33 protein-coding genes and 2 riboswitches (2 of these 35 running past the window's edge) are annotated in these 57,671 nt (G+C 44.4%); of the genes, 18 read left to right on the forward strand and 15 right to left on the reverse strand.

The genetic code is table 11. The annotated features are described in order from the left end of the window. Together hrpB and mrcB are read left to right on the forward strand one after the other, a co-directional pair. A protein-coding gene (hrpB, locus tag K0625_RS10830) for an ATP-dependent helicase HrpB (RefSeq protein ID WP_220109695.1) crosses the window boundary here: on the forward strand, nucleotides 1–2,212 show its 3' portion. It extends 317 nt beyond the left edge of the window; 2,212 of the gene's 2,529 nt are visible here — the last part of the coding sequence; its start codon lies beyond the left edge, outside the window; it ends in the stop codon at nucleotides 2,210–2,212. An 89-nt stretch (nucleotides 2,213–2,301) separates the two neighbouring features. After that, a complete protein-coding gene (gene mrcB / locus K0625_RS10835; protein WP_220109696.1) occupies nucleotides 2,302–4,674 on the forward strand; it encodes a penicillin-binding protein 1B in 2,373 nt (790 codons plus the stop codon). 112 nt (nucleotides 4,675–4,786) lie between these two features. On the opposite strand, the gene K0625_RS10840 is transcribed toward mrcB, so the two are convergent. The 5 genes from K0625_RS10840 to K0625_RS10860 form a co-directional block, all read right to left on the reverse strand. Next, on the reverse strand, nucleotides 4,787–5,956 hold the full coding sequence (locus tag K0625_RS10840) for a sugar transporter (protein ID WP_220109697.1): 1,170 nt from the start codon (nucleotides 5,954–5,956) through the stop codon (nucleotides 4,787–4,789). 219 nt (nucleotides 5,957–6,175) lie between these two features. Further along, on the reverse strand, nucleotides 6,176–6,973 hold the full coding sequence (locus K0625_RS10845) for a PepSY-associated TM helix domain-containing protein (RefSeq protein ID WP_220109698.1): 798 nt from the start codon (nucleotides 6,971–6,973) through the stop codon (nucleotides 6,176–6,178). A 114-nt stretch (nucleotides 6,974–7,087) separates the two neighbouring features. Then, nucleotides 7,088–7,612, reverse strand: a complete 525-nt coding sequence (locus K0625_RS10850; RefSeq protein ID WP_438944498.1) for an FMN-binding protein — start codon at nucleotides 7,610–7,612, stop codon at nucleotides 7,088–7,090. A 122-nt stretch (nucleotides 7,613–7,734) separates the two neighbouring features. Next, the gene (locus tag K0625_RS10855; RefSeq protein WP_220109700.1) at nucleotides 7,735–8,928 is read right to left on the reverse strand and encodes an OprO/OprP family phosphate-selective porin; all 1,194 of its coding nucleotides are present in this window, start codon (nucleotides 8,926–8,928) and stop codon (nucleotides 7,735–7,737) included. A gap of 287 nt (nucleotides 8,929–9,215) precedes the next feature. After that, on the reverse strand, nucleotides 9,216–11,405 hold the full coding sequence (locus K0625_RS10860; RefSeq protein ID WP_220109701.1) for a TonB-dependent receptor family protein: 2,190 nt from the start codon (nucleotides 11,403–11,405) through the stop codon (nucleotides 9,216–9,218). A gap of 291 nt (nucleotides 11,406–11,696) precedes the next feature. Between K0625_RS10860 and K0625_RS10865 the strand changes: the two genes are divergently transcribed. The 8 genes from K0625_RS10865 (at nucleotide 11,697) to K0625_RS10900 (ending at nucleotide 25,539) form a co-directional block, all read left to right on the forward strand. Beyond that, nucleotides 11,697–12,398: a DUF3581 domain-containing protein gene (locus K0625_RS10865; protein WP_220109702.1), complete on the forward strand. Its 702-nt coding sequence runs from the start codon at nucleotides 11,697–11,699 to the stop codon at nucleotides 12,396–12,398. Between the two features lie 361 nt (nucleotides 12,399–12,759). Beyond that, nucleotides 12,760–12,888, forward strand: a riboswitch (glycine riboswitch). A 193-nt stretch (nucleotides 12,889–13,081) separates the two neighbouring features. Then, nucleotides 13,082–14,455 carry an alanine/glycine:cation symporter family protein gene (locus K0625_RS10870; RefSeq protein WP_220109703.1) on the forward strand — a complete coding sequence of 458 codons (1,374 nt, stop codon included), beginning with the start codon at nucleotides 13,082–13,084 and terminating at the stop codon, nucleotides 14,453–14,455. Nucleotides 14,456–14,728: 273 nt separating this feature from the next. Further along, nucleotides 14,729–18,403, forward strand: a complete 3,675-nt coding sequence (locus tag K0625_RS10875; RefSeq protein WP_220109704.1) for an ATP-binding protein — start codon at nucleotides 14,729–14,731, stop codon at nucleotides 18,401–18,403. Further along, entirely contained in the window at nucleotides 18,403–19,056 is a 654-nt protein-coding gene (locus K0625_RS10880) for a hypothetical protein (RefSeq protein ID WP_220109705.1), read from the forward strand. Before K0625_RS10875 ends, K0625_RS10880 begins: the two co-directional genes overlap by 1 nt. A 1-nt stretch (nucleotide 19,057) precedes the next feature. Beyond that, nucleotides 19,058–20,278, forward strand: coding sequence for a phosphoenolpyruvate carboxylase (locus tag K0625_RS10885; protein WP_220109706.1), 1,221 nt, complete (start codon nucleotides 19,058–19,060; stop codon nucleotides 20,276–20,278). A gap of 526 nt (nucleotides 20,279–20,804) precedes the next feature. Next, entirely contained in the window at nucleotides 20,805–22,070 is a 1,266-nt protein-coding gene (locus K0625_RS10890) for a dicarboxylate/amino acid:cation symporter (protein WP_220109707.1), read from the forward strand. Nucleotides 22,071–22,288: 218 nt separating this feature from the next. Continuing rightward, entirely contained in the window at nucleotides 22,289–23,503 is a 1,215-nt protein-coding gene (gene urtA / locus K0625_RS10895; RefSeq protein WP_220109708.1) for an urea ABC transporter substrate-binding protein, read from the forward strand. Continuing rightward, nucleotides 23,500–25,539, forward strand: a complete 2,040-nt coding sequence (locus tag K0625_RS10900) for a sensor histidine kinase (RefSeq protein ID WP_220109709.1) — start codon at nucleotides 23,500–23,502, stop codon at nucleotides 25,537–25,539. Before urtA ends, K0625_RS10900 begins: the two co-directional genes overlap by 4 nt. 20 nt (nucleotides 25,540–25,559) lie before the next feature. On the opposite strand, the gene K0625_RS10905 is transcribed toward K0625_RS10900, so the two are convergent. Next, nucleotides 25,560–26,942: a sigma-54-dependent transcriptional regulator gene (locus K0625_RS10905; protein WP_220109710.1), complete on the reverse strand. Its 1,383-nt coding sequence runs from the start codon at nucleotides 26,940–26,942 to the stop codon at nucleotides 25,560–25,562. Beyond that, on the reverse strand, nucleotides 26,939–29,002 hold the full coding sequence (locus tag K0625_RS10910) for an ATP-binding protein (RefSeq protein WP_232847032.1): 2,064 nt from the start codon (nucleotides 29,000–29,002) through the stop codon (nucleotides 26,939–26,941). Before K0625_RS10910 ends, K0625_RS10905 begins: the two co-directional genes overlap by 4 nt. Nucleotides 29,003–29,436: 434 nt before the next feature. Between K0625_RS10910 and K0625_RS10915 the strand changes: the two genes are divergently transcribed. After that, nucleotides 29,437–31,227, forward strand: a complete 1,791-nt coding sequence (locus K0625_RS10915) for a flavocytochrome c (RefSeq protein WP_220109711.1) — start codon at nucleotides 29,437–29,439, stop codon at nucleotides 31,225–31,227. 1,352 nt (nucleotides 31,228–32,579) lie between these two features. On the opposite strand, the gene K0625_RS10920 is transcribed toward K0625_RS10915, so the two are convergent. Together K0625_RS10920 and K0625_RS10925 are read right to left on the reverse strand one after the other, a co-directional pair. Continuing rightward, nucleotides 32,580–33,575, reverse strand: a complete 996-nt coding sequence (locus K0625_RS10920) for a hypothetical protein (RefSeq protein ID WP_220109712.1) — start codon at nucleotides 33,573–33,575, stop codon at nucleotides 32,580–32,582. Between the two features lie 718 nt (nucleotides 33,576–34,293). Beyond that, the gene (locus tag K0625_RS10925; protein ID WP_220109713.1) at nucleotides 34,294–35,283 is read right to left on the reverse strand and encodes a class 1 fructose-bisphosphatase; all 990 of its coding nucleotides are present in this window, start codon (nucleotides 35,281–35,283) and stop codon (nucleotides 34,294–34,296) included. Nucleotides 35,284–35,540: 257 nt separating this feature from the next. Here K0625_RS10925 and K0625_RS10930 point away from each other — a divergent pair, with 257 nt between their 5' ends. From K0625_RS10930 to K0625_RS10940, 3 genes are all read left to right on the forward strand, one after another. After that, on the forward strand, nucleotides 35,541–37,847 hold the full coding sequence (locus K0625_RS10930; RefSeq protein WP_220109714.1) for a S9 family peptidase: 2,307 nt from the start codon (nucleotides 35,541–35,543) through the stop codon (nucleotides 37,845–37,847). A 542-nt stretch (nucleotides 37,848–38,389) separates the two neighbouring features. After that, complete coding sequence (locus K0625_RS10935; protein ID WP_220109715.1) at nucleotides 38,390–42,187, forward strand: S8 family serine peptidase; 3,798 nt, start codon at nucleotides 38,390–38,392, stop codon at nucleotides 42,185–42,187. 419 nt (nucleotides 42,188–42,606) lie between these two features. Further along, complete coding sequence (locus K0625_RS10940) at nucleotides 42,607–46,545, forward strand: rhombosortase-dependent M36 family metallopeptidase (protein ID WP_220109716.1); 3,939 nt, start codon at nucleotides 42,607–42,609, stop codon at nucleotides 46,543–46,545. An 85-nt stretch (nucleotides 46,546–46,630) separates the two neighbouring features. Here K0625_RS10940 and K0625_RS10945 read toward each other — a convergent pair whose 3' ends face one another. The 4 genes from K0625_RS10945 to K0625_RS10960 form a co-directional block, all read right to left on the reverse strand. After that, nucleotides 46,631–47,140: a hypothetical protein gene (locus K0625_RS10945; protein ID WP_220109717.1), complete on the reverse strand. Its 510-nt coding sequence runs from the start codon at nucleotides 47,138–47,140 to the stop codon at nucleotides 46,631–46,633. Between the two features lie 94 nt (nucleotides 47,141–47,234). After that, nucleotides 47,235–48,341 (reverse strand): succinylglutamate desuccinylase/aspartoacylase family protein, encoded by a 1,107-nt coding sequence (locus K0625_RS10950; RefSeq protein WP_220109718.1) that lies wholly within the window; start codon nucleotides 48,339–48,341, stop codon nucleotides 47,235–47,237. 79 nt (nucleotides 48,342–48,420) lie between these two features. Continuing rightward, complete coding sequence (lysC, locus tag K0625_RS10955) at nucleotides 48,421–49,773, reverse strand: lysine-sensitive aspartokinase 3 (RefSeq protein WP_220109719.1); 1,353 nt, start codon at nucleotides 49,771–49,773, stop codon at nucleotides 48,421–48,423. A 135-nt stretch (nucleotides 49,774–49,908) separates the two neighbouring features. After that, nucleotides 49,909–50,083: riboswitch (Lysine riboswitch) on the reverse strand. Between the two features lie 158 nt (nucleotides 50,084–50,241). Next, a complete protein-coding gene (locus K0625_RS10960) occupies nucleotides 50,242–50,679 on the reverse strand; it encodes a DUF3293 domain-containing protein (protein WP_220109720.1) in 438 nt (145 codons plus the stop codon). A 570-nt stretch (nucleotides 50,680–51,249) separates the two neighbouring features. Between K0625_RS10960 and arcA the strand changes: the two genes are divergently transcribed. Further along, nucleotides 51,250–51,969 (forward strand): two-component system response regulator ArcA, encoded by a 720-nt coding sequence (arcA, locus tag K0625_RS10965; RefSeq protein WP_012326353.1) that lies wholly within the window; start codon nucleotides 51,250–51,252, stop codon nucleotides 51,967–51,969. Between the two features lie 167 nt (nucleotides 51,970–52,136). Here arcA and pyrC read toward each other — a convergent pair whose 3' ends face one another. Further along, nucleotides 52,137–53,171, reverse strand: a complete 1,035-nt coding sequence (gene pyrC, locus K0625_RS10970) for a dihydroorotase (RefSeq protein ID WP_220109721.1) — start codon at nucleotides 53,169–53,171, stop codon at nucleotides 52,137–52,139. Nucleotides 53,172–53,366: 195 nt separating this feature from the next. Here pyrC and K0625_RS10975 point away from each other — a divergent pair, with 195 nt between their 5' ends. The 3 genes from K0625_RS10975 to K0625_RS10985 all read left to right on the forward strand — a co-directional run bounded on the left by K0625_RS10975 (nucleotide 53,367) and on the right by K0625_RS10985 (nucleotide 55,226). Beyond that, nucleotides 53,367–53,903, forward strand: coding sequence for a dihydrofolate reductase family protein (locus K0625_RS10975; protein WP_220109722.1), 537 nt, complete (start codon nucleotides 53,367–53,369; stop codon nucleotides 53,901–53,903). Nucleotides 53,904–53,969: 66 nt separating this feature from the next. Next, the gene (locus K0625_RS10980; protein WP_220109723.1) at nucleotides 53,970–54,749 is read left to right on the forward strand and encodes a CLCA_X family protein; all 780 of its coding nucleotides are present in this window, start codon (nucleotides 53,970–53,972) and stop codon (nucleotides 54,747–54,749) included. Nucleotides 54,750–54,995: 246 nt separating this feature from the next. Then, nucleotides 54,996–55,226, forward strand: coding sequence for a hypothetical protein (locus K0625_RS10985; RefSeq protein ID WP_065204418.1), 231 nt, complete (start codon nucleotides 54,996–54,998; stop codon nucleotides 55,224–55,226). 315 nt (nucleotides 55,227–55,541) lie between these two features. On the opposite strand, the gene K0625_RS10990 is transcribed toward K0625_RS10985, so the two are convergent. Further along, a protein-coding gene (locus K0625_RS10990) for a cation:dicarboxylate symporter family transporter (protein ID WP_220109724.1) crosses the window boundary here: on the reverse strand, nucleotides 55,542–57,671 show its 3' portion. 39 nt of this gene lie beyond the right edge of the window; 2,130 of the gene's 2,169 nt are visible here — the last part of the coding sequence; the start codon falls outside the window, past its right edge; the stop codon is at nucleotides 55,542–55,544.

Here is a 57,671-nt window from a genome sequence, read left to right on the forward strand (position 1 = left end):
TATGATCCAGCAAGATCCCGAATTGAGTGGGATCGATATGATCATCTTCGATGAGATCCATGAGCGACACTTGACCACAGATCTCGGTCTAGCCTTAGCCTTGGAGATACAGGGCTCATTTCGTGAAGATTTGAAAATCTTGGCGATGTCAGCCACGCTATCTGGCCTACCTTTAACTGAGCTTATGCCTAAAGCTATCTCACTTAACAGTGAGGGGAGAAGCTTTCCCGTGGAGCTGGTTTACCGCGCAAGTACTTCGTCTCAACAAGGCCGCTCTGCCCATCATTGGATTGATCATATGGGCAGAGTGATTGTTGAGCTACTCACACAGGGAGATGAGAAGGGGTTATATTCCCATGGCTCTTTGTTGGCGTTTCTTCCCGGACAGGGTGAAATTGTTAAGTTGCAAGAGTTTCTGAACAGCCGCTTGGATCTTAACCTGTTCTCTATCTGCCCGCTCTATGGCAGCTTGCCACCTAAAATGCAGGATAAAGCCATTGCAGAACCTAGTGATGGCAAACGTAAAGTGGTGCTCTCAACTAACGTTGCCGAGTCGAGTTTGACCATCCAAGGGATCACTATGGTGGTTGATTCAGGTTATAAGCGTCAGGCAAGTTTTAATGCTAGGACAGGGGTCACTCGTTTATCTCTTAAGCGAATAAGTCAGGCATCAGCTGCTCAGCGTGCTGGGCGTGCTGGGCGTTTGGCACCCGGTTACTGTTTGAGACTCTGGAGTCAAGAGGAGCAAGGAAGATTACTCAAGGCTGATGAACCTGAGATCTTACACTCAGATCTTATCCCTATGGTGCTCGATGGTGCTTGCTGGGGAGTCAAAGCACTCGATGAGTTACCTATGTTAACCACCGCCTCCCAACCAAATGAAAATGCGGCTTGGCAGTTGTTGGAACAGCTTGATGTCGTAGATAAACAGCGAAAAATCACCTCCCACGGGCGACAAGCCTATGAGCTGGGCTGTCACCCAAGATTAGCCCATATGCTACTTAAAGCTAAATCACTGACCAAGGGAACACATCGAGAGCTTGTGGGGTTAGCCTGTATTCTTGCAGGGGTATTGGAGTCCCGCTCCCGTGGCCAACACGGCATAGATATTAGTGGCTATCTAAGAGAGTCTATTCAAGGTGAGTCTGGGCAGCAGGTTCGCCAATGGATGAGAAAATTAAATGTTAACTCAGATCTCCAAGCCTGTATCACGAATGCCTGTAATGAAGATATCGCTTTCCTGCTTGCCTTAGCGTTTCCTGACCGAGTGGCAAAAAGTCGCGGTGTCTCCGGTTATCTATTGGCCAATGGTACCGGCGTGACCTTGCCTGAACATGATGCACTTAATTCGGCAGATTGGCTGGTGGTGGCAGACTTTCAAGAGAGTGAGGGACGCACGAGTGGGCGGGTCTACCTCGCGGCTCAAATCGATGTCGAATCTTTTAAAAGTCGGCTTCAATTTCTAGTTGAGAAACAGGAATATTGTGGCTGGGATGATGTTAAAGGGCGTTTTTATGCCGAATCTCAACAGCGTATTGGCCAGATAGTGTTGAGTAAGTCGGCATTAACTAAGCCAGATCCTGAGCAGATAAAGTTGGCTATTTTTGAGCAGCTTCGCAATAAAGGCTTAGGTTTGCTGAATATGAATGACAAGGCGCTGCAGCTGCAGAATAGGTTGATGTTAGCGGCGACACTCGACTCAGAACAGGCTTGGCCTGATATGAGCCATGGCAAGCTTATCGATACATTAGCCGATTGGCTTGGCCCCTATCTTAATGATGTCAAAAGCTTGTCACAATTGAGGTCTCTTGACTGTTATACTCTGCTGCTTAATCAGCTTGAGTGGAGTGCTCAACAGCGGCTAGAGACTCTTTTTCCTACTCACTGGGCTATGGCAACAGGAACTCGAGCTGGGATCACCTATGATGATGCAGGAAGAGCATTACTCAGTGTGCGTCTTCAAGAAGCATTAGGGATGGCTCAAAGCCCAGTATTAGCCAATGGTAAGCTAACGGTCACCATGGAGTTGCTTTCTCCTGCTCATAGACCCCTTGCTTTGACGGCTGATCTGGCCAGTTTTTGGCAAGGCCCTTATGTCGAAGTGAAAAAGGAGATGAAGGGGAGATACCCGAAACACCTTTGGCCTGATGACCCTGCTAATACTACGCCGACGCGTTTCACTAAGAAAAAGACCCTAAATCAAGGCTCCTGACACTGATTTATGGGGAGTTAAGTACATTATTTATCAAGGCGGTTTTCAAGTAAGCGCCTTGGCTCCAAAATAGGTTTTTCGGAATAAAGATGACAGATAAAGAGACTTCAAAGAAACCTGCGCGTAAAAAAGCGGCTCCTAAATCTGGGGCGAAAAAGCCTGCAGCAAAAAAGCGTGCTGCCAAAGCGAAGAGTGCCAGTAAAGGCTCATCTGGTATTGGCAGACGGATCTGGTCTATCAGCTGGAAGCTCGGCCTGATCCTATTTGTAGGCGTGTTGAGTTACGGTATCTACCTAGATCAAGTGATAGCTCGAAAGTTTGAAGGGCAGAAATGGCACCTACCTGCTCAAGTGTTTAGCCGCTCAATGGCCCTTTATCCTGGTGCAGCTGTGAGTCACGGTCAGCTCATTGCTGAGTTAAAATTGCTGGGTTATCGCAAAGTGGCTAACCCAAGACAGGTGGGTGAGTTTTCTGCATCTAAAACCCGAGTTGATTTGTGGCGGCGTCCCTTCCTGCACCCTCAAGGAACCCAAGCTGAGCAGAGAGTCATGATCACCTTTGATCAACAGGGGGTAAGTTCGGTCGCAAGGAACTCAGATAATCGTCAGTTAGCGGTTTTTCATCTCGAACCTGTGTTGCTTGACCGTATTATCACTGGTGATGGTGAAGATCGTCTATTTGTCCCCACCGCTAAGATGCCTCAGTCTATTATCGACTCATTGATTCTGGTGGAAGATCGCAGCTTCTATGAACACCATGGTGTAAATCCGTTTGCCATTATTCGCGCAGCGCTGGTTAATATCAGTGCGGGGCGCACTGTGCAGGGGGGCTCAACGTTAACGCAACAGCTAGCAAAAAACTTCTTCCTCTCCAGTGAGCGCTCGTTAGTGCGGAAAATTCGGGAAGCCTTAATGGCTATCATCATCGATTTTCGCTATGAAAAGGATGAAATATTAGAGGCTTACCTTAATGAAGTGTACATGGGACAAGATAAAGCCCGTGGAGTACATGGTATGGGACTGGCCTCTCAGTTCTATTTCGGTCGTCCTATAGCAGAGCTGACCTTGCCGCAGCAGGCATTTTTGGTCGCCGTGATAAAGGGGCCCTCTTACTACAACCCTTGGCGCTACCCTGAGCGGGCTGCAAGTCGTCGCGATCTAGTACTGCGGCTCTTGATGGAGGACGGTAAGCTTAATGTGCAGCAGTATACTGCCGCCGTTGAGTCGCCTTTAGGTCTTCGAAGCGCAGACAAACCTGTGCATCAAAAACTGCCTGCATTTTTCGCCGTTGTTCAGCATGAGCTTAACAGACGCTTTGGCGACTCTTTATTAAAGCAGTCGGGTATTAAGGTCTATACAACGCTGGATCCTATGGCGCAGGAAGCGGCTGAAAAAGCGGTGAAGAAGACCATGGCCCGTTTGGGGAAAAATGATAAGACATTGCAAGTGGGTATGGTGGTTACCGATAAATATTCGGCGGGTATCGCAGCCATGGTGGGGGATAAAGTACCGAGCTATAAAGGCTATAACCGTGCCGTGGAGATAAGACGTCCAATAGGTTCACTAATCAAACCTTTTGTCTATGCGACCGCGTTGAATCAACCAGCTAAATATACCTTAGCGACGCCACTTAAAGATCAACCAATTACCTTGAACAACGGCCAAGGTAAGACCTGGTCACCCAAGAACGTGGATAAGAAGTTTAGAGGGGAAGTGCCACTTTTGACCGCCTTTAAGAGGTCAATTAACGTACCTACGGTCAATTTGGGCATGGAGATGGGGGTCAGCAGTGTGGCGACCACGCTCGATAAATCAGGCTGGAGAGGTAAAATCAGTGAATACCCCTCTATGCTGTTAGGTGCTGTTAATGGCTCGCCGCTGATGGTCGCTCAGGTCTATCAAACCATAGCGGACAACGGCCGTTATCGCCGTTTATCATCGGTGACGGCTGTGCTGGATATGGAGAATAACCCTCTGCCTGTGGCGCGTGTTGAGCAAAATCAAGCATTGAATCCAAGCTCCACCTATCTGGTGCAGTATGCTATGACCCAAGTGGTTAAATCTGGTACGGCAAGTAGGCTTGGAAAGGCTTTCCCCTACGCGACCTTGGCAGGTAAAACTGGGACCAGTAATGACTCTCGCGACTCCTGGTTTGCTGGATTTGATGAGCGTAACGTCGCGGCCATCTGGGTTGGACGTGATGACAACGGTAAAACAGGTCTCTATGGCAGCAGTGGCGCCATGGCTGTCTATCAAGACTTTCTCGGTACTCGACCACCAATCAGTTTAAGACGCCCTTTAATCAGTGGGGTGGTTAATGGCCACTTTGATAAAACAACCGGTGTTGCTAAAGAGTCGGGCTGTGAAAACTCTATCGCGCTGCCTGCATTGGAAGCCAGTTATCATCCTGCTAGAAACTGTGGTGAGCCTCTGTCTTGGTGGCAGAAGTTGACTGGAGGTTAATCTTTTACCTATTGGTGTTAAGGGGCTTGTTGGATAACAAGCCCTTTTCGTCTCAGCATTATAAATTCAGGACTATAAATAACGGCAGTATTTTGCTGATATGGTGTATTGTTTAATGAGCCATCTCTTGTCGTCGTGCTTTAAGCAGATAAAACAGAGGCACAGTAGCGAGGAGAACTAAGATACTTGCCCAGTTACCATTTTCTACGACGCCATATCTTGCGGCTATGATGCTGCCTAATAGCGCACCACCGCCAATCCCCACATTAAATAGTCCTGAGTAGATAGCCATGGCAACATCGGTAGCATCAGGCGCCAGCTTCAGTGCTTTTGATTGCAGTGACAGACACATCAACATCATGCCTGCTCCCCATAAAACAGACAAAGGCAGCAGTAACAAGATCTGGTTTGCAATAAATGGCAAGATTGCCATGCAGCTGCCCAGAGATAAGATGGCAAGTGTTAATAGCTGTTGGGCATGACGCGCTTGATAGCGACTAAAAAGCGCACTACCAATTAACCCCGCAGCACCAAAGATGAGCAAGATCATGGTGGTGATATTCGCTGAATACCCAAAGTGCTCCTGCAGTAAAGGCTCTAAGTAGGTATAAACGCTGTAGTGTGCTGTGACTAATACTATGGTGAGTAAGTATAGCCAGAGCAGTGCCTTATTATGTACTAAAGCGGGCAGACTACGCCAGCTACCACCATGGGTTGCGGGCAGTGTTGGCAGCCCGCGCCAAAGCAGTAGCATCATGATTAATGTGAGTAAGCCGATTAAAGCAAAAATAGTGCGCCATCCTACTAACTGTCCAATCACTCGCCCTAGAGGAATACCAAGTACAAGCGCCAAAACACAGCCAGTTGCGAAGATGCTCAGGGCTTGTGGACCTTGTCCATTAGGCGCGAGTCGCACGACGAGGGCTGGGGCTATCGCCCAAAATAACGCATGAGTGAAAGCGATGCCGACACGACCAGATAGAAGGATCTCATAACTGGGAGCCCAGACACAGATGCCGTGACTGATGATAAAGACCGACATTAATCCAAGTAGTAACTTTTTACGTTCAAATCGCGCAAAAAGCAGTACCGCAGGTAAAGACGCAAGGGCTACGACGCTGGCATAGGCCGTTAGCATAGGGCCAACTTCAATCGCACTCATGCCAAAACTCTGGCCAAGGGCGGCCAGAAGCCCCACAGGAACAAACTCTGTGGAGACAAAAACAAAAGCGGTGAGTGCCAGTAAAAATACAGGTGCCCAGTTGATGAGGGGCTGCTTCATTAAGTCGTACGTCCAAGATTAAAAGGGCGGCAAGTCTAGGCTCAAATAATGAGCAATGCGAGAGGTGAGGGAGGAAAATGTTCGATTTGTGATCTAGATAAAACTTTTAGAGGGGAAGGCTAGTAGGCGAGTATATAGTACTTAAATAAACAGGCTTAAGGTGATGCTCTCAAGGGTTAAACTTTAATAGAGCAGTCACCTTTTTATAAGGAATAGGTATTACCTTGATTTAACCCGTTTGGGTTTGTGTTGTACCCATAAATAGACGCCGGAGATGGACATGATGATCAAGGCCAGAGCGACGAGATCCATAAACCAGGGACCTAAAGCACCGAAGAAGCGGCCACTGTGGATATCGAGTAGGGCACGTTCCCAGGTGAGGTGGTGGGAGCGTGCTTGAAGCGAGACAATTTGAGTGCTTGATTTGACAGAATCATTGCCAACTTCAGTTAATGGCGTAACCCAGGGGAGTGGAGCGAACGGCTTAGCTGCAGTCCATTCTATAAGGTCGTTATCAGCCATATAGCTGCCAGTGTCACTGTTTAACCAGATCTGCCCGTCATTAGCGATAGCGATAAGTCCTGAGGGCAGGCCTGTGGTGATATCTTGTTTCTCAAGCAGGGCGCCTTCATTGGAGATAAGGTATAGATTGTTGTTGTCGATAGCGATGAGCATGTCGTTGAAGGGGACGATACCGTGAATAGCGGAGTCCGCTTCCAAAGCGAGATGCTTACCTACCCATACTAAGTTATCTGAGCTGGCAAGCAGCGGGCTCGTTTGGTAGATGTGGATATTAGTTGGTGTCTTGATGCCGTAATAGTCCAGTAGCCATGACTGTTTTACGTGGGCATTGTCGATAGATAGCTGATTACTGTGGTTGATCAATACACCAGATATAGCGATCAGCAAGACAAAAACGGCACTGAATATTCCTAGCCATCTGTGCCAGGGACGGACTTGTCTTTTGAGCATTAAGCTTGTGCTATTTCTGCCGGAAAGGTGATGCTTACGGATCATTATTGTTCTTGTTTTAACTCTGTCTGGCAGAGATCATAACAAGCATGTGGAGTTAACGAAACCACTCTTTATTAATCACCCTTTACTAACGAGGTTTTAACTCATTAGTTTTGTTTAGGTGAGCTCTCTTCTTATTCGTGAGTCTAACCAGAGAGCAATGCGTGAAAGCTTAGTTAAGGCTCTTACAGATAATGTGGCCCCGGTGATCCCATCGATATGTCTGTCAAGCTTGAGATCTTTTTTGAGTTTGGCCTCTTTGAACTGATCGGTAAAGAAATCATGGCGCACTTCGTCACCGCGACTTTCTCGATAAATCAGCACTTTTGTCTGGGCAATCTGTTGGTCTTTGATATGAATGCCCACTGTGATTGGCGCTTCCTTACCTATCTCATTTAGTATCCAGACTGTTTCTCCTTTCTGTTGCCAGTAGCGGATCCGCATCTTTCTAAACTTGTGAGATAAGATCTCTTCAATCACCTTTTGGGCTTCATCATCGAGCCAGAAAACTTTCGCTTTAGGAGCCGGGGCGTTAAAGGCTTGGCTGATAAAGTCTTGAGGGGCTTGGTATTGGCTCTTAGCCAGAGCAGCAAGACTCAGTATTGACGCAGCAATGAAGATCAGTGTTTGGAGAAGTTTCATCATATGATCATGCTCAGTAATAAAAACTTTTAGATCCTAGGCCTCTGAGTTTAGGTAAAAATGAGAAAGGTGCTAAAGGCTACTGCTTTTAGCACCTAGAACCTAGGAGCTCGTTCAGCCGATTAGAACTGGTAACCTACGCCAAGGTTGAAACCGTCGGCATCTTTAGCGCCGCCCACTTTTTCATAGTCAGCTTTAAATACCACGTTTTCATGTAACCAGTAGTTCACACCCACATTGGTTTGAGTGATCTCCGTATCGGTATCATTACCGCTACCAGCTTGGTTATCGTAGCGGTTATAACGAGCAAACAACCCGAAGCTGTCGTTGAAGCGGTATGATGGTTCGATATACCAACCATTCTGCTCATCATGACCATCGGCCTCTGCTTCTTTGCCATCAATGTCCCACTGTGCATAAAGGGCTTTAACGGTAAAGCCTTTAATGCTGTAGATAGCGTGTGCAGTTAACATGGTTGCAGAAGCTGTATCAACACCAGCTGCACCTTGAGTGATATCTGATTGGTATTGCGCGGTTGCTGCAAGCTCAAGTCCTGGCACTGCTGTGTATTTTACACGCGCCGTGTATGCAAGGTCAGAAGCATTGGCTTTTGCAACTTTCTGACGACCGCTACGAATGTTATAAGCTTTGCTGCCTTCAGTAGCAACTTCAAGACCACTGGTGACTGCACCGTCAAATGCTAGGCCTGGAGCAGCTTTAACATTGAGTGCTGCACCCGCTTCCCACCAAGTTGCTGGTAGGATGTTTTTCTCAACAGGGTTACGCTCAACACCGTAGAAAGTTGGTGGCTCGTGAGTTTCGTTGATGATACCAACTGGAACTAAGAATAGACCCGCTTTACCAGTGAACATCTCGTTAAAATCATGTTCGATATAAGCCTGCTCAAGCTCAACTTCACCTGGCTTACCATCGCCTGAAAGGGCGTGTTCAACTTCAAGCTCAGAGAAGAAGCGTGTGCTTTCAGTAAATTCATGACCAAAGAAAAGTACGAAGCGATGAAAATCGATAGCTTTCTTATCTTCGCCTGAGTCGTTATTAGTGATGTTGTTATAGTGAAGTTCACCGTAACCACCGATAGTTGTAGCGCTTTTTGATTCGGCAACCTCTTCAACCACGTCAGCTGTTTTCTCGACACGATTTTCTGTTGCTTCAAGGCGGCGCTCTAAGTCTTGAAGTACTTTCTGTTGCTGCTCAATAATTTTACGCAGCTCTTTTGTTTCATCAGATGCTACAGCGCTTTGGCTGGCAAAAAGACCAATTAAGGCTGTTGCAAGTAATGTTTTCTTCATCATCATTCTTGTCCCTGTTGTTATGTAAGGGTTATTAAATTTGGCTGAATTCTAACAATTGGGTTCGATAATGCAAATTGTTATCATTCACTTTTTGATTAAGATCAACAAATGTAAATCAAGTGTAAATCAGTTTGTGAGTAGGGGGGAATGATGCTAGCTGGTTTAACATCATGTTTTATAATGAAAGATTTTTAAGCTAGACAAAAAAAGGCGAGCATAATGCTCGCCTTTTTGTGGGAAGAAAAAAATTAATTTAATTTTAAGCTTTACTTAATATTTCTCAATTTTGATTAAAATTTATACGTGTAGCCGACAGATACTGTCATAGGTTTACCTACAAAGTTAGAACCGTAGACTCTCGAAGTCACATACTTTTTATCAAATAGGTTCTCGGCAGTGAGGTAAAGCTCCTGTGCTTCACTGATAAAGTAACGGCCCGATAGGTCGACGATAGTTTTAGCTTCGATTAGGTTCTCTTGAGCAATCTCACCTTCGCCAGCTTTAGTTCGAATATCATCGGTGTAACGTGCGGCTAACGTTAGTTCCCAGCTATCAGATTTAACTCCAGCTGATGCAAAAAGCATGTTTTCAGCGATATAGGGAAGTTTATAACCCTCTTCAACTTTGCCCCAAGGGTCGAAATCTGAATCGAAGCTATTGGCAAACTCAGCGTCAGTATAGGTATAGGCAAGTTTTACCGGGAAGCTAATGTCGTTTTGTGTGTTAAAGCTATAGCCTAGGCTCAGCTCCAGTCCTTTAACATCGACCTCTCCACCATTGTATTGGTCACCGATATTTTCATCATCACAACCTTTAGATGCGGTACATTCGCCATGCATATTGCTGTAATCGCTGTAGAAAAAGATTGCTTCTGAGCTAAATTCACCACTGTTATAGCGAGCACCAGCTTCATAGTTCCAGCTCTTCTCTTCAACTTTATCAGCATTGCCTGGAGATGCTGGGGCAAACCCTTTTTGAACACCAGCCAGTACCAGTAGATCGCTGTTAATCTGGTAGGTTACCGAAAGTGAAGGCAAGGTTGCTGAGAAACTGTTATCAATATCTTTCTTTGGCTCACCATCACGTCCGCTGTTCTCTTTGCCCCAGTCGGTACGGTTGGTCTTCACATCTTCATAGCGAAGTCCTGCGGTAATGTTAAAATCACCTAACTGGATCTTATCTTGAACGTAAAGCGCAATAGCTTCTGCGCTGTCAATGCGGTTCGAGTCGCTGCCCGGAAGGCCACTTTCGGTTCGAGTCATTACCTGATTAGCATCTAGTGAATAATGATCGGCCCATTGGAATCTGTCCATCTCATCTTCATGGTAGCGTGCACCAAAGGCAAGGTCATGATTATCTAGGTACCAGTTCAGCTCTGTTTGAATTCCTTGTGAGATGTAGCTTCTGTTGTTTGCTTTAACACGTACATCCATTGGCGCAGATGCAGGATTTTTATCAAACGCTGATGCAGCCTCAACCCCACCTTTACTCAGTTTTAAGCCGTTAACTTGATCGGCTTTGTACCAGTTGCGGGCAAAGTCATTGTAATAGGCGGTTGTGCCTAAGGTGAGATTATCGCTGAAATCGATAATATGATTGATCTGCAGCTGTTTATGCTCAGTATTCATCACATCTTTTTGCGAAGCAGAGTAACGTGCATAGGGGGTTGCATCAAAGTCAGCATCGGTTAGTCCCATATAGGTTTCGTTAGAGACTTCATCTGAATATTTAAGCTTAAACTCGACGATCTGCTCATATTGAGCACCTTCAGCGGAGCGGATGCTCACTTTTGCCAGCGCATCATTTTTCTCAAAGCCTGTGTCACCGCCAACACCGTTGATATCTTTAAACCCATCGGCTTGGTAGCGGTAGAGATCCACAACGGTGCCGACACGCTCACCTTGACCGCCTGCATAAGCGTGTATTTTACCAAAGCCATTTTGACCAGCTGCAATATCTAGCTGGCCAGCTAGCTCCTCTTCAGGGATCTGACGAGAGATCATGTTGAGTACACCGCCAGTGGTTCTTGGACCATATTTGACGGTAGAGCTACCTTTTAGGATCTCAATAGATTGCATTCTGCCCGGAGTTGGAAAGTAATAGGCGGCAGGTGAGGCGTAGGGGGCAGGTGCTGCCAGTACGCCATCTTCCATGATGGTGATCTTCTCTGAGCGGTTTTGACCAGTACCACGCATACCTATGTTGGGTCTTAAGCCGTAACCATCTTCCTCTTGAATATAGACACCAGGTACGCTGGATAGGGTGCGCATGATATCTGTGTATTTGAAGGTATCTAACTCGGCTTGACCAATTTGGTGTGCACTGCCAGGAACGGTATTAAGCGGGTTACGTTCACCGAAGATACTGATCTGTTCAATGGTCGCTTGAGAGTCTATCTCTTGTGCCATTACCTGAGGTGAAAGTGCTGTAAAGAGTGCCGTTGAAATTAGACTTAAAGATAGCGTCGTACGGTGTGACATAGGTGCTCCGTATTGAATATGAACGTCGAACCATCCCACTTAATGTTAATGGGATTGATTATCATTTGTGCGCATATCCTATTCCCACTTCATTAAAATTAACTTAACAGCGTTATTCTTTACATTTGTTAACGTGAGAATTGTTGAGGTGCGCCTTTGAAGGAGTAAGTCATCGGGTGAGTGTTTTCAATCTTTTGCTATACACTGTGCGACTATTTTATCTCCACCTAAGCAATCTCTGTTTTTCGTCTTGGAAAAGCTTGGGAATATTTATAATTAAATTGAGTGAATATGTTTCTAACGCCTTACTTTAAAAAAGAAAATCAAACAGTCACAGTAACTCCTTCTCAGGCAAGCGATTTTGCAAAGGTTGTGGCTCAGGATTTCAACCCAATTCATGATGTGGGCGCAAAGCGCTTTTGTGTGCCCGGCGATCTGCTATTTTCTTTGGTTTTAGGTGAATATGGCCTAAGCCAAAAGATGAGTTTTACCTTCCAAGGTATGGTTGGTGATGGTGTTAAATTGCAGTTTCCTGATTCGATTGGCGATGCATTTGATATCCATGACGATAAAGATAAGCTTTATCTGAATGTTGAACGTCAGGGGGAGAGCAGAAACTGTGGGACTCAAATAGAGTCGTTTATCCGTAGTTATGTGTCCTTTTCAGGATTGAACTTTATCCATGTGCTCGTGCCTATGATGAAGCAACATCAGGTGATGATTAACCCTGCTCGCCCTTTGGTTATCTATGAAAGTATGTCTTTCGATCTGACGACACTCGATTTCACTCAAGTGACGCTATCTTTGGTTGAGCAGGAGTTAGTGGTCGAAGGTAAGCGCGGCAATGTGACGTTGAAGTTTGAACTGCACAGTGGCGATACTTTAGTGGGAACAGGTGTGAAAACATTAGTCATGAGCGGACTTCGCCCCTATGAAGCGGATAAAGTGCAAGAGATGTGCGATACCTATGAGGGGCGCAGAACGAGCTTCTGAGCCCTCCGTTTTATTGATTGATATTTATATCTTGTCACTCTGAGCCTATCTCAGGGTGACACCTTTCAACGTCCTTCCGGCCCTGTTATCTCCTCAATACCTCTGTTTTTGTTTAAAAAAAGTGCATCTGTGTTCACTTAAATCAAAAGTGTGATCTAAGTGGCTTGAGCAAGCTAGCTTATTACTGCATTCTGTGCGCCTTCCCGATTTTAATCTTATTGATTGAATAGGGAGATCCGTTCGGATGAAGGTAGCAGGAGAGTGGGGAATTGCCCCCACACCGACGAGGCAACTTTAGATCTGTTTGATTTGGTCTAAATACTCTTTCAGGTGCCAATTGTGATTGGCGTGGACTGTTACTGGACGAGCCTCTGGAGAGACTGTGAGCAGCTAAGTGTTCGTCAACTTAACTGTTACACAGCGCCGAAGGCGAAAGTGTTTGCTCAAATGCAAACGCGAAACGCTCAGGCAAAAGGACAGAGGAGAGGATGACTGTGTTGGTTATTGTTATAACTGCATAAAGTCACTGTCGTTTGTCGCTGCGCCTTTTTGACCTCACTCATTGTTAGGTCGACTTAATCGCTCGTTGCAACCGGCCAGTGCCAGCAACAGCCATTTCTTTTCCTCCTCCGATTATTAATAACTCTTTATAGAGTTTTGTTGTTTAATACTCGAGGAATATCATGAATTTTCACGCGCTTTTAGCCGATATCAATGCCATTGTCTGGGGACCTGTTACCCTGTGCTTATTGGTTGGAACCGGCCTCTACCTCACTCTTAGATTGAAACTTATTCAAGTCTTTAAGCTGCCTATGGCACTGGGTTTACTGTTTAAACCTGCTAATGGTAAGGGAGACTTGTCCTCTTTTGCTGCACTGTGTACTGCACTGTCTGCCACAATCGGTACTGGCAATATTGTTGGCGTGGCCACTGCGATTAAAATTGGCGGCCCAGGGGCGCTATTTTGGATGTGGCTGGCTGCCTTTTTCGGTATGGCAACTAAGTATGCTGAGTGTATGCTTGCGGTTAAGTACCGCACCACAGATGCACGGGGACAGATAGCCGGTGGCCCTATGTACTATATTGAACGCGGTCTGGGATTATCTTGGCTAGCAAAGCTATTTGCTATTTTCGGTGTAGGGGTCGCTTTTTTTGGGATCGGCACCTTTGCTCAGGTTAACGCGATCAGCGATGCGTTAACTATCGCTTTTCATGTACCCGCTTGGGCTACCGCATTGGTATTGACGATTTTGGTTGCTGCCGTCACCTTAGGTGGGGTGAAACGTATCGCCAATGTGGCACAAAAGTTAGTGCCCACTATGGCGCTGGGGTATGTACTTGCTTGTCTTTGGGTGCTGGTTACTTTTTCAGATCAGATTCTGCCAGCGTTTGAGCTGGTGATTCATTCAGCCTTTACTCCTATTTCGGCTGCTGGTGGTTTCCTTGGGGCTACCGTTGCTCAAGCGCTGCAAATTGGTATCGCTCGCGGTGTATTCTCCAATGAATCTGGTCTTGGTAGCGCCCCCATTGCGGCGGCTGCAGCTAAGACTAATGAGCCTGTGGAGCAAGGTCTTGTGAGTATGACTGGTACCTTCTTCGATACCATTATCATCTGCACCATGACTGGACTGGTGTTGATTATCACAGGTGTTTGGAGTGGCGATACTGCTGGTGCTGCGATGACCAGCGCTGCATTTGCTAGCGGTGGCTCTGTGCTCGTGGGTCAATACTTTGTGACAGTGGCGCTAGTCTGTTTTGCCTTTACCACGATTTTAGGCTGGCACTATTACGGTGAGCGGTGCTGGTATTACTTGATGGGAGAGCGTGGATTGCGTGCCTATCAGGGAATATTTCTTGGCTTAATAGCTGTGGGCTCCTTTATTCATCTGGATATGATCTGGCTGCTAGCCGATACCGTGAATGGTTTAATGGCTATTCCTAATTTGATCGCAATTATCGGCTTGCGTCATATTATCTATTTGGAAACATTAAGCTATTTCACTAGGTTTGATAAAAAGAATTTAGAGGGTACCCCCTCTGGCGTGTTACCGAGTTAAATGATGAATTAACTCGAGAGTTAGCATTTTGCCCTGCTCTCGAGAATCCCACTTTTACACTGAGTTTAACTGCTCTTTCCTTGTGCGACGCTCTGTCGTGAAATAGCGTATGATCTCGCTTTTAATGCCTAAGCCGCTTGCTCGGCTGCCTCTAATTGCTAAGTGTGTCGCTTTGATCTATTTTAGACACACGAAATTATAATGAAACTCACTCATCTCCTGAGTTTGATGTTATATCGCCTCCAATGAGGCAATGTTTGGATAAGGAAAGAAATGCCAAGCTTGAATCGAATAGTGCTTATCGATACGCACCTCCCCGGCGTTGTGGAACTCGCCCTAGATGGACATACCAATATTTGTGGTACTAACGCCTCAGGAAAGACCACGCTACAGCGTTTGGTTCCTGTCTTTTATGGCGAATACCCGAGCCGTGTAGTTCCCTCGACCCGTGATAGTTTCGAGCGTTGGTATCTGCCCCATGATACGAGTTTTATTATCTATGAATACAAGCGAAGCGATGGCCTGCTAAACCAAGCTGTTCTGGCATCGGCTGGAGATGGTAAAGGGGTGAACTACCGCTTTATTGGCAAAGGGTTTGAGCTTGAAGATTATATAAAGTCGAATCTAGGCGACATGGTTCAGTGTCACACTATGGCTGAGCTGGGTCGTGAGATGAAGCGCGCGGGTGTAGCTGTGACTAACCTGCTTAATACCCGTGAGTTTAGAGCGATTATTCAAAATGATCGTGCACTGTTAAGCACTGGCAGCAACCGCACTGAGCTGCGTAATTATGCCCGACAATTCTCGCTGTGTGAGTCTGAGCACTCACTACGCCATATCGAAAAACTTGCTAAGGCCGTACACTCGAAAGAGGGCAAGATGGAGACGATCAAGTCAATGATCGCCGCCATATTAGAGGAGGATGGGGTGAACCCGCCTAGCTCTCGCCTGAATCCGCAAAGGGTAGAGGCATGGATTAGAGACAGTCAGCTTATCCAAGGTTTTGAGCAGATCCGCCCAGAGTTTGAGAAACTTGAGCAGGAGTTCAATCAGCTATTGAGCGCCGAGCAGCGTCTCGCCAGTCTAAAACGTGGCTACAGCCAAGATGAAACCGCTGAGGTTGAGCGTCAGGAACACCATCAGGATCTTTCAAAGGCATTAAATGCACAGCTTAGGGCACTTGATGAGGAGTGGAAGGAGCAGCGCGATGAGCTTAATCTGGATCTCTCTGCCGCTAAAGGTGATGTTGCCAAATATGAGTATGAGCTCGATGCCATTGAAGATCAGCACGCAAACTTCTTGGATGCAGATATTGAGCAGGCCAAGATGGACCTGGAGCAGTTACCTAACTGGCGTGGCAGTTTAGAGAACTTAACTGAGCGTCATAAGCTTCAAACTGAGAAACACCAAGATGTTGAGGCGGCTTACAATGCTCGCCGCAGTAAGATAGGCGAAGGGCTCAACCGTGAACTTGAAAATCTGCATAAAGAGCAAGATAGCCACCGTGAGAGCCGTGATAAGCAAAGAGAGCTTGGACGTGGTGAGCTTGAAGCATTAGATGGTCAGTGGCGCGAGCAGATGGAAACAGGCCGCACTAAATTCCATGAAGATGAGTATCAACTTAAGCTCTCTGCCGCTGAGCTTAAGGTACGTGTCGACAGCGTTACCTATACCGAAGAGGAAAAGTTAGCGCTAGCTATCTTTGATGAGCGGATAACCCATGCCGATGAGGAGCAGGAGAGCTGCAACGCTAAGGTCGATAGACTGACCATAGAGGAGCGTAAGCTCAGAGCTAAGCGAGATCAAGCTAACGAAGCACTGCGTGTTTCCGGTATTCGAGTCACAGAACGCCAGAGTGAACTCGATGAGATACACCACATTCTCTTCCCTCAATCCCATACTTTGCTTGAGTTTTTGCGTAAAGAGACTCAAAACTGGGAGGAGACATTAGGCAAGGTGATTAACCCTGAGTTGCTACATCGTAGTGACCTTCACCCCTCAGCACTTTCTGAAAAGGTGGACGCCCTTTATGGTATCGCACTGGATCTTAAGGCGATTGATGCCCCTGAATATGCCGCTTCGGAGCAGGAGTTGCGTATTCGTCATGCCAAGGCTGAAGAGTTGTTGCAGAGTGCTAAGGAGCTGCAAGTTGAGGCTGAAGATCAGTTAGTGGCCATTAACGCTGAGCTCGATGGATTGACACGTGAACTGACTTTTGCCCGTACAGCTTATAAGAATAGTCGTGACGATCTGCGTCGACTGTTTGATGACAAGCGCAGTGAGCAGGAGAAGATTAATCAGTCATTGAGCTTGCGCAAAGCGGATGCCCAGAAGAGCTTGAGTCGTTTAGACAGTGACCTAAAGCAGTTAAAACAGCAGCATCAAGAGTGGCTTGAGGAGCAAAAAGAGCAGGCCCTTGAAGCCAGAATGGAGAAGAATGCATACTGGCAAGAGGTGGTTGGGGCACTGGATAATCAGCTCAATCAGATCAAGGCCAATATCGAACAGAGACGTGCTCACGCTAAGAGCGAGCAGAAAGCCTGTGAACAGTGGTATAAGAGTGAACTTAAATCTCGTGGCATCGATGAAGATAAGATTGTTGCCCTCAAACAAGAAATACGGGATCTGGAAACTAGCATCAGCAAGGCTGAGCAGCGCCGCAGTGAAGTGCTGCGTTATGATGATTGGTATCAACATACCTGGCTTAATCGTAAGCCTAAGCTGCAGACCGAGCTTGGCAAGGTTAAAGTGGCCACTTCAGAAATAGATCAGCAGCTTAAGTCTAAGGCTAATGAGGTGAAATCTCAGCGTCAGGTATTGGATAGCCAGCGTAAACAGTCTGATGCGACTCAAGTCGAGGCGTCGGAGAACCTGACTAAACTGCGCAGTGTGATGCGTAAGTTAAGCGAGCTTAAACTGCCAAACAGCAAAGATGATGCACAAGGTGGTTTAAGTGAGCGTCTGCGTCAAGGTGAGGACCAGCTACTTAAGCGTGATAGCTTATTGAGCTCTGTGAAGCAGTACGTTGAACATTTTGACTCCGTGATTGCTAGCAAGTCAGGCTCGAGCCTCTCTGAGACATGGGAGCGAGCTCGTGAAGAGTCGAGTTTCCTAAATGATAAAGGGATCCGTATTCTCGATTACCGCAAGCTAGTGCCTCAACTTGAGCAGCTACTCAATGTGATGGTGCCGCAATCGATGACCGCACTTCGCGAGCAGGGACGTATCTTTGGTGTTGACCTGACCGCTTTTTATGATGTCTTGGTGGATATCGATCGTCGTATTGCCTCTCAAAGCGCCCGTATTACCCGTGAAGTGGGTGAGGAGCTGTTCCTCGATGGCGTCTCTGAGTCTGCGGTTAAGATCCGCTCGCGGATCAGTGAGCTAGAGTTCTGGCCTGAACTTGAGGCTTTTGTTAAGGCCTTCCATCAGTGGAAAGCTGACGGCTTTAGTGAGCTTCCTGATGAGAACTACACCAACAGTATGCGCCGCGCGCTGGATATTATTGGCCGTGCCGCCCTGTCAGGTGGCATCGCTAAACTGCTTGAGATTGAGTTAAGGCTTAAAGAGGGTAACAGTGACCTGGTTATTCGTACTGATAGGCAACTTAATGAGTCTTCGAGTCATGGTATGGCTTATCTGATCTTGTGTAAGTTCCTGCTGGCCTTTACCCGATTGCTGCGTGGCCGCGCCGATGTGACCATTCATTGGCCTATCGATGAGCTTGGCACCTTACACCACGGTAACGTGAAGAAGATTTTTGATGCCTGTGAAAATAACAACATCTCTGTTTTAGGTGCCTTCCCTAACCCAGAGTCTGAAGTGCTTAACCTGTTTGCTAATCGTTACATCATCAACAAACAGACCAAGAAACTTCAAGTGGTGAAGCCACAAATTAATCCAATCGCTGCCAAACTCAGCCAGCGTAATGCAAGGGAGGCGGTGTAATGTCAGAGGTTAATGAGACGATTGTTGTTGGTACAGGTGGGATTATTGAAAGGTTGCTAAAAGGCGAGTTTATCTGCCGTACTACCGATGAGGAGAGCTGGCGTGCGTTGAAAAATCCCAGTACTCGTGAGCGGGTCGAGAGCTATCTGAATCAGATCAACCGTACTATCGGTTCGGCAGGCGAAGGTGAGGTATTTTTCTGTGGTTATCAGCAGCTGGGTGACAGTGAGCGTAAAGTGATCTCCTCTCAGTTTAAAGATATCTGTAATGCGCTTATTCCGTTAGTGGAGTGGCTGGTCTTGGTTCAGGAAGCCAGCGGACAAGATGCGCCACTTTCTGAGGGAGCGGCGGTGCGCCTAACTGAGCTACAAACACGCATTGAAGACACGCCAGCGTTTCGTGAGCAACTGGCTAAAATAAGTCACTATCGGCTATTTGGCTCCACCAGTACAAATGTGGATGCCCAGATTAAGCTGGTGTTTAAGCGTTTGGTGGAGCTTGGCTACTTGGCCAGACCCAATGCCGAGAAGCAGATCTTTATCGCAACGGGTAAATTAGATTATCTCTATGAGGTGATCCGTTTTATCGATGAGACTGAGGGCTTGAGTCTGGAAGCTCAAGCTGAAACAGCGACCCAAAGGGATCTGGTTTAAGATGAGCACTAACCTACATCAGGCTGGGGTTAAGCTGTTAAAGCAGCTGGGCCGACATGCTGATCTTATTATGGATGTGTATCTCTCGGGCTCTGTCTCTGAAGATGGCGAGAATGGGGCTGCGATAGAGAAGCTGCGTAAAGCCGAGATCCTTTGGCGACCTGAGCCTGAGCAAGAGTTACGCCTTAAACGCTCTGTGAGAGCGCTCCTCGAAGAGGCGCTTAGTGATGAGCGTAATCGTCAAATTGACTCCAATGTTGGCTCATCCTTAGCGAGTATTAAAACCTTAGCCGATCACTATAAAGAGGCGCGCCAGAATGTCGATTTTGGTGCGTCAGAAGCTTATCTTGCCGATCTCAATGAGCATGTTTACAGCTTTACCGAAGGGTTAAGATATTCAATTCGAGTACTTTGGAGCCGGATCAATAATGAGTTTGGTTATGTAGGCACTATTAACGCCAAAATACGTGAAAATGAGCTCGCGCAGAGTCAGGTGACTGAGCTGCTCAACGGTCTTGAGATGTTCCAGTTTAGTGAGCTTGGTGAAATCGCTGGTGATATTAGAGAGTTGCGTAAGTTATTAGTCACAACACTGCAGGAGACCTTGAGTGATTGTACTCAGGAGCTGAGTGTGGTTCAGGGGCGTTTGCTGGAGCTACTCGGACGTTTCCGCCAAATAAGAGGTCGAACACGCCTGCTGAAAGGCTGGTTGCTTTATACCGATCTTCATCCCGACTATAAACCAGCAGATCATGTTAGCCATAAACAGCTGCCTACCCTGTTTAATCGTGCTGAAGCCATTTTAGCGCCAGCTGCAGTGGATGTGCATAACACAAGTTATGAGCCTGAGTTGCTAGATATTGTGTCACGGATTAAAGCGATTAGCCGCACCTCACATGAGCCTGTGGTACGTGAACATGATGTATCTGTTTCACTGAGTCAGAGCGAAGATTTTGCTATTCCAGATAACCCGCTTAAGTTAGCGGTAGATGGCTATTTCTGCTCTGTGATTGATTCAGGGCGAAGTCAGTCGGCGTTGGAGTACCTGCAGAGTAACGAACTTCCTTGGGATAGAGAGAGTTGGCTTTATCAGGTTATTTGCGGTTATGAAGGCTTACCGCAAGAGCACAAAGACTATTTTGAGCTGGAACCTATCGGTGAGTCGGATCCCGTTTTTACTGGGAACTTTATCATCCGTGATGTTGAGTTAGGCTTCGCCTAATGATGAGTGCGTAATAGGCCCTGTTTGTGATCCTGTTATAGTAGAAAACAGCTTGTTTAAAAACCGATATAGGTGATCCCTGTATCGGTTTTTTTATCACCAAAAAAAGCTGCATAGCTTCTATTACTAACTAGTTGTCTAGTGTATTGAGCTGCTCCCTCCTTATTTGTGAATATCTTTGACTGTAAAGTCATTGTTATTGGGTTTTATAGTCTGGATTTTGGTGCTTGTATCGCTACCACTTGTTGCCTTTGTAGCTGAAATGTAAAAAGTAGCTCTTTGATTTAGTTTTATAATCTCCCCAATCTCATGTTATATCAGGATCTTTGCATATGTTGCGCTTTTGTGTTTTTCGCGCTAGGGGCAATTGCCATTGAAATTCTCTCCAGCATGATTCACTATCGTTGCCAAAGTAGGGTTAACCCACTAAAAAAACATCTGTAATTTGATGTTCAATTCAAGCATGCAAAATAGACATGCAAATTTAAAGGCATGCAACAAGACATGCTAACTTGAAGGCAGGTAAATGATTAAGTCACTCTCAACACGGATCTTTATTGGTCTGTTCTCCGGATTAATTTTCGGTTCCGTCATTCAATATCTGCTCGGTGATATTGGATTCTTCTCCGGTACAATTGTCGAGATTTCATCTGGTGTCGGCACCATGTTCGTTAATATGATCATGATGTTAGTCGTCCCTTTGGTGTTTGTCAGTATTGTGTGCGGAGTGTTAGAACTTAAAGATTTGAAGAGTTTTGGCCGTTTGGGCGGAAAAACATTTGGTTTTTACATTATAAACACCTTAGTTGCCATATTTGCTGCACTCGCAGTGGCACTGCTGTTAGAGCCCGGTCGTGGTGTCGACATGTCAGGTGGTTCGGGAGCGGTGATCACGGCTACTGAGTTGCCCAATCTTGTTCAATTGATCGTAAATATTGTACCTAGCAACCCAGTGTCGGCGTTTACTTCGGGTAATATGTTGCAGGTTATCTTTATGGCCTTGTTAGTTGGGGGAGTGATAAAGTCTCTTGGCGGTGCGGTTCCTTTGCTGATACAGGGATTTCAGGAGGGCAATAAGTTGATGATGAAGCTGATCACTGTGGTGATGCAGCTGGCACCTTTTGGTGTTTTTGCTCTTATGCTTAAGCTAGGTGCGACCCTCGAAGCTGAGATTTTTGTTAGTGTGCTTGAGTACCTGTTTGTTATTCTTGGCCTCTTACTGGCTTGGATCTTTATTGTTTACCCTATCGCTGTTGGTGCTTTCACCTCTGTGTCGGCCAAAGAGTTTCGCGCTAAGACCCGTGAACAGATCTTATTCTCGCTTTCTACTGCCAGCTCAAATGCCACGATTCCAGTGACCATGCGTACCCTGACTGACAAGTTAGGTGTGAAACGTGCCGTTGCTGGTTTTGGCGTTCCACTAGGGGCAACCATGAATATGGGTGGTGTTTCCATCTATATTACTATCGCTATCTTCTTTGTGGCGAACGCATTTGGTGCGCCTATTGCGATGGAGCAACTGCCAGCACTGCTCTTTAGTATTTTCCTGCTCTCTGTAGGTGCCGGTGGTGTACCTGGTGGCGGTATGGTGATGATAGGTGTTCTTATCCATCAGATGGGTTTACCCGTTGAAGCGTTTGCTATCGTTGCCGCACTCGATCGCTTGATCGACATGGTGTTAACTTCGTGCAATGTTGTTGGTGATACCGCGGTGTTGACTATCGTTGATTCAACCGAGAAAGAGCATGATGAGGCTGTGGCCGAAGGAGCTAGCGTCTCAGCTAAAGCCTAAGTTCCACCTCTATTTATAGATACCTATTAGCCCGTAGAGCTCCTCTACGGGCTTTTTTATTCCCCATTTTTGGGATTCTACTTAGCTTTTTCTCTCCGTTTTTCCATATTTAAACATTTGTAAAATGGCTAAATTTCACTTATCTGCCAAAATTAATAATCGAGCCAAGCCCGTTATACCAATTGGTATTATTCGTTATCAGGTATTTTGGAGACAGTGTGCTAATAAAAATCCGCTTATCTTTCTATATATGCTTATTTATTATTGGGTTATTGGTCGCATTACAGGCATGTGATACGAAACAAAACACCAAAGTGAAAATTGGGATCTTACACTCAATGACGGGCACTATGTCTTTTAGTGAGCGGGACCTTGTCGATGTTATCTCTTTGGCAATAAAGGAGATTAATAGAGGTGGGGGCTTGCTGGGTAAAAAGATTGAGCCCGTTTTAGCCGACGGTGCTTCGGATTGGAATATATTTGCAGCTAAGGCGGAGAAGTTAATCACCACAGATAAGGTTGCGGTCATTTTTGGCTGCTGGACATCGAGTTGCCGTAAGTCGGTTAAGCCTGTGATTGAGGAGCATCATCACTTGATGTTTTATCCTCTGCAGTATGAGGGACTGGAGTTATCACCTAATATCATCTACACAGGGGCGACCCCTAACCAGCAGATAATTCCGAGTGTTCATTGGGCGTTAGAGAACATAGGTGAGCGTGTTTACTTGATTGGTTCTGATTATATCTTTCCTCGGGCTGCCAATATGATCATTAAAGATCAGCTAAAAAGTCGTGGTATTACTCCCCTAGGTGAGACCTATATTCCTTTAGGCTCGAACGATCTTACTGAAGCCTTAAGGGAGATTGCAGAGCTTAAGCCTGATGTTGTGGTGAACACGATTAATGGTGATAGCAATATCGCGTTTTTTAGAGGGATCAGCACCCTAAGTAAAGTTAAAGTGCTCTCTTATAGTATTGGTGAGCCGGAAGTGAGAGCGATAGGGGCGGAATTAATGGTGGGGCATTTTGCCGCCTGGAACTATTTTCAAAGCATTGATAGTGATGAAAATAAACGCTTTATTGATGCTTTTAAGAGGGAGTTTGGAGCCGAGAGAGTGGTGAACGATCCCATGGAAGCCACCTATATAGGGGTTAAATTATGGGCTCAAGCCGTCAAGTCTGCTGGGAGTTTCGAGCCGTTAAGAATACGCAGTACTTTAGCTCATCAGAGCTTGAATGCTCCCCATGGGGTGGTATCGGTTGAGGCGATATCTCAACATCTATGGAAAACGGTTCGAATAGGGCAAGTTCGTGATGACGGCCAGTTTGATATTGTATGGTCCAGTGACTCCCCCATCAGGCCAAGCCCGTTTCCTACCTATCATAAGAAGCAGGAGTGGCTAAAACGACTTAGGGAGTTAGAGCTGAAATGAATCGATTTGGTTTATCAAGTGTCCTTTTCTTCTGGTTACTTATCAGTGTTATGGTGCCGACATTTCTACTCTCAGCTCTCTATCTTTCCTCTTTTAAAGAGACGTTATTAGAGCAGGAGCAGGAGCATCTCTCTCAATTTGCTGATAAAAAAGTGAAGGAGGTGGAAGACTATGTCAGTGAGAGGATTTCCGATGCTTTTACGTTATCCCAGTCGGCGGAAGTAATAGAGTTATTTAGTCGGTTATTGACCCACTATCAGATTGACAGAGAGGGGCAGGACTATTTAGGAATATTGGAAAATTATCAGGCGGTTTATCAGCAATATACAGACTATGGCTATCTAGATCTCCTTTTTATTACTCCTTCAGAGGAGGTGATATTTTCCTTAACGGACAAACATGAGTTTGATAAAGAGCAGCTTCCAGGTGAGGCCTTTTCCCATGGGTTGCATGGGGTTGTGCAGAAGGCTAAGTACTTTCTTGAGTCATCCTCCTCTAGCTTTGAATACTCACCTTTGTTAAAGCAAGCAACTGCTTACATAGGAGCGCCGATACTGCTAGATGGAAAACTACTTGGGGTGATAGTGCTTCAAGTCGATAGCCAAATTATTCAGAGGGTGACGTTAGATGTGAGTGGAAATCTCTCCAGTCGTGAGGTGGTTGTAGCTGCAAAGCGAGGCAGTTACTTCAGCTATCAGGCTCAGCTTAAGTATGACTCTGAAGTTGAAATTGGTGGCTTACTACCTGTATTTAAGTTACCTAAGCCGCTATCTAATGCGATATCAGGATTAAGAGGGGTCGTGTTTGCAGAGGATTACAGAGGGGAAAAGGTGATCGCGGCAACCCGTTATATTCCATCAGTTCAATGGGGGTTAGTGCTAAAGGAAGATCTCGATGATGTGATGTTGGCATATCATGAGTTATTAAGGCTGAGTATATTTATGTTTCTAGCGGTGATCTTCTGTGTGTTGTTACTGTCTGGTTTTTTAGGCCGCTGGTTAGCTAAACCTTTTGAGTCCATGATTGAGATGACACAAGCGATCGCTTCAGGTACCACGAAGAGCACTATTTTGCCTCAAGGAACAAAGGAGAGTTATGCCCTAGCGCTAAGTTTTAACCAGATGACTCACTCCCTCGCGTTGGCAAGAGAGACGTTAGAGCAGCAAGTTGAGGAGCGGACTCGGGATCTCACTCACGAGATCAGCTTGAGAGAGAGTAAAGAGCGAGCGCTCACTGAGAGTTATAAGGAGCTTAATGAGTCAATGGAGCGTATGCAGTCTATGCAATCTCAGTTGGTGGAGACTGAAAAGATGGCTTCACTGGGTGGGCTAGTGGCAGGTTTTGCTCACGAACTAAATACGCCCATAGGGGTTGCTATTACTGCTTCTTCATTGTTTTTGAGAGAGTTAATTATCTTAGAGGAGTGCTATAAAAACAGCACATTAACTGAAGTGGTGTTCGATCAGTACCTTAGTGAGATCAAAGATACCTGTTTTCTGCTTGATAGGAACTTAAAACGCACGGCATCTCTCGTGAGTAACTTTAAATTGGTGGCTGTGGAGCAAACAAATCTGCATAAGGAGAAGTTTGATCTCCGTGATTTAGTGGATTCACTGTTAAAGAGCTTAACTCCCGAGACAAAAAAATATCCAGTTGAAATAGTTAATGAGATCCCTGGTGAGATCATCATTAACTCCTATGCGGGTGATTTTTATCAGTTGTTAACGAACCTAGTGTTGAATGCGATGATCCATGCATTTGATGGTATGAAGGAGGGGAAGTTAACCATCTGTGCCTCCTTGTGCCAATATAACCTAGTCCTTACTGTGGCTGATAATGGCAAAGGAGTTTCGCAAGAGCATCTTTCCTGTATCTTTGAACCCTTCTTTACAACTCGACGAGGCTCTGGAGGCAGTGGGCTTGGTTTGAGTATTGTCTATAACATAGTGACACATAAGCTTCGTGGTGATATTCAGGTCAGCTCAATTCCAGGGCAAGGTACTGAGTTTATCATCACCTTTCCCATCGACACCTAATCCAAGCGCTATGTAAAGGTTTAATGCTCTTTAGTGATCCTTCGACTAAGAGCACTCTGGCTTATTCCCAACATCTGAGCAGCAGCTGTTTGATTGTTTGCCGTACGGCTCATCGCTTCCTGGATTAACGCGTTACTGATCTCGGCGAGAGTGGGGAGTGTTTTTGGAAAGATAATTTTGCTCTCGGATATGCCCACCGCGCCCTTTTGTGCATTTATCGCCTCCATAAAGGGGGTGATGTTGAGTTGAACACCATCACTGCGACTGACACTGTCGAACACCATGCCTTTTAATTCATGTAGATTCCCAGGAAAGTCATAGTCTGCCAGTTGTTGTGCTAAGTTGGTGGGCTGAAGCGGGCTCTCTAACCCCATCTCTTTTGCTGCCCTAGCAATAAAGTGGTTGATTAACATTGAGTGATCGAGTTTGCGCTCCCTTAGCGGAGGAAGCTTAATCTTATGTGAGCAGAGTCGATAGAGTAGGTCACTGCGAAATTTTCCTAACTTGTTAAGGGCAACCAGATCATCTTGAGTCGAGGTGATGATTTTGCACTTTACTGGATAGGATCGATCGCTGCCAATGGGGTAGTACTGTTTATGTTCAATCACATCGACCAATTTTGCTTGTGCTTCAAGGGGCAGTTCTGCTATCTCATTTAGGTGAAGCATACCCTCTCCCACCTGATGTAGAGCGCCAGCTTGTGCTGAGATCTGGCCATCCTCTTGAGTATGTATCTGACCAAATAGCTGTAGCTCAAATGCTTGAGTACTGATACCTGCCAAGTTGATATTGATAAAAGGCGCCTTACTGCAGCAGAGCTGGTGACAAGATTGCGCAAATTCATCTTTACCGGTTCCGCTTTCGCCTTGGATAAGGATAGGTTCTGGACTCTGAGCGACCGCCTCGAGGTAGCGAAACTGATCGAGCAAAACTGGCTCACAGGTTAAGATGTTATTGAAGGCTTCGGGCTGAGCAAGAGTGCGGCTTAAAAAGCGCTCCTTAATGCGTAGGTAGTTTCGCTCTAATCCAACGACCTCAAGTGCACGACGTACGGTCCTTGCCAAGTCTTCCACTTTGTCAGTTTTAATAAAGTAATCATAGGCACCATTTTTGATACAGCGAACCGCAGTATCGACCTCATTGACGCCAGTGACGATAATGACTCTAGTTTTAGGAAAGCTGGTGCGGATCATCTCCAGTAGCGTCTCTCCTGAGTGGAATGGCATGGTTAGATCGAGCAGGACTAAGGCGTACTCCTCTACCGATAAACGGTCAATAACTTGTCTGCTATCGATACAGGTATCGACCTGTGCTTCGGGCACGAGGCGGTTTAATGTTAGAGCAAGAGCTCTTAACCATGAAGCTTCATCATCGACCAATAAAATGTTTCTGGCTAACTTCATCTCTCTGTCTCCAAGCTTATTACTCTCTCTTGCTCTGATTGTTGCGCTAGTGTTTGTTCTGTTATTGCAGAAACTAAGGGGAATCGAATGCTAATTTTTGTTCCTTTGCCTGGGCGCGAATTTATCTGCATCTGTGCGTTATGCTCCTTAATTATTCGGCTACAAACAGATAGGCCTAAGCCTGTGCCGCCACTGGAACGTCTAGTGGTAAAGAAAGGCTCTGTGATCCGTTTTAGTGTGGCATCATCCATTCCTGTGCCTGTGTCAGCTATCGTTAAATAGTGTTCGCTATCTCGGGTATAGGTTTCGATAGTGATAAGGCTAGGTGCACTGTCCGAGATAGGTTTTGAGGCATGACAGGCGTTTTGTATCAGATTAATCAATACCTGCTGTAGCTGCTGAGCATCTCCCATCAACTCTGGCTCGGGCTGCTGAAGATGAGTCGTTAGGTTAAATAGCTTTATCTGATTTGCAGTGAGGCGTAGCGATACTGTGACCACTTCATTAAGTTTAATTGGCCTATGTTTGTTGGCGATATTGGGTCTTGCATAGCATTTTAGGTCACTCACAATTCTGCTTATCCGATTTGCCCCCTCATCTATCGTTGCACAGCTCATCTCCAACTCTTCGATGGCCTGATTAGGGTCTAACCCCGCAACAGACCAAAATGGGTTTTGCTGAATATAGTGGTGGGCTACGGGTTTTAGGTCGCAAAGTGCGTGGTTTAAAAAGGCAATAGAGTGAATGATAAGCCCAGTAGGGTTGTTTATCTCATGGGCAACACCAGCAGAGAGTTCACCTAAAGAGGCTAACCTGCTGGCTTCATTATTAGCTTGCCTTAGGGCTTGCTGCTCTGTGGTCTCCTCTAGCAGGATCACAGCTTGATCTTCGGCGATAGGGTGGATCTGCAGTTGCCAATATTGAGCGTGATAACTCATATCGGCAGTGAGGGATTTTTGCTCATTTAGCACCTCGATTAACGAGTCATCGAGCTGAAATACCTGGCCTAGGGTAAAGTGAAATTCTGGGCTTTTCAGCAGCAGGTTATTTTTGTCATTACTCCATAGGCATTCGCATTTACGGTTAAATATGGTGACTCCATGAGGAATGCCATTAAGCACAGATTGAAACTGCTGCGACAGACTTAATATCTGCTGCTCAGCTTTACGGCGCTGCACCAGCTCTGATTTTAGGGATAGGGTCCGCTTGCGCAGGCTTGCACTGATGTAGGCGGTGAGTATCATGCCAAACGCTGAGATAATGCTAACTAAAATTGCCAGCCATAACATCTTCTGTTGAGTCGTCGTCAGATCGACCTTCTCTCGGCCAGTGCCGAACCACTTATTGACGAGTTTGTCATATTCGCCAGAGAGCTTGAGCTGCCTTAGGGCTTCATTAATCTGTGCCATTAATGACGCATTTTGACTATTGGTGACAAAGTTAAAGGCGCCATATATCAGTGGATCACTAGAGCTTCTGATGGAGGGGTAGAAAGGCAAGAGTCGTCTGGCGACAAAGTTTTCAGCTAGAACCACATCGACTTCACCTTTTATAAGCAGTTGGAAGCCTGTTTCATAAAGATCGACATCTATGCGCTCAAACTCCTGCTCTTGGCCTGAGAGATAAACGTCGACAAATGCGCCTTTTTTGATAGCAACGCGTTTACCTACTAGATCATGCCAGCCATTAATAAACGCTTTTCCCTGCAGAGTATAAGCTTTGGCATGGGTAGCATAGATGGGATCTGATTGACTCAGATCTCTGTCGATAGTGACAGGGCTGACAATGGCGATAACATCGATATCACTCTCGGGTGAGTGAACATCGCTCAGCAGTTGCTGGAAGGTTTTGCGCCTTGTCAGAATTCTTGCGTTACACAGCTGGCCAATACGATTCATTAGTTCGATATTAAAGCCTTGATCAACGCCGTTATTTCGCCACTCAAGGGGAGCTGTCTTGGAGTGGACGCCAAATACTATGCTCTGCTTTGGCTGAGTATCTGCATAGGAAAACAGCGGAGTTAACAGCGTAAAAGAGAGTAAAAACAGTAAATATTTCATGGCGTTCATTTTATCAAAACATGTGCTGAGTAAATGTGGCATCAGGCTCGAATTTAGATTTTTCACTATTATTTTTCTCTTGTTTCATCCTGTTTACGCGACTAATTCTCCAAAAATATAGTCGACTTAACGAGTGGCTTAATCTTCCCCAATACTTTTTGTGATCTACCTCTTTAGAGGGTATGCAAAAATGCATACTCTCCAATTTAGCTATGCAGCTTTGCATGATGAGAAAAGTGAGCTGTGAGACCTGCTTGGTTTTAGGGTTATGTTTGCAGCTCCAGCTTGAGAGAGGGGGCAGGAACATCGAAAATTGATGTGAAATAGAGGGGGCACGATATCAAACCATGATACGGCGAAACTCTAGCAAAAATAATAGAGATGACGGCTCGATTAAAGCAAAAAATCTGTTTTAACGAGCATTAGGAGACGTGATGAAAAAGCTAAAAAGTGCCATCTACTTGGCAACGCTATTGGGAACTGCTGGTCTAGTTGCAAACGCAACTGCGGCAGACAATCTTGCTGACTTCCATGCTGAAAACCAAGAGTGTGATTCTTGTCATACTGCTGATGGTGAGTTATCTAACGATAACCTTAGCTATGAAAATGCCCAGTGTGTTTCCTGTCACGGCTCCATGGCGGAGGTTGCAGAAGAGACCAAACATGAACATTACAATGCTCATGATTCTCACTTCCCTGGCGATGTTGCTTGTACCTCTTGTCACAGTGCTCATGAAAAATCTATGGTCTACTGTGACTCTTGCCACAGCTTTGATTTCGACATGCCTTATGTGGGCAAGTGGGAACGTCACGAGCCAAGTATCGCTGAACTTGCAAAAGATAAATCGGAGCGTGAAGCTGCATTAGCCGCCGCGCCGAAAGATACCGTCGATGTGGTTGTTGTCGGTTCTGGTGGAGCTGGTTTCTCTGCATCCGTTGCTGCTCATGATAAGGGCGCATCTGTCATCCTTATTGAGAAGGAGCCTGTTATCGGTGGTAACGCTAAGTTAGCCGCTGGTGGTATGAACGCTGCTTGGACTGATCAACAAAAAGCCAAAGGCATTGAAGACAGCGTTGATTCGATGAGAAAGGACACCATGAAAGGGGGCCGCGATCTTAACAATCCAGCTCTAGTTGATGTGTTAGTGACTCACTCTAAAGGCTCTGTGGATTGGATGACCGCCATGGGCGCCGATCTTAATGATGTTGGCCGTATGGGCGGCGCATCGGCTAACCGTTCTCACCGTCCAACGGGTGGGGCAGGTGTTGGCGCTCACGTGATTCAGGTGCTTTACGATAACGCGGTTAAGCGTGATATCGATATGCGTATGAATACCCGCGGTATTGAGATCCTTAAAGATGATTCAGGTAAGGTTAAAGGCCTACTCGTTAAAGGTATGTACAAGGGCTATTACTGGATTAAGGCCGATGCTGTGATTTTGGCAACCGGTGGCTTTGCGAAGAATAATGACCGCGTCGCTAAGCTAGATCCTAAGCTTAAAGGCTTTATCTCAACGAACCAACCAGGTGCAACCGGTGATGGTATCGATGTGGCTGCTAATGCAGGGGCTGCGATGCAAGACCTTCAATATATCCAAGCTCACCCAACGCTATCAGTTAAAGGTGGTGTGATGGTTACTGAAGCGGTACGTGGTAATGGTGCAATCTTAGTAAACCGTGAAGGTAAGCGATTCGTTAATGAGATCACCACACGTGATAAAGCTTCTGCCGCGATTCTTGAGCAAACTGGTAAGTCCGCTTACCTGATTTTCGATGACTCAGTGCGTAAATCACTGAAGAAAATTGATAAGTACATAGGTCTTGGCGTGGTGCCAACGGCTGACACATTAGTGAACTTAGGTAAACTTGAGAACATCGATGGTAAAGCGTTGACCGAAACCGTCGCCCGCTACAACACCTTAGTGACGAGTGGTAAAGATACCGACTTTGGACGTCCTAACTTGCCTCGTGCACTTAATGAAGGTAACTACTACGCCATTGAAGTGACACCAGGTATTCATCACACAATGGGCGGCGTTAAGATTGACTCTAAAGCTGAGATCATGAATGCCAAGCAGCAAGTGATCCCAGGTCTTTATGGCGCGGGTGAAGTGACAGGCGGTGTGCACGGTGCCAACCGTCTAGGTGGTAACGCTATCTCCGATATCATCACCTTCGGTCGAGTGGCAGGTGAAGAAGCAGCGACCTATTCTAAGAAAAACTAATCTTAGAGTGTTAGTTTGCTAAAGGTTAGCTGTTAAGTTCGTCTTATAAGTTAACCTTTAAATTGAAAGCCTTTATCTACGGATAAAGGCTTTTTTGTTTTTTCAATTTTAGTTGATGCAGGGTGAGCTAGCCTTCGAATGAAGACTGAATGCATTTTCTGACTTGATTCATTTGTTTGGTTTGGTACTTGGTAGGTTGTTGAAGGTCGTACTATCGTTGTTATCTATTGCCTGCCGCAGGCATATGTGCAAGTAATCTCTCGGTACGCTGGCTCTTGATTTTTATAAGAGTCATCCATGGGCGCTCTACGATTTCATCCCTGAAATCGAAGCTCGCAGCCGCACCTACACTTGTTCATGGTTTTCTTCGATTTGGCCTTACTTGGGGAGGTTTTGTAAATGGTTTTAGCCCCAAAATTGGTTAGCCTTCGAATGAAGTCTGATTACATTTCTTGTTTAGTTTCTGGCTGGTTTGATATTTGGTGTTGTGTTTGAAAATCGTACCTTCATTGTTATCTATCGCTTCCAGCGGGGGAATGTGTAGTTACCTCTGCGAGACGCCGTAAACACCTCCATGTGGGCTCTACCAAAACATCCCTGTTTTGGAAGCTCGTAGCCGCAGCTACACTTGATTATTTTTCTCTTCGATTTGGTTTTATTATTGAAATGGTGATTCTAAACACTAGCTAAGTTGAGCTGTTTAGACGTTGCACTTTCTGCAATCATCCCAGCTCTTTGTTTCACTCAAGCAGAAAAGTTGGTAACTAGCTGGCAGTCAAGCTTCACTTATTGATGGTTAATGGCTTTACTGTTAGCTTAAGTGATAAATACACTGGCTATCTCTTTTAGATCGTTCTTATTGAGAATGTTCTTACCTAATATTTTGTTAACTGTATGCAGGACATTATGAACGAAGAAGTTATGGCAAAATCTCTTTTAGCAAAAAGGGATAGCGGTATTACCGTTGTTAGTGGGCTTAGTTCTATCAGAGGACGTCTCGTATTTCGGTGTGTTCTTTTAGGAGTTTTGTATTTTCTGTATACTCAGTCTGGCGATAGTGTCATTCTCTATTTGGGAATTGGTTATGTTATAGGGATGACCATTCAAGATGTAAGCTGGTTCTCTACTATTGCCAAAACGTGGTCATTTAGCTGTTAAAGTTACGGACTGGAAAAAGGTAGAAGAACTAGCTGGTAAAAACAGTTAACAAACGGCTGGAGCCTGGACTCCAGTAGACTTAATGTTGCCTATTGTTGATCTGAAATTAATACAAAATAAGCCTCTCGAGCTTCTTTACCGCGACTTCTTTCTTTCGGTATGATTTTTGGGCTAAAAGCAGGGGAGAGATGTTTTTACTTACATTCCAATTCTGCGATTGCTTCTTTATCCTCATTATTAATGGCTTCGAGACACTTTTCTATTTTCACTTTCTCAAACTCCAACAAGAGTTCTTGCTGAAGTGCTGTTATTTCTTTTTTATCATTACTGCTAAAAGCATCAAATACAGTGCCAACAGCAGTAAAGTATTCTTTTAAAATTGCGGCTGGAATTCCAAAGAATGCAAGGAGTTCAGAATCTGTATTTTGAGTGTATTGGATTAGCGTTCCATCATTAAATGTTATGTTTGAGCTATTTGTTGAGAAAAAAGTTTTTGAGACTGGTAAAAAGCGATCTGGAGAGTAAGATGGGCTGAACAACAATTTACTGGTGCTATAGGTATCTGAATAACTATCCTCTTTATTGATAGTGCCGATAAAGGGAGCCTCCTGACGGTAGAAGTACCCAGATAATTCAACATTTGTACTTGTATCAATCCCAGCTTGGTATAATTGTTTTACGGTTTGAGCGGGAGTGACCTCGAAAGAAATGCCGCATAATAAAGCTGGAGAGCCTAGTTTGATAATTTTTCTGTATATTCTTGGTTCTGAACATTTATCTTTAATGGTATCAGGAAAGTTCATCAAGATATTGTTTAAACCTCCAACGGATGAACTCAACTTTTCTAAGGCTTCCTGTACTTGACTTGTATATGATGCGTTTGATGAGGTCAATAAACCATTCGATGAAACTTTTACAATGAGTTTGTTTTTTCCAAATAGACTGTCGTTAAAACGTAATATATAAGGCGCAGATAAATCTGGGTAAGCTGCAGAAGTAACTATATCAATTGACTCAACTTTAGTTTCTCCATTCTCTTTTTCTATTACAACTTGAGCTATAAAATCCTTTTTTGGCATGTAGTAAATAAGGCCGTCTAGGTTATCAGCGCTTGGATTTTTTACTGTGCTGATGCTGCTACAAGCAATCATGAAAGTGAGGCAAATGGATAAGATTGTTATTCTAAGCATAAGTGGCTCCTATTTTAACTTGCTGTAGTTTCGAAATATCTTTTCTTGTCATGATTGCTGGTAGTGAGCTGTCAGGAAAAAAGTCCAGAACTTGTTTATTTAAATACCCTAGTCTAATTTAAGTCTTTACTTTATCTAGCGCCATAGTCCTTAAGTAGGTTTATAAAAAAGACAGGACAGCCACACTTTGGTCTTTTAGCTATAACTTCCTTGTTCAAAGTAGAAGTGATTTCTGTCCAAAAACGTTTCACCGTCATACAAACCTTAAGTCGAAGAGATAAACAATCAAGTGTGAACGCGGCTGTGGGCTTCGGTTTCAAGGAGGAAACCGCAGAGCGGCCAAGGATGGCTTCACAGCGTCCCGCAGAAGTATTCACACATAAGGCATGCTGCAGGCAATAAACATTAGTTTAGGTATGGTATTTAGGAAACCAACCAAATACCTAAGTAGCTCAATGAGCCCAGCTTTTAAAAGATACTCAAGACCAATTATCTGATAGGTCTGAATTCACTGCTGCAAGCAATAAACATCAACAAAGTTATGCTTAACTGAAAATAACCAAACACAAACTCAGCTCAATGAACCAATCCAAAAGATATTTGTAACTTGCTATCTGGCAAGTCAGCAAAACTTGTAAAAAAGTAATAAAAAGCGCAACCCTAATGACTAGGATTGCGCTTCCTTATAAATAGAGATTAGCAGCTTAGCGATTGAAGCTTATAAAGCTGGTTCTTCACTGTAATCCAAACTGTGGTACTCAAGACAAGTTTTAACTTCGTTGGCTGAGCCTAAGATCACCGCTACGCGCTGGTGGATCTCGCTTGGCTCGATATCCATGATGGTCTCATAACCAGTAGAGGCGATACCGCCAGCTTGCTCAACCAAGAATGACATTGGGTTTGCTTCGTACATTAAACGTAGCTTGTATGGCTTCTGTGGGTTTTTATTGTCCGTTGGGTAAGTAAAGATCCCGCCGCGAGAGAGTACGCGGTGAACATCCCCCACCATGGCTGCTATCCAGCGCATGTTGAAGGCTTTTTCACGTGGGCCAATAGTGCCTAGGAGCAGATCGCTGATGTAGGTTTGCATCGGTGCTTCCCAGAAACGTTGGTTAGACATATTGATGGCAAACTCACCAGTGTCTTTGCTGATGCTCATCGCTTCGGTGGTGAGAAGGTACTCATTGGTTTCAGGATTAAGGGTGAATAGCTGCACCCCTTTACCTGTGGTCAGTGCCAGCATTGTCGATGGACCGTAGAGTACATAACCAGCTGCTACTTGTTTACGACCTGCTTGTAAGAAGCTTGACTCGGTTAGCTCGCCAGTTGGAGCGGGAAGCACTGAGAAGATAGTGCCCACTAATGAGTTGATGTCGATATTTGATGAGCCATCAAGAGGGTCGAAGCAGACTAGGTATTCACCTTTATCGCCAACTTCAACAATATAATCTTCCTCTTCCGATGCTAATCCGCGAACGGTATTGTCAGCCTTTAAGGCGTCTTTGAGCATGTCGTTGGTGATAACATCGAGCTTTTTCTGAGTCTCACCTTGAACGTTTTCCTGCTCAGTTGCACCAAGTACGCCGGCAAGTGCACCATGGCGTACGGCATGGCTTATCTCTTTTGAGGTGTTCGCTAAAGTATGGATAAGCTGAGTCAGAGAGGCGTCTACCCCTTGTGATGTCAGATTTTGAGCCAAGGTTTGCATGTTATTTCCTATGACATTATCAATATGTGAGGTCGGGTATAAATTTTTATTTTGCGCATCATACCTGAGATCGAACCTTTTTTCAGCGCCGATGATCTTGATTTTAGTCGGATTAGGACTAGTTTTTATTTTATCCCGCTTTAGGGCACAATAAGCTTCGCTATTTATACACTCTTTCAGTGAGTTATTGATGATTGGCTAGAACGATAACTATTAAAAATAATAACAATTAAAACAATCAGCGTTAGGAAGTAATAATGACGACAAGATGGATCACCTCAGCCCTTATGGCGGTACCTATGCTACTTTCAACTCCCATATCCGCGTCTCAAACAGACAATAATCAATTGAGCCAAGCTCAAGTTAATCAAGGCATTGTGGATAGTGATACCCAAGCTTTGTTATCGGCAGCGGGGAAAAAACCGCTCTCAATAGAACGTATGTACGCATCTCCTGCACTGGCGGGGACGAGTCCTCGTGGTTTGAAACTCTCACCCGATGGCAAGCGTGTGACCTATCTGGCAGGGCGTAAAGACAATCAACACTTTTATGATCTGTGGCAGATGGACGTAGCTTCCGGTAAGCAGTCTATTTTGCTTAACGCCGATAAGCTGACCATAGGTGAGCTTTCCGACGAGGAGAAGGCGAGGCGTGAGCGTCAACGTATTTATGGGCAAGGGATCATGGAGTATTTTTGGTCTGATGATAGTAATGCCCTGCTTATCCCCGCATCTGGTGTGCTCTATTACTACTCTTTAAGCGATAACAAGGTGACATTGTTGCCTACAGGTGAGGGCTTTGCGACCGATGCACGCCTTTCACCAAAAGGTCACTATGTCTCCTTTGTGCGAGATCAAAACCTGTTTGTGTTAAGCCTAAGCGATATGAAGGTAACGGCGTTGACCACAGATGGTGGCGGGGCGATTAAGAATGCCATGGCTGAGTTTGTCGCCCAAGAGGAGATGGGCCGTATGACGGGTTACTGGTGGTCTCTCGATGAAACGGCGATTGCTTATACTCGTATCGATGAGTCTGATGTTGAGTTGGTTACTCGTAATGAGATCTATGCCGATGGTATTAAGCTGACCGAGCAGCGTTATCCCTATGCGGGCAAAAATAACGTCAAGGTTGATTTAGGCGTGATCAAACTAAGCAATCAAAAAGTGACTTGGATTGATTTAGGTAAAGAGCAAGATATCTACCTTCCCCGGGTTAAATGGTTGCCCGATAGCCAGCGGTTATCTTATCAGTGGCAGAGCCGAGATCAGCAGAGGTTAGATCTACGAGTTGTCGATATCAACAAGGGAGATAGGGCTAAAAATTTGGTTGAGGAGCGCAGTGAAGCTTGGATTAACCTCAATGACGACCTGCACTTTCTAAAAGAGCAAGATAGCTTTATCTGGGCTTCTGAGCGTGACGGCTTTAATCATCTTTATCTGTTTGGTTTAGATGGCAAGGTAAAAACGCAACTGACATCAGGCGATTGGGTTGTTGATGGCGTTGAGTTTGTCGATGAGAAGGCGGGATGGATCTATTTCACTGGTCGTAAAGATACGGCGGTAGAGCAGCACCTTTATCGTGTGCCATTAGCGGGAGGTGAAGTTGAAGGTGTGAGTCAGCGCCGCGGCATGCATTCTGTGGTATTTGCCGATAATCAGGCCGTGTACCTTGATTACTTCAATAGCTTAGTTCAGCCGCCTCAGGTGAGCCTGCATGGTGAGAAAGGTCAGCATCTGGCTTGGGTGGAGCAGAATAAAATAGATGAGAACCATCCGCTTAATGAGTATTTAGGCTTGTGGCAGGTGCCGGAGTTTGGCTTGATTAAGGCGGAAGATGGCCAAGAATTGCAATATCGCCTATTTAAACCCTCAGATTTTACCAAAGATAAAAAATACCCGGTTGTGGTACGAGTTTACGGTGGCCCCCATGCTCAGCTGGTGGTGAATAGCTGGGGTGAGCATGACTACTTCACTCAATATCTATTGCAGCAGGGCTTTATGGTGTTCCAGTTAGATAACCGCGGCTCGGCTCATCGTGGCACTCAATTTGAGCATGTGATCTATCAACACCTTGGTGAAGCGGAAGTGAATGACCAAAAAGCCGGTGTCGATTATCTAAGAACGCTGCCTTATGTCGCTGGTGATAAGATTGCACTTTATGGCCACAGTTATGGTGGTTATATGGCCCTGATGGGACTGTTTAAAGCTCCTGATTATTTCAAAGCCGCCATCTCTGGTGCGCCAGTCACCGATTGGGCTCTGTATGACACTCATTATACTGAGCGTTACTTGGGGCATCCTGAACAGAATGCCAAAGGTTATGAAGCCAGTAGTGTATTTCCCTATGTTAAAAACTATCAGTCGGGTCTATTGATGTATCACGGCATGGCCGATGACAATGTGTTATTTGAGAACAGTACTAAGGTCTATAAAGCCTTGCAGGATGAGGGCAAGTTGTTCCAGATGATTGATTATCCAGGCTCTAAGCACTCTATGCGTGGAGAGAAGGTGAGAACTCACCTATATCGCTCATTGGCTGATTTTTTAGAGCGAGAGTTGATGTAGAGGTTAGCTTGGAAGTCTTAGGATACTCCTCTTAGTTTATAGGTAACTTCAAGTATCAGAGCGCTAGAAGTTACCTCTTCAAGAGTTGTGATGCTTAAATGGTGTCCAGTCAGTCTGTACTATCTGCACCATTTAGGTAATGTATTTGCGAGTTACCCTGATTTAGATCGCTCAAACAATAAGCCCGTAGAGGGGAAGACGTCTGTAGCGTCAAATTAAGAAAAACTCAATGCCAGTAACTAATTCATCTAACTAATACTTTTTTATTCCGTTATTTCCTATAGGTTATAAAACCTGACTCCTCTGATTATTAGTAACCCAAAGTTTACGCTGTTTGCTTCTTTGTTGTTTTTGTGAAGTGTAAATGTTTCGTCTTTGTTTGTTTAAGTGTCTTTTTTTGTGCTAAAAACGTTGATTCCTTGGTGTGTTCTACTAAGGATTTTCCTTTAACTTAGTATTTCTTCGGGATAAGAGGGGAGCTGAGTTGGTAGTAGTAAATATGGAATATAACAAAACACTATAAAGTGTTAAGGAATTGACAAGTGAAAACTCAAATCGCAATTGCAGTGTCTACTGCGCTACTCTCCATGTCTGTCAATGCTGCAGGGCATCCATACAGTGAGAACAATGCAGTGTTATCTAAATCAGCTGAAGTTAGAGCACAGATCCCCACTGTAGACTCTAAGTCAGATACACGAAATCAAGTGGTACGTACCCATGCTGTGTTTACTCCAGAGGCTAACCTAGGCTCGGGAATTCATAGATACTTTGTACGTCTAATTGAAAATCCAGTTGCTCTTTATCAAGGTGGAATCGAAGGCTATAAAGCAACGTCTTCTGATAGCGTTAAAGGTAAAAGTAGAAAACTAGATGTAAACAGTAAAAGTGTTAAGTCATACCGCTCTTTTCTGAACTCTCGTCAAGACAGTGTTATTGCTAAAGCAACCTCTTTACTAGGGGAGCTGAATATAAAGCAAAGAACAACACTTGCTTATAACGGTATGGTTGTTGAGATGACCCAAGCTCAAGCGGCTAAGTTGTCTAAAGTTGCTGGTATTGCGAATATTCAAAGGGAAGTTCTGCGCAAAACCATGACAGATTCAGGTCCAGCGATAATTAAAGCGCCCGCAGTATGGAGTGGTGAAGCAACGGGAACTGCGAGTCAAGGTGAGGGGATGATTGTTGGTATCATAGATACAGGTATCAATGCAGATCACCCATCTTTTGCTGATATTGGTGGTGATGATTACGATCACACGAACCCATGGGGTCAAGGTACTTACTCTGGTGATTGTGCTGGAGACTTCCCTGAGCTTTGTAATGATAAGTTGATTGGTGTACATAGTTGGCCTGCCGTAACCGATGAGTATTTAGACTATGATCTGGATGTTCCACCAAACGGTGAAGATCACAATGGTCATGGTTCACATACCGCTGGTACAACAGCTGGTAACGTACTTAAAGATGTTAATGTGCCAGATGTTGATGGTGGAGAGACTGGTGTTGTATTTGAATCTATGTCAGGTGTTGCGCCACACGCAAACATAGTCTCCTATCAGGTATGTCTTCCAGGCGAGGATGATGATATTGGATTTGCAGGTTGTCTACCTTCATTAACCGTTCTTGCAGTTGAGCATGCAATTGAAAACGGTGTCGATGCACTTAACTACTCTATTGGTGGTGGTTCTAGAAACCCATGGAATAGTGCTGATGCATTAGCTTTTTTATCTGCACGTAAAGCGGGTATACACGTTGCCACTTCTGCTGGTAATGATGGTCCAGGTCCAGAAACTGTAGGTTCACCAGGTGATGCACCTTGGCTAACGACCGTTGCTGCTTATACCCATGACAGAGATTTTTCTGACAAAACCGTTGGTAGCTTTACTGGTGGTGATACAGAGGCGCCTAAAGATCTGACTGGTAAGGCGATGACTGGAGCTGTTACTGGCTCAATCGTCTATGCCGGAAGCTTTGATAATGGAAATGATCCTGATAACGATCCTGCCCAGTGTTTGGAGCCATTTCCTGAAAACACATTTGCAGCTGACACTATAGTTGTCTGTGATCGTGGTGAAATTGCTCGTGTTGATAAGGGCCGTCATGTGAAAGCGGGTGGTGCTGCTGGTTTGGTTTTGGCTAACATACATGGAGAAGATGAGGCAACAAACGTTGTTGCTGATGCTCATGTATTACCCGCCATTCATATTGATGCTGATGACGGTGATATGCTACGCGCTTGGTTAGCAAGTGGTACTGGACATCAAGCTAGTATTACGGGCACTAAAGTTGTTCATGACGATGAATTTGCTCGAATCGCTGCAGGTTTTACTTCTCGTGGTCCAAATAAGTCTGTACCAGATGTGATTGCACCATCAATTGCAGCTCCCGGTGTTAGTATTTTTGCCGCTTATGCTGACGATCAATCAGATGCTTTCAAACAGTTTCCTGATCCGAATGATTATGGCTTCTTAAGTGGAACTTCGATGGCAAGTCCACATATTGCAGGTGCGTTAACTTTACTTGCAGGCATTCACCCTGAATGGACTCCTGCTGAAGTTCAATCTGCGCTAATGATGACTGCAAACCAAGCCACATTTAAAGAGGATGGTGAAACTCCATCAGACTTCTTTGATATGGGAGCTGGTTATGCAGATATAGAGGCCGCGGCTAAATCAGGTCTAGTCATGGATGAGACCTATGTTAATTATGTGAAAGCTGATCCAGGGTTAAATGGACAACCTTCACAGATTAATTTACCAACTATGGCTAATGCTAAGTGTGTGGGTGAATGTACTTGGACTCGTACTGTTAAGGCGACTAAAGCTGGAACATGGAGCGCTAGTACCCTTGGAGTTACCGATGGTTTAGCACTTAGCGTATCTCCTGCTAGTTTTGAGTTAGAAGCAGGCGAAACACAAGATCTAACAATCACGGCTGATGTGTCCGCTGCAAGTGCTGGCTGGAATTTTGCTAATATTAAGCTTGTTGCTTCCGGTATGCCAGAAGTTAAATTGCCTGTAGCCGTTATGAGTAATGGTAATAATTTACCTGCTAGTGTATCGATTACTGCAGGTCGAACCGAAGGTAGCATGACTTATACGGGGTTTGTTGCAAGCGAGCTATCGGCTATTACAGCTGGAGTTTATGATAAAGCTTCTAACTTGATTGAACCAACAACAGTTTCTGTACCTGAAGATGACTTTGAGGTAGTTGTAGTTGAATTTGATGAAGTTGTTCCTAATGTTATATTTTCTACTTCTTCTGAGACCGCTCCGGATGTGGATTTGCGTATTTTTAATGGCACTTTCACTAAAATAGGAAGCAGCGGTGGGCCTGATTCTGATGAGTCTGTTTCATTTACTAATTTACCAGCAGGTACATACTACATAGTCGTTGATGGTTATAAAGCCTCTACTCCAGGTGGTTCAGATGACGTAACAGTAAAAGTCACTTCTGTCGTGGCTGATGAAGCATCATTGAGTGATGATGTATCTGTTAAAGTATCTGAAGATGAAGGAGAGTTTAGCCTCACTTTTGATTGGGATACTGATAAGAGCTCTTCAGGTATTCTTATTCTTGAGTCTGGCGATAAGAGTGCTATGTTGCAAGTTCCTTATAGCTTAGTTCGTAAGGATGATGTCACTCATATCACCAATTTATCTGATGCTATGACTGCTGGTGAAGCGAGTCGAGTTAGCTTTGATGTTGAGCCTAACTTCTCTGATGAAGATAGGGAATACACATTTACAGCTCAGATGTCAGCAGGTCACAAGGTTGATAATATCTCTAACGATGGTTCTCATGAAGGAAATACGATCACTTGGAGTGTGACTCAAGCTGCAGCTTCCGGCGAAAGCCTTTCTGTTGGTTTTGACTTAATACCAACGAAAGCGGGTGATGCATATGCACTGAAATTAACTAACGAACTTGGCTCTGATGTAATTGAAGAGACCATTAAATTTGGTGTGATGGAAGTTGCACCTGTTGCCATGATTGACGCTCCTACGAGTGTTACGGATAGCGCAATGATCACGCTAGATGGGAGTGCATCTTATGACGGGAATGATGATGAATTGACCTATCAGTGGAAACAAACTGGTGGTGCTTATGTTGATCTAGGAGCCAATAGTCAGAGTGTTACTTTTGATGCTCCTGAGGTGAATGGTCAAAGTACAGTTTTATCATTTGAGTTAACCGTTTCTGATGGTAATGGAAATTCTGATACCTCAATGACGACTGTTACCGTAAGAGAAACGCCAGATTTTGGTGGTGGGTCTATGGGATGGATTGCAACCTTGTTACTTCCGCTTGTTTGGATGAGACGTAAGCTCCGTGGTTGATAATATTAAGTAATCTAATAAAAGGCTAACGAATGTTAGCCTTTTTCATTTATATGCTTTGCGTTATGTTAGCTGTAATGTGCCAGTTCTGTATTTTTAGTTTCTTTAAATTAATCACTACTTAAGATACTGTAAACTTGAAGTGCCAAATGTTAGGTAATGAAGTTCAAGTTTTTATTTAGACCTAATTCATCTCTGGTGTCTAGTGGATACATGTATTAATCCCCCTTTTAAAACCAGTACCTTATCTATTTTTGACATTTTTCATTTCGAACGCTTAAACTTTTTGCGGCTTTGTTGCCTCTTTGTGTTGTTCACCTCTATTTGTTTAACATTGTGTTCACTTTGTGGTACAAGTTGTTCACGCCTCTTGGATAAATAGAGGTGAAAATAATAAATAGAGGATATAAGGACTAAACATGAACTTTAATAAAACAGTGATAGCCACAGTTATTGGTACTGCGCTAGCAGGCGTCACACTAAGTGCGTCAAGTGGTGATTTTAAAACCGCCCCCAATTATAAATCATTTGATAATGCTCAAGTTATAAAAAAACAAAATCAACAAACTAATGTAGCTACAGCAAGTGGAATGAGTAACCAATATGATGCTCAATTAGGTAAAACGACTTTTAGATGGGCGGGTAAAAACCAGTCCGTTCCAAGTTTAGGCGCTGTCTCGCTAGAGAATAAAGTTTCACATGCTGCAGATTATTACTTAGGCCAATTGACGGGATTTTCATCTTCTAAAGGCGGTGTCGCCCAATCTGTTTTAGTTAATACTCATGATTTAGGCCGTGGTTCAATTATTGCGAAATACAAGCAAGAAGTGTCTGGTGTAGAAGTCTTTAATCGTGAGTTTAATATCATGATGGATAGGAAGTTTAATCTGGTTGCGTCATCAGGTTATTTTGCTTCTCAAAGAGCGGCTACAACTGTTACTTCAGCAATTAAAGATATCGAGGGTGCATTTGGAGATGCATCTGAGTCGATCAGTGCAGCATTTAGTGCTATGGGAGGAGATAAGGGCTCTGTGACACTCAGTGCCCAGCCTTCAAGTGGTAAGTATGAAAAGTTTACTGTTACGAACATGGCTACGGATAAAATCTTGGTAGGTGAGCCTAGAGCTAAAAAAGTTTTCTTCGAGCATAAAAATAAACTGGTTGCAGCGCATTATGTTGAAATTGAAACTGGTGCGAGCGATAGCCGTGAATCGGAATATTTCAGCTACGTCATCTCTGCAAAAACAGGGGAAATTTTATTTAAGAAGAATCTAACAAGTCACGCAGCTGATTTTAATTATCGTATATATGCGGATGAAGATGGCAAACCATGGGATAGCCCTCACGGTAATGTTATGCCAGCCCCTGAAGGAAGCGATGTTGATGCTTACTTAACAGCACCTTACTTAGATGCGCCAATGGTAACGTTAACTCATGGGCCGATAAGTACCATGGATCCTTGGTTAGCTGATGATGCAACTTCGACTATGGGTAATAACGTGACAGCATATGTTGATGCTATTGCACCGCAGGGATTAACTAATGGTGATTATCTAGCTGAAACTACGAGCAGTAATACATTTGATTACAAATATGATGATAGTGAGGCAGAGTATTCAGTAAATAATCGTAAGGCTGCGATTGTTAACTTGTTCCTGATGAATAACTATCTGCATGATGACTATTATGATCATGGTTTCGATGAAGCATCGGGTAATGCACAGGCGTTAAACTATGATCGTGGTGGTGTGGAGGGAGATGCGCTTAATGTTGAAGTGCAAGATAACTCTGGCTTTAACAATGCAAATATGAGTACACCAGCTGATGGTGGCTCGCCACGTATGCAGATGTATTTATGGGAAACGACTCAAGCAGTAAATGGCGTTGATTTTGGCGTAACAGCAACATCTCATGCATCTATCGGCATGTTAGAAGATTTAGGCTTTGCAGGTTTTGGCCCTGATGTATTCGAAGTTTCAGGGGATTTAATTCGACTTGTTGATGCTACCGATCCAATTAATGATGGGTGTGAAGCAGCGACAAATGGTGCTGATCTCGCAGGTAAGATTGCAATTATTGATCGAGGTGCTTGTAACTTTACTCAAAAAGTTAAAAATGCTCAGGATGCTGGCTCTATTGCTGTGATTATAGCCAATAATAAAGATGGTGATGCAACAATAACCATGGGGGGAAGTGATGACACTATCACTATCCCAAGTATGATGGTTTCTCAAAACGAAGGTGCTGCAATTTATGCACTTTTAGATGCGGATGAAACTGTAACAGTCAATATATTCAAAAATGATCTATCGAGAGTATTTAAAGATAGTTCATGGGATAACGCTATTGTTGCTCATGAGTGGGGCCACTACATCAGTAACCGCTTAGTAGGTAATGGTTCAGGACTTAGCAGTAATCAGGCTCGTTCAATGGGCGAAGGTTTTGGTGACTTCCATGCTTTACTCTTTGGCTCTGAAGAGGCGGATAATTTAGTTACTGGTAATGAAAACTATGCTGGAAGCTATGGTGATACTACCTATGTTGCTAGTTTTGTTAATGGTATTCGTCAATTCCCATACTCTACTAATATGGATATTAATCCGTCGACATTTGCTTATGTTGAAACTAATCCTCAAGTACATGGCTCAGGCTCGGTTTATGGGGTTATGTTATGGGATGCATTTATTGGTTTAGTTAATGATGAACGTCATACGTTTGATGAAGCTAAAGATTTAATGAAGGATTATCTTGTAGCTGGGTATAAGATGATGCCTATGGCTCCAACCTTTACCGAAGGTCGAGATGCATTATTAGCGGCAGCCTACGCAAATGATGAAGATGATTATAAAGTTATTCTTGGTGCATTTGCACGTCGTGGTATGGGATTAGGTGCAAAATCACCGAGTCGTTTTTCAACAGACCATGCAGGTGTTGTTGAATCATATAAAACTGATTTAGCGACTTATACAGTGGCTGAGCATGAGTTAGATACTAATTATGAAGGTATGACTGTCGGTTACTGCTCAAGTGATAACATTCTAGATAAAGGCGAAACAGGTACTGTTAGCTTTACCATTCAAAATGGTGGTAACCAAGCGTTAACGGGCCTTACTGGCGAAATTGTTGTGGAAAGCGATCATGATGTTACTTTTGCCAATGAAGGTATGGTTACATTTGATGATGTTGCTCTGTTTGGGTCAACGACTAGCTCTCCAATTGAGTTTACACTTAATGAAGCCGCTACTGGTGATGAATTAGTACTTAAGTTTGTGCCAGAACTTGTTGAAGGTATGGAAGCCGATGAATATATGCTTTCTACAACAGTTAATGTGGACTTTGAAACTCGTGAGTTAGTTGGAAGTACTCAGTATGAGGACTTAAATACGCTCTCTAGATTGAATGACTTCACTGAAACCGTTATAGCTGGCGGTGATATGGCCAAGGGAACATTTGGCCTAGATCAGTGGAATGCCACTGATGGATTGATCTCTGGAACTGGTAATAGTTTCACATCAGATGTCGGGTACGAAACACGCCCAACATCTGTTGGCTTTGATGGGGAGTTTACAGTTAGCTTCTGGCATCTATATAACCTAGAAGAAGGTTATGATGGAGCAGTTGTTGAGGTTAGTGTTAATGGTGGTGACTGGGTTGATGTTACCGACATGGGGGCGACCTTTACAGGTGATGGTTATACTGATACAGGCCTTGATAACACGGAAGCGGCTATTGCTGGTCGTGAGACATTCTCTGGATTCAACTATGGATGGGAAACAATTAACTTTGGCGAGAGTTTAAATGGTAACCAAGTTCAATTCCGTTTCCGTATTGCGACAGATTCAGCTGTAGTTCCAGATCCAGTGTCTGGTTTTGCTTCAGGTTGGTACATTGATGACATTACCTTCACCAATACACAGACAAGCTTATTTTCTGATGTTGTCGCTGGTGACACATTTGCATGTGATAACCGCTTGCCTAGTGTAACAACAAGTGCGAGTGCTGAAAGTGTAAATGAAGGTGAAGCTGTAACATTAACTTCTGTGACTGTCGATCCAAATGCTAATGATACCCATACATATGCATGGACACAGACATCAGGAACTACTGCCACATTAACGGGTGCAGATACAAGTGAAGTGAGCTTTACGGCTCCTGACGTTAGTGGTGATGAAACTCTAGAGTTTTCTGTAACAGTAAATGATGGAACTGGAGATGTTGTCTCTACTGTAAGCGTTCAGGTGAAGGATATACCTGAGGTTGTGCCGCCAAAAGAGCCTTTAGCCAAAGGTTCAGGCGGTTCTACAGGTTTACTTACTCTGTTATTACTTCCGTTGGCGCTTCTTCGTCGTCGTAAGTAACACTTAAGCCTTAAAGAAAAGAGCCATAACCTATTAGGTTATGGCTCTTTTTTATGTCTATGTTTTATGATTAACAGTCAAATAATCAGTAACTCTGCGCAGTTGAAGCTCGACTGTAATCAATCTCAATTTCGACTCGAGAGAGTTCACTGTTTTTGAGTAAATTTGAATAAAGGTTATATAGATCTGTTTGATTTTTTATTGGAATTAATCGGTAGGTGTTTTTAGCTATTTTATTCACTTTGTAATGGGTAGATAAACTTTCTGTTTTGGCTGTTGTGATAACGACAAAGCTTCCTTTTAAAACCCCTGATTCTGACATGATAGGGCTTGATACCGAGCTTCCTTTCACTAAAACTTTAGCGTTAGAAGTGAATTTTTGATCATTTAATTGATAACTATAGGTTTTGTTCTGTGTCTTCTTATCTTGTTCAGTGATAAGTAACTTCTTTTTATTAACAGCTTCATCTTTTGTTATGACTGTTGACGTGCTCGTTTCTACTGGCATTACACTTGGTGTTTCAGTTTTGTCGATTTTATCTGTTGAACATGCAGTAGAAAGTACTAACAGGGTACTCAACATGGCTTTTTTCATAATAATCCCTATGTTGGCCGATATATTTATATTTTGCAGTAAACATAATCGTAACATCTAGAGCTAGCCAATGTCTTGTTGCTAAATGACCCTGCTAAATCTCAAACAGATTCGTCATCACTTTATAGAGCTCAGTTCCTTGATAAACCGATGCTGAGGCAAAATGGAGTATTGGGACGCAGTCTTGCTCTAGCTTGAGTGAGGTGAGGACCTTGTCGCTGCCGTAAAGATCTAACCTAAGTATATTGGCTAGTGGCTCTCCAGCTTTTAGTGGTTTTCCTACTTCAGCTTGATACTCCACCATGCCACCTAGGGGGGAGTGATATTTTTTGTAATCTCTTAAATAGCAAGCATGGCGTGACATCATTGCAGGCTCTACTTTTTCAGTGATTACCCCTCTGTGACTTAAGTAAGCGAGTATGCCCTTGGCATCGATGAGTGCATCGTCGAGGTTAATATTTTCTTGAGAGCCTAGCTCTAGTGTAAAGGCTGATACAGGTATCTCAATTTTTCTTCCCTTAGTACCCATAAACTCTATCAGTTGCCACCAAGGACAAAAAACAGATTCATCCATGGCACCACCGAAATCATTGGGGATCATTAAGGTGTAGGGGATAGAGAAAAAGGCTGCTGCTTTTGCATCATACTCGGGGCAGTAGAGGTGTTTGCAGGACTTAGGCCCAGTATGAAGGTCGAGTACAATATCAGCCTTATGTGCCATTGATTGTAAAAGTATTGCTTGCTGGTGGCCTGTTGTGACTCCCCATTCACTATTTAGTCGCGTTTGACAAGACTCAAGCAAGCAGTCTCTAAAAGCATGGATTATCTGATCATTAGAGAGGCTTTGGTTCTCACTGTACCAAGCTTCAATATCCAATTTGTGATCAAGGTATTCTCTATTCCAGTTAACCCCTGTAATGGGATCAAATCGTCCTAGAGTAAACTCACCACTTTTTTGATTTATGCCTAAAGGGTTTGCCAGAGGCACCAGTGTGATATCGCCACGCAGGGTATAGCTCTCTAGTAACTGTATAAGTTGATAGATAACGGCGTTGCCCTGAACTTCAGCGCCATGCACGTTAGCCTGAATATAGACATTCGGTGCAGTGCCATATTCAGCCTTAAGGCTGAATATGGGGATGGTGAGGTCTTGACCTGTGGCAAGCTCGCCAACTTTTAATGAGGTTTGGGAAACACGCATTATCTATCCTTCTTATCTAACAGCTAAAACTTAGCGCCTAAAAGCTAACATCTGGAACCTAAAATCTAGAAGGAAAGCATTAAGCTTCGAACAGATTTTCGTGTAGCGCACCGACCACTTGAGCCGCTTCAGATTCAGCCACGAGTACGCACAAATTATGGGGACTGGCACCTTGGCAGATCATCCTGACGTTATGGGGTTCTAATACTTCAAATACCCGGCGGCAAACTCCTGGCGTCGACGCAATTTTATTTCCCACTATGGCGATTAAGGCTAAGTTGTCCTCAACTCTAACTCGGCAATGTTGAGATAACTCCTGTAGTAAGGCTTCACTCAGTAAACCATTACCAGCAGAATCCGATCCTGTTTTATCTAAGGTTAAAGAGACATTAACCTCAGATGTGGTGATCAAATCAACACTTATCTTGTGCCGAGCAAGAGTGGCAAAGGTTTCGGCAAGAAAGCCTTGAGCATGGAGCATCTGCAAGCTGTGTAGATTAAGTAAGGTTTGATCGCGGCGCACCGCGACAGCGCGATAAACTGGCGCCTTTTCAACCTGGTGACGGATCCAAGTTCCGCCACGTTCTGGTTCACGGCTTGAGCCTACAAATACCTGAATTTTCTGTCTAACGGCGGGTAAAATAGTTGCTGGATGCAGTACCTTTGCGCCAAAAGTCGCCATCTCTGCAGCTTCATTAAAGCTGATCTCTGCAATAGGTGAGGCGTTAGGGGCAAGGCGAGGGTCGGTAGTGTAGATACCAGCAACATCTGTCCAGATCTCAACAGCTGTGGCTTTTAAGGCTTCGGCTAACAGGGCTGCTGAATAGTCGCTGCCACCACGGCCAAGGGTGGTCGTAGAGCCTGCTTCATCGGCGCCAATAAAACCTTGGGTCACAATTCGTTGTGAGCTTAATAAGGGGAACAGTTGTTCATTTGCAAGCTTGGCAATGGTTTCAATCTGAGGCTCTGCCCGTCCAAAGTGACTATCGGTACGCATCACTTGTCTAACATCAAAGGCGCTAGCGGTTTCCCCTTTTTCTCTCAGTACGGCAGCAAAAAGCGCCGATGAGCATTGCTCCCCTTGTGCTAAGAGCTCATCCATTGTTGCTTTGCACCTATTACTACTTAGGGACTCACTGAGTATTGCAATACGGCTCAACACATTGTCGAGACGGGCTGCAACCTCTTGAGGCCTGCCAAGATCATCTAAAATTTGATATTGAATATGTGCTATCTGCTTAATGAGCTGTTTTCTGCGCTCGTCGGTTGTCTGCTCTTGAGTCAATTCAACTAAGAGGTTGGTTACCCCGCTTGAAGCGCTGACAACGATGACTCGAGTATTAGGGTTGGCAATAATAATGTCAGCACAGCGACTCATTGCTGAGTAATCGGCAACTGAGGTTCCACCAAATTTAGCTACAATTAATGACATTATGCTGCCTCCATTGAATTAGGAAACAGACGAGAAAAACAGCTTTGGAAAAATAACATGATCACGCTCCGAACTAACTTCGTTCGAAGAGCCTGGTGCAAAGATTACGCACCCTATAGAAGGGAAACAGATATCACCACCAGAAGCTCTCCACCAATAAAAGGTGACAATCTATGGGATTCAGCCCATTCGACCGATATTGAGTGATTCCAAACACTGCAACACCTCGGCGTTAATCTCCCTCATAAGCCATCATCAAAGTTTGGACTTCTCAGACTTACTACCTAGCTAACGCACCTCTTCTGTACCTCGCCTCTACCGATTGTTAACCGCAGAGTAAGGAAAGCAAAAACTATCAAATTTTAAGCAATTAAGTCAATGGCTAAAACAGATATTAACCAATAACAGTTAAAAACAGCATATAACGCCTAGAAAGTATGCATTTAAGTGGTTTATTGTGAGAATTTGTCAGAGGTAATCGGGGAGCTCATTAACTAAGTTAACTCTGGATGAGAAGTGGCCGATGAGTTGTTCTTTATGGTGAAGAGGGGAGAGAAGACAGGGGACAAGCTGCAAGTTATCATGTTCCACATAGTAGATAGCGTTTTGATTAAACATGCGACCTAGATGTAAGGCTGAATCTTTGGTGGTCGACACTGCCCAGCTTTTCTCCATATGACTGTTATCAACTGAAGTTCCGACCATGGCACGGTATGGTTGTCTGAGCTGCTCTATCTCATGTTGTAGTTGTCTATCTAAAAGTCGATTTTGGCAGGCTGAGAGGATCTCGCCTTTAGGATTATGGGCGGTAATGATGGCAAAGGAAACTTCACAAGAGAGGGGCTGAGTAAATAGAAATCGTGCATTTTGATAACATTGCCAAAGCTGATTATTCGACTGATTCATTTGCATCATACCTTCCAATTAGATCCAAAAGATTATACCTAATTGAAATAATCTTCCTAGTGGTGTGACGTGGGTCACACAATTCTTTTTTGCCACTTTCAATAAAATCAGTTACTTAGTTTTTAAAGTGTGATCAAGCTCATATCCGTAAGTAAATTTGTTAACATTTCATTTGTTAACAAATGCCTAAAACGAGTACAATAGCTTCACTTGGTTCGATGACCATTGATAAAAAATGGAAAGCATTTTGTTAGATTGGTACTTAATATCGAAGCAAGAGTTAGCCAAATTCCTGTACAAAATGTGAGCTAGACTGCATTTCACATTTTTACTTCATTTTATTTAATTTTATAGGGAACTTAACTCCCCTATTGTTAATCGAAGTGAATACAGTTCGCGTTTCTATTAAATGAGATACGCATACTTTACCATCATGGAAGTGTGTTGCTGTTTCAGTCCAGATTTGAAAGCACTACTAGATCGGTAAATTGTCATCAAGACGAGTTCGAGCGTTACGCATTGAGTGCGCTCATGGTTAGAACAGAATTGAACAAAATTAGGTAAATTAATATGCAAAACCCGCACATTCTAATCGTAGAAGATGAAGCCGTTACCCGGAACACGCTAAGAAGTATTTTCGAGGCCGAAGGATATGTGGTAACTGAAGCTAATGATGGCGCAGAGATGCATAAAGCCATGCAGGAAAACAAGATTAATTTAGTCGTTATGGACATTAATCTTCCTGGTAAAAATGGTCTTTTGTTAGCACGTGAACTTCGTGAAATCAACAACATCGGTCTAATCTTCCTAACAGGCCGTGATAACGAAGTTGATAAGATCTTAGGTCTTGAAATTGGTGCTGATGATTATATCACTAAGCCATTCAACCCACGTGAATTGACGATTCGTGCCCGTAACCTATTAACTCGTGTTAATAGCACAGGTGCTGAGTCTGAAGAGAAAAGCGCTGTCGAGTTCTACCGTTTCAACGGTTGGAGCTTAGAGATCAATAGCCGTTCATTGGTTAGCCCACAAGGCGAATCATACAAGCTGCCACGTAGTGAATTCCGCGCTATGCTGCACTTTGTTGAGAATCCAGGTAAGATCTTAAGCCGTGCTGATCTGCTAATGAAGATGACTGGTCGTGAGCTTAAGCCCCATGACCGTACTGTCGATGTGACAATCCGTCGTATCCGCAAGCACTTCGAAAGCTTGCCTGATACGCCAGAAATTATCGCAACTATTCACGGTGAAGGTTACCGTTTCTGCGGTAACTTAGAAGAGGCATAAAGCTAGCGCTTATCCCTCTATCTATGTCTGATTAGACGTTGACACTTTTAAAGCCAGTAGCCCAAAAAGCTACTGGTTTTTGTTTATTTTTAACAGTAAAAAGCACAGTTAAAGTTAAAAAAAGCCTGCAGTTGCAGGCTTTTTTATTCATCATAGCACTTAGGCGCTTAAACTTTTACTTTCCAATTGACCTCTTCGCCGGCGAAAAAAGGGACGATTGGATTGCCATTTGGCAAAATGATCTCACTTGGAACCGTCCAGCTCTCTTTCACTAGCGTGACCGTACCTGTATTTCTTGGTAGACCATAAAAATCTGGACCATGCGTACTAGCAAAGCCCTCAAGTTTCTCTATCACACCTAAATCATCAAATACTTGAGCGTAGAGTTCAAGTGCACTCCAAGCGCTGTAACAGCCTGCGCAGCCACAAGCTGACTCTTTACGGTGTTTCTCGTGAGGCGCTGAATCTGTACCTAGGAAGAATTTACTTGAACCCGTTGCAACTGCGGCTCTTAGGGCCTCTTGATGTATGTTGCGCTTGAGTACTGGTAGACAGAAGTTGTGAGGACGAACGCCGCCGACTAGCAAATCATTACGGTTCAGCAGTAGGTGTTGTGGAGTGATAGTCGCTGCCACATTGTCAGATGCAGAGGTCACGAACTCCGCTGCTTCCTTGGTGGTGATATGCTCAAAAACCACTTTAAGTTGTGGAAAAGCATCAACTATTCGTGACAAATTACGCTCGATAAACAGTGCTTCACGATCGAAAATATCGATATGTGACTCAGTCACTTCGCCATGAACTAAGAGCAGCATGCCAATCTCTGCCATGGTTTCAAATATAGGAAACAGGGCATCGAGGCCTTTTACTGCCGCATCAGAGTTGGTGGTTGCACCTGCAGGATAGAGTTTAGCTGCAACAACACCAGCCGCTTTAGCATCAATAATATCTTGCTTACTGGTGTCATTGGTAAGGAAAATAGTCATCAGAGGCTCGAAGCTTGAGCCTTCAGGACGTGCCGCTAGAATACGCTCACGATAGGCTGACGCAAGTTTGGCATCTGTGACAGGAGGTAGCAGGTTTGGCATAACAATAGCGCGCTGAAACAGTCGAGCTGTGGCCGGAACGGTTTCTTGTAACATATCACCATCACGGAAGTGAAGGTGCCAATCATCGGGAGTAAGTAGGGTGATCTGCGTCATCTATAGTTCCTATGGGTTTACGGCAAGACATAACTAGCTATTTTGTGCGCGATATTATGCCAGAAATTGAATTTTCTTGATAGCTGAGTTTATTGTTTTGCTACAATCCCAACCAGCACAGGACAGCCTTTCCTAAACCAATGAACGAGATGTTTAATACCTGAATTTTTGAGCCTAACAGTGAGAGAGCTATCTATGAGTAATATCGTGTATATCGCAGCCAGCCTAGATGGATATATTGCCGATAAAAATGGCAGTGTAGATTGGCTGCATGAGCTGCCAAACCCTGAAGGTTCAGATATGGGCTTTGGTGAACTAATGGAGCGTGTTGATGGGTTAGTGATGGGACGAAATACCTTTGAGACGGTACTTAGTTTTGGTGTCGACTGGCCCTATAATAAACCTGTATTTGTATTGAGTAATAGGTTAACTCAACTGCCTGAAGGGGTCGAAGGTAAGGCCTTTTTACTTAATGGTACTCCCAAAGAGGTGATGTTGAAGATCAAAGCTCTAGGACATAACAATCTCTATATTGACGGCGGAGTTACGATACAAAACTTCCTTAAAGCGGATCTTATTGATGAGATGATCATCACTACTATCCCGGTGCTATTGGGTGGTGGTTCCCCCCTGTTTGGTGAGCTGCTTGAACCTTTGAAATTTAGCTATGTAAAGAGTGAGCCACTGTTAGATTGTGTTGTTAAGAATTATTACTTGAGGGCACGTGATTAAATCCTTGTCATATAACAGATATACTATTTTTCCATCGAAAAGTAACAAGAGGTAAGAAGAGCGAAAGTGTTAAAGCATAAAGAGTATCGAAGGGAAGGGCCCGATTATCGCTTCGGTGAGCAGGTTAGCTTTAACGATATAAAACAAACTTTTAATCTAAACCATATCCGTATTGGTAGCTGGGTCGAAGAGGATGAGAAGCATAAAGCGGCTAATCTTATCTTTGACTCCTTAGCCGACCTCGCCTTTATTCTTAAACTTCCTCCCCATGCATTAGGTTTGAGGCAGACACTTAATCTGGCATTTGGTAGCGGGGGACAAAAAGGGGTACAAGCTCATTATGTTCCCGCGCACCGTGAACTTGCTTTGGCAAAAAATGCGGGAGCAGGGGCTTTGGCCCATGAGTTTTGGCATGCGTTTGATCACTACATCTCATCTAAGTCTTACCATATATCCCCAGTAGGGATATCTTTTGCCAGTCATTGTTGGCTCTCGGATGTGAGGCCAATAGCGCACCCGTTAAACCAGCGACTAGAGCAGGTATTCACCACTACATTACTGACAGATGATGGTGGTGATGCTAATGATTTTGTCACCCGAGGTTTAGCGCTCGATAAACAATATGGAGGGCAATATTTTTCTAAACCTACAGAGTTAATGGCAAGAGCATTTGAAGCGTGTATTGAATCATATCCTGATATTAGTAATCCCTATTTAGTCAACGAGACTTTGACCTCTTTATTAGCAACTGCTGGTGGTTATCCAGATCTTCAACATAGAAAACAGATTTTTGCTGCTCTTATTGGCTATTTTGAGCCTTTGGGTAGAGCTCTTGAGCATGAATAGACATGAAGGTAAATTGATGGCGATCACAGCTTTGCACTATAGGTGATGATCCAGTTGGCAATAATGAGAACCCCCCATTTTTATTAAGATTTAATTAAGTATTATGGATAAAACTAATACTAAACGGGGAGCAGGAGTTGTGAGCAAACTTACTCTATGCTGCCAAAATGCTAGGGGTTACTTACCTAAGTTAGGTATCGAAAGCCCCGTAGCCTGGGTTATCTACCCCATCTTTGAGGAACGACTATGAAATATCTAACTCTGCTTGCTGCTGCTCTTGTTTTTGCTGGTTCTGCTGCTGCAGTTGACTGTACTGATTGTCATGAGCCTATCGATCAGGCAACCCACGTTGAAGCTGAAGCAACACTAGGTACGTGTAATGATTGTCACGGCTTTGCTGATGCTCACGAAATGGATATGGAGCTTCATGAAGCGACATTGACCATGGCTGAGTGTGCAGACTGTCACGGAATGTAATATCCGTTGTTAGTGACAAAAAAGCGAGCTTAATAGCTCGCTTTTTTGTGTCTGGCCGTAAATGTTCCAGACATTTATCGGCATTTCCTCCATCCTTGGAGGTCTGAACACTTATGCTGCTCGCCATGGATGGATCACGAGCAGTGTTTGTGTCTGGCCGTAAATGTTCTACTTAAAATGCTCCATATATTTTGAAGTATTTCCTCCGTTGACCCATATGGATATGGGGAATGTCTTTTTAGCGTATGGAACGCTTAAGACCTTGTAGGTCACTGACAATTACCCTGCTAGCAGAGATAGCAATGGAGTCTGTATCTAATCCACCCAGTGCAGCACATCACGTATCACTGACCAACGTGGTTTATCCTCAATAGCCCCTTGCCCTAACATCCAATAGTTATAGATCGCATCTTGATGGCCATCGACCTTACGTAATTTTTGCCAGTTATTAACATAGTTAAGTAAGGATTGATTGTTCTGAGCCACAGCGTAGGCAACAGGGTAGCGGACACTGTTCTCAAGTATTGCGATACCATAGCCCGGAAAGAAGAGAGTCCAAGCAGAGCCTGCTTGAGCACTGATGACTACGGCATCATATTTATCATTTTTCTGTCTGAAAAAGTTCTTATAACCGGGAATTTTGACAAAGTTAAGGTTAGTGTACTTCCTCTTTGCCTCCTCGATAATATCGCTGTGCTCAACATAAGCTATGGTCATCTCCTCTAAAGATAAGATGCTCTCGGTGCTTTTAAATTGGTTAACCATATGATCGCGGGTAGCTATGGCTAGGTTTAGCTCAAGTACTGGCTCTGCATAGCTAAGTTTATCCATCTGCTCGATATCCATGGCTAAACCGGACATGGCGATATCGAAAAAGCCCGCTTTAAGTGATTGTGCCAGCTTATCTTTCTGGAAAGGGATAAATTCGATTTTCAGATCTAAGTCTTCAGCAAGCTTAGTTGCCATTGCACTATCAAAGCCCACTAACTGACCCGCGTTGTTGTAGTAGCTAAAGGGAACGTTACTAGGAATATAGCCGACTCTCAAAGTGCCTCTTGCACGAATTGTCTGCAGATCGGCAATGGGGTGGGTGGGAGTCTTACCTAATTGCGGGAACTGCCTCTCTACAGTAGTCGGTACCTTATCGGCAACTTGCATATTGGCAATAACGCCGCTGGTGATCTCTGGACTATGGATAAACATCCCCATACCAACACGCAATAGTACAATAATGATAGCGGTTCCAGCTGCGATACCTAGGCCCATTTTTATAAGTCTGGGAGGAGAGAGCTTGAGGCAACCGTGAAATAGCGCCGCTGTCAGTAGTGTCAGGGTAAACAGGTTCATTACTGCGGCAATAGAGTTAAATTTTCCGGTAATAAAACCTGACATCACAAATAACTGGAAGAGATCTGAGGGAAGATGAACCAGATCAAGCATAAATGGGATCGCCACATAGACACTGCCAAACAGCGACAATAGCCCACTGATAGAGAGCGAAGGAATAGCACTGATATCTACTGGAGTACCGTTAAACCAACCTGCGAAAAAAACAAATAGGATAACCGTTAGCTTACCTATATTGGGGAAAGTGAAAGCGATAGGCACTAAGATCTCAATCAAGGTTGCACCATCTTCAGTGAGCTGATTATGCTCCGCCATTATCTGCTTACACTCTTCGATAATCACAGGGATAACAATAAAGATATTACCTGTAGCGAAAGCCGTCACTATCCCCGCTTTCGCTATGCTAAGGGCCTGGTGAAAGGTGATGGGGGTTAGGGAGGAGACTATCCAAGGCAAGATCCAAAATGTCAGCAGCAAACAGAGCACAAAATAGCTGATAAGGTAGACCTGCATACTGGCAAACTCATCCACTCCCATTGTGCCGGCAGCCGATGCTGACATGGCAAAAATACCGATAGGCAGTACCTTTACCAGACCTCGAGTGATGCGGGAGAAGATCTCACCGCTGGTGTGCATAAAGGTTAATATCTGCTGTTTATGCTCCCCCTCCATGCCGATCAACGCTAAGCCCATGGCGATACTAAAGACCACCATAGCGGGGACATACCCTGCAGCCATCGACTCGAATGGGTTAGAGGGAATATAGAGCTTAAAATAGTCTATGGCTGTAGCAGGCTCTATGCTGCTGGTACTGAAGAATGAGGCGGATTCTACAAAGGGGAAGGAGAGTGGCATCAGTGCAATAGTCACTAAAGCCAAAAGCCAGAGTAGAAGCATAATAAGACCCGCACGACTAAAGATAAGGGTAGCTGTACTCTTTTTCAGCTTACCTATGCCGCCAATGAGTGAGACCAAGATATAAGGAAGCACAGTCATCTGCATCAATAAAATAACGGCATTACCTATGGTGCTTAACCAACCAACAGACTCACCGAAAAAGATCCCAACGCCGAAACCGATAAACATGGCGACTAACAT

Source organism: Shewanella nanhaiensis, from assembly GCF_019457885.1.
Taxonomy (GTDB): Bacteria; Pseudomonadota; Gammaproteobacteria; order Enterobacterales; family Shewanellaceae; genus Shewanella; species Shewanella nanhaiensis.

Bases quoted from the DNA above. Each gene is read 5' to 3' on its own strand.
- mrcB (WP_220109696.1), top strand. From the start codon at position 2,302: ATGACAGATAAAGAGACTTCAAAGAAACCTGCGCGTAAAAAAGCGGCT.
- K0625_RS10840 (WP_220109697.1), bottom strand. From the start codon at position 5,956: ATGAAGCAGCCCCTCATCAACTGGGCACCTGTATTTTTACTGGCACTC.
- K0625_RS10845 (WP_220109698.1), bottom strand. From the start codon at position 6,973: ATGATCCGTAAGCATCACCTTTCCGGCAGAAATAGCACAAGCTTAATG.
- K0625_RS10850 (WP_438944498.1), bottom strand. From the start codon at position 7,612: ATGAAACTTCTCCAAACACTGATCTTCATTGCTGCGTCAATACTGAGT.
- K0625_RS10855 (WP_220109700.1), bottom strand. From the start codon at position 8,928: ATGATGATGAAGAAAACATTACTTGCAACAGCCTTAATTGGTCTTTTT.
- K0625_RS10860 (WP_220109701.1), bottom strand. From the start codon at position 11,405: ATGTCACACCGTACGACGCTATCTTTAAGTCTAATTTCAACGGCACTC.
- K0625_RS10865 (WP_220109702.1), top strand. From the start codon at position 11,697: ATGTTTCTAACGCCTTACTTTAAAAAAGAAAATCAAACAGTCACAGTA.
- K0625_RS10870 (WP_220109703.1), top strand. From the start codon at position 13,082: ATGAATTTTCACGCGCTTTTAGCCGATATCAATGCCATTGTCTGGGGA.
- K0625_RS10875 (WP_220109704.1), top strand. From the start codon at position 14,729: ATGCCAAGCTTGAATCGAATAGTGCTTATCGATACGCACCTCCCCGGC.
- K0625_RS10880 (WP_220109705.1), top strand. From the start codon at position 18,403: ATGTCAGAGGTTAATGAGACGATTGTTGTTGGTACAGGTGGGATTATT.
- K0625_RS10885 (WP_220109706.1), top strand. From the start codon at position 19,058: ATGAGCACTAACCTACATCAGGCTGGGGTTAAGCTGTTAAAGCAGCTG.
- K0625_RS10890 (WP_220109707.1), top strand. From the start codon at position 20,805: ATGATTAAGTCACTCTCAACACGGATCTTTATTGGTCTGTTCTCCGGA.
- K0625_RS10900 (WP_220109709.1), top strand. From the start codon at position 23,500: ATGAATCGATTTGGTTTATCAAGTGTCCTTTTCTTCTGGTTACTTATC.
- K0625_RS10905 (WP_220109710.1), bottom strand. From the start codon at position 26,942: ATGAAGTTAGCCAGAAACATTTTATTGGTCGATGATGAAGCTTCATGG.
- K0625_RS10910 (WP_232847032.1), bottom strand. From the start codon at position 29,002: ATGAAATATTTACTGTTTTTACTCTCTTTTACGCTGTTAACTCCGCTG.
- K0625_RS10915 (WP_220109711.1), top strand. From the start codon at position 29,437: ATGAAAAAGCTAAAAAGTGCCATCTACTTGGCAACGCTATTGGGAACT.
- K0625_RS10920 (WP_220109712.1), bottom strand. From the start codon at position 33,575: ATGCTTAGAATAACAATCTTATCCATTTGCCTCACTTTCATGATTGCT.
- K0625_RS10925 (WP_220109713.1), bottom strand. From the start codon at position 35,283: ATGCAAACCTTGGCTCAAAATCTGACATCACAAGGGGTAGACGCCTCT.
- K0625_RS10930 (WP_220109714.1), top strand. From the start codon at position 35,541: ATGACGACAAGATGGATCACCTCAGCCCTTATGGCGGTACCTATGCTA.
- K0625_RS10940 (WP_220109716.1), top strand. From the start codon at position 42,607: ATGAACTTTAATAAAACAGTGATAGCCACAGTTATTGGTACTGCGCTA.
- K0625_RS10945 (WP_220109717.1), bottom strand. From the start codon at position 47,140: ATGAAAAAAGCCATGTTGAGTACCCTGTTAGTACTTTCTACTGCATGT.
- K0625_RS10950 (WP_220109718.1), bottom strand. From the start codon at position 48,341: ATGCGTGTTTCCCAAACCTCATTAAAAGTTGGCGAGCTTGCCACAGGT.
- lysC (WP_220109719.1), bottom strand. From the start codon at position 49,773: ATGTCATTAATTGTAGCTAAATTTGGTGGAACCTCAGTTGCCGATTAC.
- K0625_RS10960 (WP_220109720.1), bottom strand. From the start codon at position 50,679: ATGAATCAGTCGAATAATCAGCTTTGGCAATGTTATCAAAATGCACGA.
- arcA (WP_012326353.1), top strand. From the start codon at position 51,250: ATGCAAAACCCGCACATTCTAATCGTAGAAGATGAAGCCGTTACCCGG.
- pyrC (WP_220109721.1), bottom strand. From the start codon at position 53,171: ATGACGCAGATCACCCTACTTACTCCCGATGATTGGCACCTTCACTTC.
- K0625_RS10975 (WP_220109722.1), top strand. From the start codon at position 53,367: ATGAGTAATATCGTGTATATCGCAGCCAGCCTAGATGGATATATTGCC.
- K0625_RS10985 (WP_065204418.1), top strand. From the start codon at position 54,996: ATGAAATATCTAACTCTGCTTGCTGCTGCTCTTGTTTTTGCTGGTTCT.